Origin of the sequence: Anaerobutyricum hallii (genome assembly GCF_900209925.1) — a bacterium.
GTDB lineage: Bacteria > Bacillota > Clostridia > Lachnospirales > Lachnospiraceae > Anaerobutyricum > Anaerobutyricum soehngenii.
In genome coordinates this window covers 1780588-1838258 of the sequence record NZ_LT907978.1, presented here as the reverse complement: position 1 = coordinate 1838258, position 57671 = coordinate 1780588, and the positions used below count along the sequence as shown (strand labels likewise).

Below are 57671 nucleotides of genomic sequence, written 5' to 3'. Positions count from 1 at the left end.
TCCAACACTTGCTTCGAGGCCACAAATATAGATTTTTTTATTTTCAGATAGCTGTGCTTTGGCTGGCTATTTTTTGACTAACCACAACCGTCTAAAACCTTTCTCAAATCTCTCTAAAAACAAATTCTGAAATTTCTTCAATTGCCAAAGACAGCCTTCAGCAAGTCAAAATTATTTTATACAAATTGCTGAATTCTTGGCAAAAGATTTATGAAAAGTGTAAAAAATAAATAATACCCTTGACTGATATACCGGTATATCATATAATATATGCAAACCGATATATCAGTGTATCGAAAGCGGATAAAAAGAAAGGAGAGGTTCCTATATGAGTAGAGTTGGTTTTATTGGTCTTGGTATTATGGGTAAGCCAATGGCTAAGAATTTGTTAAAAGCAGGAATTGATTTAATGGTCTGTGATCTTAATGAGCAGGCGGTGAAAGAAGTCGTAGAATGTGGTGCACAGGCATCATCCTATCGTGAGATTGGTGAGAAGTGCGATATTGTTTTTCTTATTTTACCAAATGGTGATATTTCAAAAAGTGTACTATTTGATGAAGGCGGTGTGGCACAGACTTTAACAGCAGGTAAAGTTATCTGTGATATGAGTTCAGTAACTCCAGTAGAATCAAAAGAATGTTTTGCAGGTCTTGAGAAGATTGGAGTTGGATTTGTAGATTCTCCTGTATCTGGTGGAGAACCGGGAGCAGTAAATGGAACACTTGCATTTATGGCAGGGGGAAGACAGGAAGATTTTGATAAACTGATGCCATATTATAATATTATGGGAAGTTCTGCGGTACTAATTGGAGATAGCGGAAGTGGTTCTGTTACTAAGCTGGCAAACCAGATTATTGTAAATAATACGATTGCCATAGTGTCGGAAGCATTCGTAATGGCAACGAAGGCAGGGGCTGATCCAGTAAAGGTATATGAAGCAATTCGTGGTGGTCTTGCAGGAAGTGCAGTACTTGATGCAAAGATTCCTATGATTGTAGAGCGTAACTTTGTACCAGGAGGAAAGATTTCTATTAATCATAAAGATATTAAAAATGTTGTGAACACAGCACATGCGATTGATGTGCCGATTCCATATTCTGCGCAGCTTTATGAGATTTTACAGACATTGAAGATTCATGGACATATGAATGATGATCATGGCGGAATTGTACAGTATTTTGAAGCACTTGCAGATATTCAGGTTAAAAAGAAAGATTAAAAATGCTTAAGATATGTTTGAAAAAATCAAAAATATTTTTAAATACACTTGAGAAAGGAGAAGAAGATGGCGTTATCAATTGATGTATTAAGTTCCTATCCGCCAGTGCAGGAAGCGGAAGTAGATAAGGTGTTGGCAGAAGAGATTCGTGATAACGAGAAGAAAATCGTTGTATTGGATGATGACCCTACAGGTGTACAGACCGTTCATGATATTTCTGTTTATACGAATTGGGAGAAGGCAAGCATTGAACAGGGATTTGCTGAGGAGAATAAACTTTTTTACATATTAACGAATTCCAGAGGATTTACAGCTGCACAGACAGAAAAAGCACATAAGGAGATTGCAGAAGTAGTAGATCAGGTAGCAAAAGAAACGGGAAAGGAATACCTTTTTATCAGTAGAAGTGATTCTACATTAAGAGGACATTATCCGTTAGAAACAACTATTTTAAAAGATGAATATGAAAAGAACACTGGTAAAAAGATAGATGGTGAAGTGTTATGTCCATTTTTTAAAGAGGGGGGACGTTTTACGATTGATGACGTGCATTATGTACAGTATGATGACACGCTTGTACCAGCAGCTGAGACAGAATTTGCAAAAGATAAAACTTTTGGATATACCGTCTCTAATCTAAAGGAATATGTTGAGGAGAAGACGCAGGGAGCATATAAAAAGGAGAATGTTACAGCGATTTCTTTGGAGAATATTCGTGAACTGAATTATGATAAGATAGAAGAACAGCTTTTAGCGGTAGAAGATTTTAATAAAGTTATCGTGAATGCGATTGATTATGTCGATGTAAAGATTTTCTGCGTAGCACTTTTTAGAGCTATGAAAAAGGGAAAGAACTTTATGTTCCGTACTGCTGCTGCAATTGTAAAGGTAATGGGTGGTGTCAGTAATCAGCCGTTATTGACAAGAGAGCAGATGGTTGTAAAAGAGACGGATAACGGTGGAATTATCGTAGTAGGTTCTCATACCGACAAAACAACCAGACAGATGGAAAAACTAAGAGAGAATAAAGACATTGCTTTTGTTGAACTTAATGCAACACTTGTAAATAATGAAGCAGCATTTGCTGAAGAAGTAGAAAGATGTCTTGCATTAGAAGAAGAATATATTTCATCTGGTAAGTCAGTTTGTGTTTATACTACAAGAGTGTTAATCACAGCAGATACCGGAGATAAGGAAGATGATTTGAGACTTTCTGTACGAATTTCTGATGCAGTACAGTCCTTAGTTGGCAGACTTACAGTAACACCAAGTTTTGTTATTGCAAAGGGGGGAATTACTTCATCCGATGTAGGAACAAAGGCACTTGCTGTTACAAGAGCGAATGTTTTAGGTCAGATTCGACCGGGTATTCCAGTGTGGCAGACAGGTACAGAAAGTAAGTTTCCATTAACACCATATGTTATTTTCCCTGGTAATGTAGGTGGAGATACTACTTTAAAAGAAGCTGTAGAGATTTTAATGAAAACAAAGTAGACTGGTTAAAAAAGTAATAGGAAATAAAAAGTAGTTGAGAAAGTAAAATTTAAAAATAATATATGTATGAGGAGGAGTTATATATGTTTATGTTTTTATCACACCCATTAGATCCAGAAGGTTATGCATGGCCAGGAGAACCTGTTGTAAAGACAACACAGTGTACAGATGTTTCCGATGACTGTCCATTCTGCAGTTTTGTATCTGAACTGCCAAACCATTGTGGAACACATATGGATGCACCAAGACATTTTGTAAAAGACGGACTTAGTATCAATGATCTTTCTATTGATTATTTCTGCCATACAGAAGTTGCACTTTTGGAGATTCCAAAAGGACCGGCAGAAGGTATTTATAAAGAAGATTTAGAACCATTTGCAGATATTTTATCTAAAGTTTCTTTTGCATTAATCCGTACAGGAATGGAAAAATATAGAGAGACAGATCAGAATACATATCAGAATGAAGGTTCCTACATTGCTCCAAGTGCAGGAGATTACTTGACAGAGAATTTCCCTAATTTAAAAGGTGTTGGAATGGACTTCTTAGCAATTGGTTCTGCTTCATCCAAATGTCCAGAAGGAGAATTACCACCAGATTGTCATAGACATATGCTTGGATATTATACAGGTAAGTTCGTTACAGGTGTAGAAGACATGCATTTGGCAGACATACCAAAGGGAGCAAAAATTAAGAGATTTTTCAATGCTCCATTACTTATCAAAGGATTAGACTCCAGTCAGGTAGTATGTATTGCGGAGATTGAATAAGTAATTTAGGAAGGAACAGACGCCCCTAAGAAATAATCAAACCCCTATATGTAACTTTAGTCGCGGTGTGTTGAATACTCGCTTTAAGCTTGTATTCAACACTTGCTCCGAGACCACATATAGGGGTTTGATTATTTCTTAGAGGCTGTCTTTGGCGATAGTTGAATTTATTATTCAAAAATGTAACATCTATTGAGCAAATGGGATATAAAGCCCCCCTTTGGTTGTTATTAAATTAAACTTAATGTAATTTTTTGAGGCACATCAAGGTGATGCATGATGAGTTTTTCAAGTGCGGTTAAGTCCTGTGCCTGTATCATATTTAATAAGGAAATGTGTTCATTGATTGTCTCATCCATTCGGCCTTTTTGAGAAAAGGAAGTAACTGTCAGCCAGAATATACGGTACATAAAACGGCGATAGATTTCTAACATGGATTCATTATCTACATATTGCACAATACTTCGATGAAACTCATAATCTTTCCGACCGAAGTCTTCTTCAGAATGTGTTGTGTTTCGTATCTCTTTTTGAAGTTCTATTTTAGTAGAAAGCTTATTAAAATATTCCTGTCCGCGAGGAGTATCTAAGTGGAGAGCAAGTTGTTTAGAACAGTATATTTCAATAGCATTCCTCATCTGATATGTTTCAATAATATCTTCTTTGGACATTTTATGGAGAGTAAAGCCTCGGCTTGGAAGAATGTCGATATAACGTTCCTGTTCAAGACGCAATACAGCATCACGAAATGGAGTTTTTGAAAATCCTGCCTCTCTAGCAAGCTGATTTAAAGAATAAATTTTATCTGTTTCTAATTCACCCTTTTTGATTAGATTAATTAAATAATCATAAGCTTTTGTCTGTAGTAATTGTGGTTCCTTCATCTGAAAATACCTCTATATTAAAATGGTCATTTGTTATAAAATTAACTATAGTAATCCTAGCGTGACATTCTCACTCACCTGTAGAGATAAGCGTTTTCCTAATTTTGGTAAGTTTTGTTCTCTTGGTTTTGTTTTTCATTATTTAACTGAATATATTATACTATGATTAGGATACACTATCAAGTGGGGAATGGATACAATTCATCTCCACAAATTGTAACGTACATCTTACAGAAAGCATTTTTTAAACATGCTCTAGAGGTGGGAGTATTCTTGTTGGAAAAGGATAAATATTATAAAAAATCACAGTTACTTCCAGATAATGCGACGTATGTGTGCATTAATCCAACTTGATAATGTGGATTATATCACATATAATAAAGACAAAGAATTAATGAAAAACAAAAATAAAAGGTGGGAATAAGTTCTATGAGTGATTTCAGAAAATATCTTAACAAACAGCTTGATAATAAAGAATTTAAAAAAGAATGGGATAACTCTAAGAATGAATATGATTTAGCCAAAAGTCAAGTAGCAGCAAGAAAGGAAGATGTCACATGGAAATCAAAAGCATATTAATAAAGGACACAACAAAAGAAGAACGAATCCGTATCGTACAGGAAGGACTCAGCCAGTGTGGTGGAGCCTGTGACTTCTGCAATGGCTGTGACAATCTAGGCGGTGGTCTGGTAGATGCTTTTTATGAACCATATATCAACGGTGAAAAAGAACTCCGTCAATTAAACGAAGAATACCGAAGTCATACTGGACTAGTAAGATAGCAAGGCAGGTGAAGATAATTATGCGACCACCAGAAATAGAATCTTCCACAGAAGAAGAAAGACGACAATACATCAAAAAAACATTTTCCTGCATTGCCGATTGCGATATGTGTGGACTTTGTACGGTATTCAAGGGCAAAGACCCGGAAATAGCATATGAGGATTATATTCGTGGGAAGCGGAGTTATATAGAGGTGTCAGGGGATTATAGATAAAAATATCCATGAAGGGGATTACAAAATGTAGGTCAGGGGGTCCAGAATAGATGTAAAAAGACTCTAAGGAAGTTCTAAAATAGATAGCTAAGAATCTCTTAGAGGTCTCTATAAAAAATATAACACGCAATCTTAGATAAAGATTATCTGAGACTGCGTGTTTTTATGATGAAATTAGAGAAAATATGTTATAATTTTCCTTAAATATATCAAAAAAGAACGTGAAAGATTACCAATAAGAAAACAAATGAGAAAAGTATTCGGGAGGAAAAATCATGTTATATTATATAAAAATTGCAAAGTGCTATTGCAAAAATGTCTCCAGCTAAATTCGAACAGTTCTCAAGAGCATTACTTACTAAAATGGGAGTACAGTTCACGAGTAAAAGCATCCAAATCTCAAATGACGGAGGGATTGAAGCAATGAATAAATATCAGGCAGATTATGGTGTTTTCATAACTAATAGCCGATTTACAAATCAGGCGAGAGAAGCTGCGAGAGCAGGGACACCGATTACTTTAATTGATGGGAATGATTTGATAAGGTTGGTTATACGGTATGAATTGTTTATTACGCCGGTGACGACGTATGTGTTGGATGAGTTTTATTTAGATGAGTAAATACTTTGGGGTTTGTATAGTTTAGTAATTGAAAAAATATCTCGTGATTTGTAAACATTATTATGGACATGTATAAGCGATTTAAAAATCCGGAAGGGACTTTTAAAGAACGGTATCCAAAGATTACTTGCTTACGAAATTTCAACAACCTGCTGCCATGGAAGAAATCTTCCGAGCAAGCAGGAACCTTTCTGTCCTCTTCCCCATCTCTCTCTCCAAAGACTATTGCATTCATTCCTTCTGGAGCCAAAACACAGAAAAAAGAAATACTATCATATCCCAGATGCGGCTTTGGAGCGTGTTTAAGATGCGGATAAGCATCTTAAACACAGCGACTACAGAGCAGATGGGATATGGTAGTATTTCTTTTTTCGTCTGTTTTCTCTTAATGAATTAAATAGTAACCTCAACTATTGCAGTTTTTTTTATCCTGTGATAGAATGGTAAAGATTAGGTCATAATTTATGACTATGGGAAGGATGTGCCCGAGACTTCTGAAAAGGACATTGCATGCCCAGTGTCTTTTTCAGTTGTTTCGGAAACCTTCCCTGTATTTAATATATATTTTTAGGAGGTTTAAATGATGGTAAAACAGTTTTCTATGGAACTGGCCGGAAGAACATTAACAGTTGAGATTGGAAAAGTGGCAGCGCAGGCGAATGGTGCTGCTCTTATGCGTTATGGTGATACAGTGGTTTTATCTACAGCAACAGCTTCAGAAAAGCCAAGAGAAGGAATTGACTTCTTCCCTCTGAGTGTGGAGTTTGAGGAGAAGATGTATGCGGTAGGTAAGATTCCGGGAGGATTTAATAAGAGAGAAGGAAAGGCATCCGAACATGCAGTTCTTACTTCTCGTGTAATTGACCGTCCAATGCGTCCGTTATTCCCTAAAGATTATAGAAATGATGTAACATTGAATAATCTGGTTATGGCAGTGGATCCTAATTGTTCACCAGAAGTAACAGCAATGCTTGGCGCTTCTGTTGCAACATCTATTTCAGATATTCCATTTGATGGTCCGATCGCCGGAACAAGAATTGGTCTTATTGACGGTGAGTTTATCGTGAACCCTACAGCGGATCAGCAGTTAGTTTCTGATCTTGCACTTACAGTTGCTTCTACAGCCGAGAAGGTTATTATGATCGAAGCTGGTGCGAATGAGGTTCCGGAAGATAAGATGATTGAAGCTATCTTCAAGGCACATGAAGTAAATAAAGAAGTTATTAAGTTTATTGACCGTATTGTAGAAGAATGTGGTAAAGAAAAGCATGAATACGAACATGTAGATACACCGGAAGATTTATGGGATGATATGGTATCCTTTATTACACCGGAAGCGATGGAAGAAGCAGTATTTACCGATGTAAAACAGGTTCGTGAAGAGAATATCCGACAGATTAAAGAAAAACTGGAAGAGCGTTATGCAGAGGAACACGAAGACTGGCTTCCATTAATTGATGATGCCGTTTATAAGTTCCAGAAGAAGACCGTTCGAAAGATGATCTTAAAGGATCATAAGCGTCCAGATGGTCGTGCAATCAATGAAATCCGTCCACTTGCTGCTGAGATTGATCTTTTACCTAGAGTACATGGTTCAGGTATGTTTACCCGCGGACAGACACAGATTATGACAATTACAACATTAGCACCATTATCTGAAGCACAGAAGATTGACGGTCTTGATGCAAATGTAACATCGAAGAGATATATGCATCATTATAATTTCCCTAGCTACTCTGTAGGTGAAACAAAGCCTAGTCGTGGTCCGGGACGTCGTGAAATCGGACATGGTGCGTTAGCAGAAAGGGCATTAGTTCCAGTACTTCCTAGTGAAGATGAATTCCCATATGCTATTCGTACTGTTTCTGAGACATTAGAATCTAATGGTTCTACTTCTCAGGCAAGTATCTGTGCTTCTACTTTATCTTTGATGGCAGCCGGTGTTCCGATCAAGAAACCAGTTGCAGGTATTTCTACAGGTCTTGTAACAGGAGACAGTGATGATGATTACATTGTACTGACAGATATTCAGGGATTAGAAGACTTCTTCGGAGATATGGACTTTAAGGTTGCAGGTACACATGATGGTATTACAGCAATCCAGATGGATATTAAGATTCATGGATTGACACCGGACATTATCCGCGAAGCAATTTCACGTACAAAAGAAGCTCGTGAACATATCCTTACTAATGTTATGGAACCAGTGATTTCTACACCAAGAGATCATGTTGGAGAATATGCTCCAAAGATCATGCAGATGCATGTAGATCCAGATAAGATCAGTGAGATTATTGGAAAACAGGGTAAAACAATCAATGCAATTATTGATGAAACTGGTGTAAAGATTGATATTAATGATGAAGGAAGAGTAGACATCTGTGGAGTAGATCAGGCTATGATCGACAGAGCGATGGAAATTATTCGTCTTATTGTAGAACCAGTAGAAGCAGGTAAAATTTATGAAGGAGAAGTAGTCCGTATTATGAACTTTGGTGCATTTGTGCAGTTGGCTCCTAATAAAGATGGTCTGATTCATATCTCCAAGCTTTCTAAAGAAAGAGTAGAGAAGGTAGAAGACGTTGTTAATATTGGTGATAAAGTAAAAGTAAAAGTTCTTGAAATTGATAAGATGGGAAGAATTAATCTTGCACTTCGTGAGATCATCAAATAAATTATTGTTACGGGGAGGCAGTGAAGGTTGGAACTCCTTTTAGAGCAGATCAGTCAGATTACACATGGTGTGGTATTAAACAGAATAAAGCCAAAGATATTAAGTGAGGGAGAGGAATATCCCATTCTTACGATCAGTCAGCTGATAGATGAGGAAAATGGAGTATGGGACTATGAAGTACCAACTGCTTTGGTTGATAGAAAAAAGACTAAGAATCTGAATCTGGCAAAAGAACACAGTATTGTAATAGGGCTGACCTCCTTCCACCGCGCTGCTGTATTAGAAAAGCAGCATGAAGGGAAAATTATTCCATCAAATTTTGTCTCTATAGAGTTTCAGAATGGAATTATGGATCCTTATTATTTTGCGTGGTATTTTAATGAGCATCCTGAAATAAAAAGACAGAGAATGATTGCTATTCAGGGGAATTCTTCTGTCAAAGTATTGTCAGTTCATATGATTCGTCAGCTGATGATCGAGTGCCCGAATTTGTCAACGCAGATGTCCATTGGTAAGCTGTATTATTATCAGAAGAGAAAAGAAGTATTGCTCATGGAAAAAATGCGTTTAGAAGAAGCAATTTTGACAGAAGAAATGATGCACTATTTAGAAAAAATATAAAAAGGGGAATCGGATGGACAGAGAACAGATACATAATGAATTTTTGTCGATTTTAAGTGAAAGTCATCCGGGTCTGACATTTGAGGAATACAGAGATAGTTGTGTGTTCCTCTTATTTTATCAGTATCTTTGTTTAAAACATGATGACTTATTAGAAGATGTATACAAACCAGGTGAATTAGTAAAAATGGCAATACGAGGGAAGCTTCAGGTAGCTTCTTTTTTAAAATTTATGGAATCAGCCTCTTCCTTTCTTCACATGCTTAATAAAGAATTTCAATTGACAGACTTTTCTTTTTATAAAAAACTTGAAAAAGTACATTCTTTGGAAAAACAAAAAAGTTATGCCAGATTTTTTCGTAAGTTTTTAAAAAAAATCAATGGTTGGAATCCAAAAGAAGAATTGTTGAGTCAGTATCCCAATTTATTTATTCTTTTAGTTACGGAATTTGCAAGATTAAAGAAGGATACGTATATATCAGAAGAACTGTGCGAATTATATAATATTTTTTTTAATAACAATGTGCAGAGTGTGTCAGAAAAAAAGAAGTTTCTTTTGCCTGAATTTCAGTATGGAATTTTGGCTTCCTATATTACAAATGCTGGAGAAGAGGCAGATATTTACGGATATGCAAAGGAAGAAGAATATATTGATATTTTCACTATTCTTTGTTATATGAAAGGAATTCCCTTAAATGATTTACATTTCTTCATGAAGAGAGATTGGAAGGCAAGACAGGAACTTCCGGAAGGTGCTGACCATATTTTAATTTTTATGCCAGAAGGCGTAGAGGCAGGTGAATATGTATCGCCACCAAAAATTTCGGTTGGCAAAGAGCAGTTTTATTCTGGAACAAAGGGAGAATTTCCATTTTTGTTAACAGCATTGTCCTGCCTGAAAAAAGATGGTTCTCTAGCTGCCATCTTTCCGGGAGCAATGTTATATCGTGAAGGAAGAGAAGCACAGATCCGCAAGTATCTTGTAGATGAATTAAATTGTCTTGATACGGTGATGTTACTTCCAGATACTATATTTCATTCAAATGGGCAGGCAGAAGTCTTTTTGTTTTTAAAGTTGAATCGAAGTGAAGATGATGTGATGTTTTTTGATTGTTCTGAAGTGGAAGAATTTAATAGAGAACAGGTAAAAAACTTACAGACACTCTGGATGGAGCGAAAAACGATTCCCGGATTATGCTCGTGTGTATCTAAAGCAATGATTCAGGAAAATGATTATAATTTAAATCTGCCCCGTTATATTACAAAAATTATGCAGGATACAGCAATTGATGTAGAACAGGGAAAGGCACGTATTCAGGAAATCAATAAGGAATTAGATGAAATAGAAAAAAGAATACAGATTTACAGACATGAGCTGGGACTATAAATATACTCTCATAATCTTCTCACAAAAGCAAGTGTAGTGGAGGCTTTGAGAGTACATTAAAATTAACAGGAGGGTCCGAATGCAAAAAAGAAAGCAATTTACACTGGGAATCATAACGTTGTTACTTTTATGTATTCTTGCAGGATGTCAATTTGGCAATCAAAAAAAGAAAACGGAGAAGAAAGTAGATTATTATATTGGTGTAGTTGATAACAATGCGCCATATTATTATAAAGACGCTGATGGCACAGAAAAAGGTTTGTATGTGACATTTTTAGATAAGCTTTCAAAAGAACAGTCGTTTACTTATATGTTTGTTCCGATGGATATTTCTGCTTCAGAACAAAGTCTTTCAGAACAATCTGTTGATGGCTTTATTGGCAGTACAGTCGTAAAAACCGGAGAAAAGGAAGTTCTTTCTGGAAGTGAATTTTACACATCAGATATTTGTGTATTGGTTCCGAAAGAAAGCAGATTACTTGATATGCGAAGTCTCAAAAATAAAATAATTGCAGCACCGGCTGGAGCCGGTGAAGAAAGATTTGCAAAATATCTTGAAAATAAATACAAAGGACGGGCAATCACGTTTTCGCATGTAGAGGAAGCGATAGGAGATATAGAGAAGGGATATTCCCAGGCATTGATTTTAGATAAAGAATATTATGATGCACATATGGACGCTTTTAAAAACTGGAATTGTTTGAAGGTGAGTAGTCAGTTTCAGAATAATCATAAGTTTTATAAAGTTTCTAAATAAAAAGAAAACACTGGAGAGTGAAATGTAATGGAGTTCTCTGGTGTTTTTTTGCTTGAAATGGGTATGCTAGAAAAAAATACAGGAGGCAGCTCATGAATCAGCAGTTAAATAATTTATTAGAAGTTGGAGAAATCGTACTGGAAGATGGGATATCAGGACATCATATTTTGTTTTTGTCAATTATTGGTGAAATCGAAGGACATAATCTGTCATCAGAGCGAATAAAGACGACAAAGTATGAACATTTACTTCCTATTTTGGCAAAAGCACAGGATAGTGAAGAAATAGAGGGAATTTTCTTCCTTATAAATACCGTAGGAGGGGATTGCTCTTGTGGGCTAGCCGTAGCAGAGATGATTGCATCTATAAAGAAACCAACCGTTTCTCTAATTATTGGTGACAGTCATTCTATTGGTGTACCATTATCTGTAGCGGCAGATCGAACATTCATTGCACCAACGGCGACAATGGTCCTTCATCCAGTACGTTTAAATGGAACGATAATTGGTGCACCCCAGACTTTTGAATATTTCAAATTAATTCAGGACAGGATTCTTAAATTTGTGGAAGCACATACCGGAGTTACAAAAAGCAGGATAGAAAGAATGATGCTGCGACAGGGGATGATGGTAAAAGATCTGGGAACAATTCTTGTAGGAGAAATGGCAGTAAAAGAGGGATTGATTCACGAGGTTGGCGGTATCTCCGAGGCACTTTTCTGGCTGCATCAGGAGATAGAAAGAAGAAGGAAAAGAAGAAATTATAAAAATTAATAAGATAAAAACAGTGTTATTTATTTTAAGAACGCATCTTTTTTTCTTCGGGTATTTGTGATATGATGATAGAAGTATCAAACTTAGAATATAAAGGTGTTATATATGGCAAATAGTAAAACAAACGAGAATAAAACAAAACGAAAAACGACAAAGAAAACAGCACCGGGCAGTAATGTGACAAGGAAAAGTACCGCAAAGGGCAGCACAACAAGAAGAAAAAAAGGAACGGCACAAAAAAACAGTGCACAAAAAAACAGTGCACAAAGAAACTATACGCAAAGAGATGAGGGTATTCCTATGAGCAATGAGATAACGCTTGTTGTTTCATTCGGATTAGTTGTTCTGATGATGTTTAGTAATTTTGGTCATTGTGGGATGATCGGAAAGTGGCTTGCAAGTTTCTTTTTTGGTATTTTTGGCTGTGCACAGTTTGTTATGCCGGTATTCTTTTTCCTTGGCGTAACCATCTTAATTGCAAATGATTATAGTACACTGGCGATGAAAAAGTGTGGCGCAGGTTTTATCATTTTGATGGAAGTGTCTGCACTTTCTCAGTTGTTGTATAAAGGTGCTTCCATAACAGTACATGATTTATTTTCACTGGCAATCAATAATCATGTGACAGGAGGAATTATCGGTGGTGGAATCGCCCTATTGTTAAAAGAAGGCTTTGGGACGGCAGGAGCTATGGTAATTCTCTTTTGCATTTTCCTGTTATCCTGTATTTTGCTCACACAGCGTTCTTTTGTGTCTTTTTTCAAAAAGATTGTAAAAGACATGAAAACATCAAGAGAAGAATGGAAAAAAGCTGCTCAGCAAAAACAACTGGAGAGGGAAGTTGCTGCTACAGAAGATATTTTGATTAATCTTGATGAAGAAGAAATTCCAGATAGAACAAAGTCATTTTTAAAGATGAAAAATGGTAAAAAGAAAACAACGGAGAAGCGCAGAACGGAACAATGCGAGGAAAAAGTAAAGGAATTAGAAGAACGTAGATCGCAGAAAGGAAGTGCCCGGGAAAAAACAGATAAGACAGAATCAGTAAAGAACTTACAGGATTTAAAAGTAAATGTTCCATTATTTACGTCCTCTGATGAAGTGAAACGAAAAGATTGTGTAAAAGAACTTCATCCAAGAATCTATCCTTTTACAGAAGAAGATGGGAAGACAGAACCGTTTCAGGGTAAGCTGGATTTCAGTGCATTTACATTCCCTGACGAAATAAAAGAATCTGCATCCTCCTTTGAAGAAGAAACGAATCAAAAAGAAAAAGAAGAGGACGTATATGAAGCACCTCATAAAGCAAAGGGAGGATTTCATACCTCTTTGCCGGAAGAAATCAAGATAAGTGGATTAAAAACTTCTGTCAAAGAATCTGTTGAGAATATTGTATCAGAAGCAGATGCGATTTTAGAAGAAGATATTTCAGTAAATCTCCCTGATTTCTCGCAATCAACGATAGAGGCTGAAAGAATCAATGATGAGGAAAAAGATAAAGAAAAAGATAAGGAGACAACGGAATGTAAGCTTATAGATAGTGAGACAGCCAATGTAGCAGCTATGACCAATGAAGTTGTAGATATAAATAATGAAGCGGCAGATAATGAAGAAAATGCCAGTGAAATTTCAAATATTTCAGATAATGAAGTGATAGAAAGTGAAGCTAAGGATAACGAGATTATATCTAATGAAACAGTAGTTAAAGAAATTAAAGCAAAAGAAGCTGCTGTCCCTGATAGAAAAAAGGCAGAAGGAAAGGATTACATTTTTCCACCGGTTACTCTTCTTATAAAAGAACAACAGACACAATCTTCCGGATATGAACAGTATTTAAAAGAAACTGCATTGAAGCTTCAGCAGACTTTGGAAAGCTTTGGGGTTAATGTAACGATTACAGACATTAGCTGTGGCCCGTCTGTAACAAGGTATGAGATGTTTCCTGAGCAGGGAACGAAGGTAAGCAAGATTCTTTCACTTACGGATGATATTAAGCTGAACCTGGCTGCTTCAGATATTCGAATTGAAGCACCAATTCCCGGAAAAGCAGCGATAGGAATTGAAATCCCAAACAAGCACAATCAGACAGTACATTTTCGTGATCTGATAGAAAGCAGTACTTTTAAAAATTTTAAGTCCAGACTTGCATTTGCTGTAGGAAAAGATATCGGTGGAAAAACCGTTGTTACAGATCTTGCAAAGATGCCGCATTTATTGATTGCCGGAGCAACCGGTTCCGGTAAGTCGGTCTGTATTAATACTTTGATCATGAGTATTTTGTACAAGGCTTCTCCAGAAGAGGTAAAACTTATTATGGTTGATCCTAAGATGGTGGAACTTAGTATTTATAATGGTATTCCGCATCTTTTGATTCCAGTCGTGACAGATCCGAAAAAAGCATCTGGTGCGCTGAACTGGGCGGTAGCAGAGATGACGAACCGTTATAAAAAGTTTACAGAAACCGGTGTTAGAAATATTGAAGGATATAATAAAAAGGTAAAAGAACTTCAGAAATCAGGGGAGATTGATCCAGAAACAATTAAGAAAATGCCACAGATCGTTATTATTATTGATGAGCTTGCTGACCTTATGATGGTTGCGCCTGGCGAGGTGGAAGATGCGATTGTACGTTTATCACAGCTTGCAAGGGCAGCAGGAATTCATCTGGTGATTGCAACGCAAAGACCATCTGTTAATGTTATTACTGGTCTGATCAAGGCAAATGTACCGTCAAGAATCGCCTTTTCTGTTTCATCTGGTGTAGACAGCCGTACCATCATTGATATGAACGGTGCAGAGAAGCTTCTTGGAAAAGGAGACATGTTATTTTATCCGGCTGGATATTCTAAACCAGTACGTGTACAGGGGGCATTTATTTCAGATAGTGAAATTAGTGATGTAGTAGAGTTCTTAAAAGAGAACGAAGATGTTGCAGTGTATGATACAGAAGTTACTGAAAAAATCGAAAGTAAATTAAACAGTGCAGCTATTTCACAGGAAAAAGATGAATATTTTGAGGCAGCAGCCCGTTTTGTTATTGAAAAAGATAAAGCTTCTATTGGTATGATTCAGAGGATGTTTAAGGTGGGATTTAACAGGGCAGCAAGGATTGTTGATCAGCTTGCAGATGCTGGAATCGTAGGACCGGAAGAAGGAACAAAGCCACGTAAAGTTCTGATGTCTTCAGAACAATTAGAGGCATATTTTGAGGAATATTTATAAAGATATATAAAGACTTATCGGTCAGGACTTTACGAAATGGAAAAAGTGTTGTATTATAAAATATCTTATGGCTGTTTAAAGCAGGAATGCTGATGCGTTCTGAAATACACATATTAAAAATATTGAATAAGAAAGAGGAAATACCATGTCTTTAAGAATTGATGGAAAAAAGATATCTTCTGATATTAAAGAGGAATTAAAAGAACAGGTAAAGCAGTTAAAAGAGGAAGGCGTTTCTGTATGTTTAGCTGTAATTCAAGTAGGAAATGATCCGGCTTCAAGCGTATATGTGAATAATAAAAAGAAAGCATGCGCTTATATTGGAATTGAATCACAGGCATATGAACTTCCAGAAGAAACAACACAAGAAGAACTGCTTGCCTTAATTGACAGACTGAATAAGGATGATCATGTCAATGGTATTCTTGTCCAGCTGCCTGTCCCAGCTCATATGGATGAAAAAGAAATTATCCAGGCAATCTCTCCTGCAAAGGATGTTGATGGATTCCATCCACAGAGTGTAGGAGCTTTATCAACAGGAGAACCGGGCTTTGTATCCTGTACTCCTGCCGGAATTATTCAGTTATTAAAGCGTTCCGGAATTTCTATTGACGGAAAAGACTGTGTAGTTGTTGGACGAAGCAACATTGTTGGAAAACCGATGGCGATGCTTCTTTTAAGAGAAAATGGAACAGTAACAATCTGTCATTCTCATACAAAGAATTTAAAAGAAGTATGTCAGAGAGCAGATATTTTAGTAGCCGCTATTGGAAAACCAAAGTTTTTTGATGAGAGCTATGTAAAAGATGGAGCAGTTGTTATTGATGTGGGAATCCACAGAAATGCAGAAAATAAACTTTGTGGTGATGTTGATTATGATAAAGTGGCAGATAAAGTTTCTGCAATCACACCAGTTCCAGGTGGGGTAGGGCCAATGACGATCGCCATGTTAATGAATAACTGTGTAGAAGCAGCATTAAGGATGAATAACCGATGAAAAATGTATTATTTGTATCATTAGGATGTGACAAAAATCTTGTAGACAGTGAAAAAATGCTTGGACTTTTGAATGAAGCGGGATATCGCGTTGCTCAGGAAGAATCGGAGGCAGATGCGATTGTAGTGAATACCTGTTGCTTTATTCATGATGCAAAGGAAGAGAGTATAGAAACAATCCTTGAGATGGCTGAATGGAAAAAGAAGGGTGACCTCAGGGCTTTGATCGTTACTGGTTGTATGGCGCAGCGTTATCAGGATGAGATTCAACAGGAGATTCCTGAAGTTGATGCGGTGATCGGAACCACTGGCTATACAGAAATTGTTTCTATTTTAGATGAAATTCTTGATAGAACAGAAAGTTTACAGGAGGTATCTCCAGAAGAAGCAGTAACACAAGAAAAATCTTTCATAAATTGCTGTCCTTCTATTGATCTGCTCCCTGATTCTCTTGCAGATAAAAGAGTAGTAACAACCGGAGGTTATACAGCATATTTAAAGATTGCAGAAGGGTGTAATAAACGCTGTACCTATTGTATTATTCCATACATTCGAGGACAGTATCGTAGTTTCCCTATGGAAGACTTATTACGGGAAGCAAAGAATCTTGCGTCAAGCGGTGTCAAAGAGCTGATTCTCATCGCGCAGGAAACAACAGTATATGGCATGGACTGCTATGGAAGAAAGGCATTACCGGAACTGCTTACAAAGCTTTGCGAGATTGAAGGTATTGAATGGATTCGTATTTTATACTGTTATCCGGAAGAAATTACAGACGAGCTTATCGCTGTCATGAAAAAAGAAAAAAAAGTTTGTCATTATCTGGATATCCCAATTCAGCATAGTGAAGATACGATATTAAAGCGTATGGGCAGAAGAACGAATCGAGCAGAATTAATTTCTCTTGTGGAGAAGTTAAGAAAAGAAATTCCGGACATTGTTCTCCGTACTACATTAATTACCGGTTTCCCTGGTGAAACAGAGGAAGAATTTAATAATATGGTAGATTTTGTAGACAAGATGGAATTTGACCGTCTGGGTGTATTCCCTTATTCCGCAGAAGAAGGAACAAAGGCTGCCGAGATGGATGGGCAGATTCCAGAAGATATAAAAGAAAGCCGAAGAGATGAGATTATGGCATTGCAGCAGGAGATTTCTGCTGAAAAAGAAGAACGTCGAATCGGTCAGGAGATGTCCGTTTTAATAGAAGGCTACTTATATGAGGACGACATTTATATTGGAAGAACCTATATGGATGCGCCAAAGGTAGACGGAAATGTATTTGTTCGTGCAGAGGAAGAATTAATTTCCGGTGACATAGTTCCTGTTCGGATTACAGGAGCTAATGAATATGATTTGATGGGAGATGTTATTTATGCCGATGAATTTACCGAATAAGCTTACAATTGTGAGAATCATTATGATTCCATTCTTTGTATTCTTTTTATTAACAGATTTTGTGGCTGGTTCAAAGTGGATTGCAACCGTTCTTTTTTGCGCAGCAAGTCTTACAGACTTTTTAGATGGACATATTGCAAGAAAGTATAATCTTGTAACAAATTTTGGAAAGTTCATGGATCCTTTAGCAGATAAAATGCTTGTTTCTTCTGCATTTATCTGTTTAGTTGCACAAAATAAGATTGCCGCATGGATCGTTATCGTAATTATTGCTAGAGAGTTTGTCATTAGTGGTTTCCGTTTAGTAGCAAGTGACAACGGTGTTGTTATTGCTGCAAGTTATTGGGGAAAGTTTAAGACAAATTTCCAGATGTTTGCTATCATTTTGCTCATGCTGAATCTTGGTGAGAATTTCCCAGCCTATGCTGGTGGTATACATATTGTTGAACAGATTCTTGTATACATTGCATTAATTCTTACGATTGTTTCTCTCGTAGATTATCTGGCAAAGAATATCGATGTACTGAAAGAGGGAGGCAATGAAAAATAATGAGTTCCAATCGGATTATGGCAGAAGAACCAATTGAAAAAAAGATTACACGTATTTTGCTTCACAAGAAGATGACAGTAACAGCTGCTGAATCTTGTACGGGTGGTCTCGTGGCAGGTACCCTTGTAAATGCCGATGGAATTTCAGAAGTTTTTAAGGAGAGCTACATTACGTATTCTAATGAAGCCAAACATAAATTGCTTGGTGTAAAAGAAGAAACACTCAAAATGTATGGTGCAGTATCAAGGCAGACGGCATTAGAAATGGCAGAAGGCGCTGCGAAAGCGGCAAATGCAGATGCCGCTATTGTTACAACGGGGATTGCCGGACCCGGAGGGGGAACAGAAGAAAAACCGGTAGGATTGGTTTATATCGGTTGTTATGTAAAGGGATGTACGATTGTAAAGCGTTGTTTTTATGGAGGAGATCGTCAGGGTGTCCGTTACAGTGCAGTAAAAGAAGCACTGGATATTCTGTATTGCCAGCTTCTTGCTGATGAGCATTAATAAAAGAAACGTATAAAGTGTGTTTACCGTAAGATAAGAATACATTTTATACGTTTTTTTCTTTATAGACTTGATTTTTTGAGCCACATGATATAGTCTATATAACACAGAAGATATCTTTAAAAGAATGGGATGATAAATATGAGAATAGAACTTGATTTTAACAGCCCTGAAGCAATCTACATACAGCTTCGCAACCAAATCGTTATGCAAATTGCACAGGAACAGTTAAGGGATGGAGATTCCCTTCCTTCTGTACGTTGTCTGGCAGGAGAACTTGGTGTGAATATGCATACGGTGAATAAGGCATATGCTATGCTTCGGCAGGAAGGCTATCTGAAGCTTGACAGAAGACGCGGAGCAGTCATTTCTGTACAGATTAGTAATAAAGCAGAAGAAATGACAAAGGTGAATGAATATATGCAGATGATCGTAGCACAGGCAATCTGTAAGGAGATTACAAAGGATGAGATGAAACAGTTAATTGAAGAAATGTATGATACATTTCTTGTAATAGAAGAGGAAGAATAGAAAGCGAGGATAGAATGAGAACAGAATATAATAACTATGCTTCCCGGGTATTAGAAAGAGCGGCACAGGATGCTGCTTCATGCCATCAAAAATATATAGGGACCGAGCATCTTGTTTTAGGACTTTTATCAGAGCCGGAATCTCTTTCCGGGCGAGTACTTTATGAGAATGGCCTTACATATGAAAACTTTTTAGAAGCAGTTCTTGGTGAGTCGGCAGCACTTGGAGATAATACTAGTCAGACATTTCTTGGATATAGTCCTAAGGCAGAGCATGTTTTATCTACCAGTGAGGAGGAGTCACTTCGCCTTCATGCAAAGCAGATAGGAACCGAACATATTTTACTGGCGTTAATTAAAGAAAGAGATTGTATTGCTCTTCGTCTGATGAAGGGAATGAATATCAATGTTAAGAAGATTTATATTGATGTATTAACAGCAACTGGAATAGATATGACAAGGGCACAGAAAGAATACCAATCTCTGACAGCTCCTAAGAAGAATAAGCGTAAGAACTCGATGATTTCTTCATACTGTGTAGATTTAACGCAGAAAGTGAAAGATGGAAGATTAGACCCTATCGTGGGAAGAAGACAGGAAATCGAGCGAATCATACAGATCTTAAGCAGACGGACAAAGAACAGCCCCTGTCTTGTTGGTGAGCCAGGCGTTGGTAAAACGGCAATTGTAGAGGGACTCGCACAGTGGATCATCCGGGGAGAAGTGCCGGAAATGCTCTGGGAAAAGAAAGTAATGACTTTAGATCTTCCGGGTATGATCGCGGGATCAAAATATCGAGGTGAATTTGAAGAGAGAATTAAAAAACTTCTTCAAGAAGTAATCTCCAGAGGAGACATCTTACTTTTTGTAGATGAGATTCATACAATGATTGGAGCGGGTGGAGCAGAAGGTGCGATTGATGCTTCCAATATTATGAAACCATTTCTTGCCAGAGGAGAGATTCAGTTAATTGGTGCAACTACTCGTGAAGAATACCGCAAATATATTGAAAAAGATGCTGCCTTTGAGCGGCGCTTTCAGCCGGTTACGGTGGAAGAACCATCTGAGGAAGAAGCAATTGCTATCTTAAATGGTTTAAAAGACAGATATGAACAGCATCATCAGGTACATTATACAGCAGGAGCAATTCAAGCAGCAGTAGAATTATCCGAGCGATATATCAGTGACCGTTTTCTTCCAGATAAAGCAATCGATGTTATGGATGAAGCTGCTTCAAAGAAGAAAGTTGGTCTCTATACAATGTCTGATGAGATGAGGATATTAGAAGAACAATTTGATAAATATGGTAAGAGAAAGGAGGAGGCACTCGCAGAGGGAAATCTGCGTAAAGCAAAGACGAATAATACAAAGCAGAAAACTATTGAAACAAAACTGGCAAAAGAACGAGAATTATGGGAAGAAAAGAAGTCCGTAAGCCGTATCACTGTTACAGAGAATGATGTGGCAGCAGTTGTTTCTTCCTGGACAAAGATTCCGGTGACGCGGATTAGCCAGAGTGAATCCCAGCGCCTTTTAGGGTTGGAAGATACTTTGAAAAAAAGAGTCATTGGGCAGGATGAGGCTGTAACAATGCTTGCAAAGGCAATTAAGCGAGGTCGTGTCGGTTTAAAGGATCCAAAGAGACCGATCGGTTCCTTTATGTTCTTAGGACCTACTGGAGTAGGTAAAACAGAATTGTCTAAGGCACTTGCAGAAGCACTCTTTGGTGATGAAAATGCAATGATTCGTGTAGATATGTCTGAGTATATGGAGAAACACAGTGTATCTAAATTAATTGGTTCTCCTCCAGGATATGTAGGATACGAAGAAGGTGGACAGCTTTCCGAACAGGTACGACGCCATCCGTACAGCGTTCTTTTGTTTGATGAGATTGAAAAAGCACATGGAGATGTATTTAATATCCTTCTGCAGGTACTTGATGATGGACAGATTACCGATTCAAACGGCAGAAAAGTAGACTTCAAAAATACAGTGATCATTATGACCTCTAATGCAGGTGCACAACGAATCATGGCACCGAAAAATCTTGGATTTATTACAGAAAGAAGTGCTAAGGAAGATCACGAGCGAATGAAGTCTCAGGTGATGGAAGAAGTAAAACAGTTATTTAAACCAGAATTTATTAATCGTGTGGATGGTATTATGGTCTTCCATACATTGGAAAAACCACAGCAAAAAGAAATTGTAAAGTTACTTTTAAAAGAACTTTCCGACAGACTTTCAAAGAATCCTGGTTTTGTATTGAATTTTTCTGATAAAGTTGCAGATTATGTTCTTGAAAAAGGCTATGATCCACAATATGGTGCAAGACCATTACGACGAGCAATTCAGAATGAATTAGAAGATTTCCTTGCAGATGAATACCTCGAAGGACATATCAAAAATAATGATAAAATCCTTCTTGATATTGAAAAAGATAAGCCAGTTATTCAGAAAGAGCGAAAGAAGAAAAAGACAGAATAAAAAAGTTTTTAATAATTATGTGTTTTTGGTAGAAAAATTACCTACTTTCTTGTATAATAATGGTAGCTTTATAGATACAAATACGGAGGATATAATAATGGCTAATGTAAAAGAACTATTAAAAGCAGAGGAGAATGGAAGCTTAAGCTTTGGAGATTACAGTCTTACACAGAAGACAAAGCTTGACGAATTTTCATTCGAAGGCGATGTATATAAAGTAAAAACATTTCAGGAAATCACTCGTTTAGAAAAGAATGGTGGTGTTGTGTACGAATCTGTACCAGGTTCTGCAGTGCATGGATATAAAGAAACAGAACGTCAGATTGCATTTGAGACAGAAGCAGCAGATGATCTTCAGATTACACTTGAAGTAGAACCAGAAAAGGAATATAAGGTATTTGTTAATGACACAAATATTGGTAAGCTGAAATCAAGTCTTGGTGGAAAGATTAGTTTTAGTATTGAACTGGATGCAGGAGAAACTGCAAAAGTTCAGGTAGTGAAGTTATAATACATATTGAAAAAGTATAAAAGTTCGAAAAAGTATAATCATAATATAAAGCATCTTCGTGTTGTGCGAAGATGCTTTATATAATAATATTGTTTTTTCGAGCTTATTTTATTTATCTCAGTCGAGAAGACTCCCACCTCTTTCAGGTGGTGAGTGATGGCTGCTCGACTTGAATTTTATCGAGAAGATATCTGATGAATAAAGACATTTAAAAATTTTTGATCTTGTAGTACAGAAAGGGATTACTTATGGCAAAAGCAAAGGCAAAGACCGTATTTTTTTGCAAGGAATGTGGTTATGAAACGCCGAAATGGATGGGACAGTGTCCCGGCTGTCATCAGTGGAATACAATGACGGAGGAGAAGATTAATCCTGTATCAAGGGGAGTTGGAAAAAGAGGAAATAATCTGCCACATCAGCAGCTTACCGGTTTATTTGAAGTTTCCATGGAAGAAGAAGACAGGTCAAGCTCTGGTATTCCGGAACTTGACAGGGTTCTTGGTGGTGGAATTGTAAAAGGTTCCCTTACATTAGTTGGAGGAGATCCCGGTATTGGAAAGTCAACATTACTATTACAAATTTGTCGTTATCAGGCGAACAGTGGAAAAAAAGTTGTTTATGTATCCGGCGAAGAATCTTTAAAACAGATTAAAATGAGGGCACAGCGTCTTGGTGGCTTTAAAGAGAATGTTTTTCTACTTTGCGAAACAGATATCAATGCAGCCGCAGAAGCTGTAAGAGAGGCAAAACCAGATATGGTTGTAGTGGACTCTGTTCAGACAATGTACAGCGAGGAGATTACTTCCGCAGCGGGCAGTGTCAGTCAGGTAAGAGAGGTTACCTCTGTATTAATGCAGCTTGCAAAAGTAGAAGGGATTGCTGTATTTTTAGTAGGTCACGTGACAAAAGAAGGCGTAGTAGCAGGACCAAAAACATTAGAGCATATGGTAGATACGGTATTGTATTTTGAGGGAGATCAGACTGCAATTTACCGAATTCTTCGAGGAGTGAAGAATCGATTTGGCTCAACAAATGAAATTGGTGTATTTGAAATGAAGGAACAGGGGCTTGTGGAAGTAGAGAATCCATCAAAAGTAATGCTTGACGGAAGACCAACGGATGCTTCCGGATCCGTTGTTGTATGTTCGATGGAAGGGACAAGACCATTACTTATTGAAATTCAGGCGTTAGTTTCCCCTACAAGTTTTAATATGCCAAGACGTACCACCGTAGGAATTGACTTTAATAGAGTGAATCTTTTATTGGCTGTTCTTGAAAAGAAGGCTGGTATGCAGCTTGGTGGCTGTGATGCCTACGTAAACCTTGCTGGAGGAATGAAGCTTGGTGAACCGGCAATCGATCTTGGAATTATCTGTGCAGTTGTATCGAGTTATCGTAATCTCCCAGTTCATGAAGGAACATTAATTTTTGGGGAAGTAGGGCTTACCGGAGAAGTACGCGGTGTCAGTCATGTTGAACAAAGACTGGCTGAAGCCGTCAAAATGGGATTTACAAGATGCATCATGCCAAAGACAAATGCAGAAGTACTCAGTAATAATATTTGTAAGAAGATACAGGTAATTGGTGTATCAAATGTACGGGAAGTCATTCAAGTGCTGTAATATTACAGTATTTAATGATTGCTTGTATTTTATCAGTATGCTATAATCTCGATATGCAAATCTATTTTAGAAAATTCAGTATAGAATACGGAGGAAGAAAATATGTTTAGTTTTGACTATGTGAAGGATTTTGATCCGGAAGTTGCAAAAGCGATGGAAGATGAACTCGGAAGACAGAGAAATAATTTGGAGTTGATCGCTTCAGAGAACTTAGTATCCGAAGCAGTTATGGCAGCAATGGGAAGTCATCTTACAAATAAATATGCAGAAGGATATCCTGGAAAACGTTATTATGGTGGATGTCAGTATGTTGATGTTGTAGAGAATCTGGCAATCGAGAGAGCAAAAGAATTGTTTGGATGTGAGTATGTTAATATCCAGCCTCATTCCGGCGCACAGGCCAACATGGCAGTATTCTTTGCAGTAATGAATCTGGGAGATACTTACATGGGAATGAACCTTGATCATGGCGGACATTTAACACATGGAAGCCCTGTAAATATGTCTGGTAAGAACTATCATTGTGTACCTTATGGTGTGAATGATGAAGGAGTGATCGATTACGATAAAGTAAGAGAAATCGCTTTAGAGTGTCATCCAAAGATGATCATTGCTGGTGCAAGCGCCTATGCAAGAAAGATTGATTTTAAGAGAATGCGTGAAATTGCAGATGAAGTTGGAGCAGTATTAATGGTAGATATGGCTCATATCGCAGGTTTAGTAGCTGCAGGTCTTCATGAGAGCCCAATCCCATACGCACACGTTACAACAACAACAACTCATAAGACACTTCGTGGGCCAAGAGGTGGTATGATTTTATCAAGCGATGAGGTAAATAAAAAATACAACTTCAATAAAGCTATCTTCCCAGGAATCCAGGGTGGTCCTTTAATGCATGTAATCGCAGCTAAAGCTGTATGCTTAAAAGAAGCATTAACACCAGAATTTAAAGAATATCAGAAACAAATCGTAAAGAATGCTTCTGTATTGGCAGATGCATTAATTGAAAGAGGATTTGATATTGTATCTGGCGGAACAGATAACCATCTGATGCTTGTAGACCTTCGTAAGATGGGCCTTACAGGAAAAGACATGGAAAAATTATTAGATTCTGTACACATTACATGTAATAAAAATACAGTACCGAATGATCCACAGTCTCCATTTGTAACAAGTGGTCTTCGTCTTGGAACCCCTGCTGTTACATCTAGAGGATTAAAAGAAGAAGATATGGTACAGATAGCAGAAGCAATCAAGCTTACTATTATTGACCGTAAACTTGAGGAAGCAGAAGCAATCGTTAAGTCTCTTACAGAGAAATACCCAATTTATGAGAGTATAAAATACTAATTTGATGGACTAAAGAAACGAAAACCAGAAATAGAATATAGAAGAAAATGTGAAGATAGTCGCGGCGCAGAAAATGCCTGTTCGGCATTTTTACTTGCTCCGACATCATATTTTCTTCTATATTCTATTTCTGGTTTTCTGTTCTTTGGCTCCAGATGGAAATTAGTATTTTAATTTTGAATGGAGAGGGGATTGCCCAGAAGTCTATGGTTTTTAATCAGAGAACGGTTTCGCCATAAGAAAATAGTAAGGGATACCGACAGAAAAAATAAAACTCCTTATATAAATGTCAGTTTCTTGGAATTTGATTTCCTGGAAAGCCATATCTTTCTGGAGAATCCCCCATTCTCGCCAACTGTAGATTTAGATAGTCAGAAAAAAGAAACAATACCATATCCCAGATGCGGCTTCGGAGTGTGTTTAAGATGCGAACGAGTATTTTAAACACAACGACTACAGAGCAGATGGGATATGGTATTGTTTCTTTTTTCGTCTATACGAAATCTATAAATTAGTATTTAAATAAATTATAAGAGAAAGTAAAAAAATATTTTATATAGAAATTTGTATTATTATATGTTATTATAAATTGTAAAAAAGTGTTTTTCAAAATGAGGTAATCGAAATGGAAGTATTTAAAATAAACTATATATACACAGTTTTTTTAATGATGCTGATCAATAATATTCTGGTATATGTGCTTAGCAGAACACCAGGGTTTGGAAAGGCCGAGAGGTGGATTTTCGTTTACTGCTTGCTGTTTGTGTCTGTGATCTTTCAGATGCTTTTGGGATGTTGTTAAAATATATTGCCGGACCGGCGATTTTGTATGTGTTAGATGCGGTTTTTCTTATTTCAATAGCCTTTATTTCCTTTTTTCTTTTTTATTACAGTGAGAATATGTATGGTTCGGATGTGTTTAAAAATCGGTGTTCTCTGTTTTTGCTATATATACCGATTGATTTGCTGGTGATACTTTTAATTATATCTTATTGGAAAAGAGAGATATATAGCTTTTCTGTGATTTTAATACTGGCGAATGTCTATAATGTAGTTTCTATCATATTAAGTGGATGGAGACTTTGCACTGAAAAGGATTTAGAAAAAAGAAAGATTTTATGGGAATCTATTTACTATATTGTTCCATTTTTTATCGGAAGTATCCTGCAATGTTTTTTTGATAATCTACCATGGGCTAATGCGGCATTAACGATCACAATTTTACTTATGTTCATCCATAATCAGGAACGTCTTCTTAGGAAAAAGACAGAGGATGCGGAAATGGCAGTTCGGGCAAAGTCAGAGTTTTTATCAAGGATGTCTCATGATATTCGAACACCTATTAATGGAATGATGGGTATGTTAGATATTGCACAGTCACATCTTGAAGATCCGGAAAAGATTGATTTATGTTTTTCTAAAATGAGAGGAGCAGCGGATCAGCTTTTATCGATTACGAATGATATATTAGATATGTCCAAGCTTGAAACCGGTGATATTCAGCTTATAGAAGAGCCATTTGATATTGCAAGCTTAGTAGATAGTACATTGGCTGTTCAGCGAATTATTGCTTCTGAAAAGGGCGTAAAATTAGAACAGCATGTAGATAATGAGATTATTCACCCTTATGTATGCGGAAGTCCAAATTATGTGCGTTCCATTTTAGTTAATATTATAAGTAATGCAATAAAATATACAGATGCAGGGGGAATCATTACTTTTTCCGTAAAAGAAGTATCCTGTGATGAAGAAGATGTGCATTTTGAATTTATTATTTCAGATACCGGAATCGGTATGAGTAAAGAGTTTGCAGAGCATATTTTTGAACCATTTGCGCAGGAAGATGCTGAAAATCGTTCCAGCTATCGAGGGACAGGGCTTGGTATGTCCATTGTTAAAAATCTTATAAGTAAGATGAAAGGAAGTATTACTCTTCATACAGTAAAGGGAGAGGGAACGACCTTTATTATTACTCTTCCTGTGAAGTTAGATACCGTTTGTATAGAAAAAGAAGATACAGAAGAAGTTACGATCGAAGGAATGAGAATTCTTCTGGTAGAAGATAACAAGCTGAATCTTGAGGTGGCACAGTATATTTTAGAGGATGCAGGTGGAAAAGTTTCTGTTGCAAAAAATGGTTTAGAAGCGTTGGAATGCTTTAAACAGTCTTCGGAAAATTATTTTGATGCGGTATTAATGGATGTGATGATGTCGGTTATGGATGGGCTTACGGCAACGCAGGAGATTCGAAAATTAAAAAGAAAAGATGCAAAAACCGTCCCGATCATTGCGATAACGGCAAATGTATTTAATGAGGATGTGATTGCAGCCAAAAAAGCCGGAATGAATGAATATATTGCAAAACCGCTTGATTTTGATAAACTGATTCACACCCTCGCAAAAAACTTTTCAAAGAAAAAAGAATTTTAATAACCTAATTCTTCTCCAACCATAATGATATGGATTCTGTCAGGATAGCGTGACATTCTTGTAGTGACAAATAAGTCACAGATAGAAGAAGCAGACATACAGTCGCCACAAACACCAGTTTTGCTGCATGGAGTTGGAAGTCCAAGACGTACACAGTTTGGAGGACAGGCATCCTGACGGATTCGTTTATATGCATCTTCTACAGATGGTGTCAGTTTGTTCATACCAGTAATAATTACTACATGTTTTGGTCCATAGCAAAGTGCGCTGACGCGATTGCCGTTTCCATCAATATTGACAAGCTGTCCATCCATGGTGAATGCATTTGTACTCATAAGATAATAATCAGACAGAATTGCTTTTGCGTGAATCTGTCTTTTTTCTTCCTCATTTTTTGCAATACTGCGGTCAATAAAAGTATATTCTTCTGAATGGGTTTTTATGTAATTAAGCAGTCCTACTTCTTCTATTGTAGCGGAACCGCCGCTGGCAATTACAGACCCTTTTTCAATGATGGAGAGTGCCTTTGATAAAGCCTCTTCCTTTGTAGAACAATAGTAAGCATTAAAGTGTCTACGTTCCATCTGTTTTATCACATGTTCTGCCTGTATTGCCCAAGCTTTCTGTTTTGGTGTCATAGTCATTCCTCCTAATTTAATGTACTTGATCATAGGGTAAGATCATTAATAATAGTATAGCATTTTTTAAAAAAGGAGAAAAGGGGATAATTCTCTAAGGTTCACAGAATAAAAAAATTATGATATAGTAGTTTCCGTTGTATTTTTAATCCAGAAAGAGGGAATCAGATGAAAAAGTTAATAATAGCGGAGAAACCGTCTGTGGCAAAAAATATTGCAGATGCCACCGCTTCTTCCCGGAAAAATGGATATTTTGAAGGTGAATATTATGTAATTACCTGGGCATTTGGTCATCTTTTACAGCTTTATGATGCCAGAGATTATGACCCGGAAATGCGCAGTTGGAAGATTGAAAAGTTTCCATATATTCCGGAGAAGTTTTTATATAAAATAAAATCAGACGGAAAGAATAAAGAAAAACCGGACAGCGGTGTTGTTCAGCAGATGAATACAATAAAAAATCTTATGGAACGGAAAGATGTAGAGGGAATTATTTCTGCGACGGATGATGACAGGGAAGGACAGATTATTGCAGATGAAATTATCAATTACATTTCTCCACAAAAACCAGTAGAACGAATTTTATTAAATGAATGGACGGCGGAAGAGGTAAACAGAGGACTGAATAATCTAAAATCGAATGAGGAAATGAAGTCCTTGCAGGATGCAGGATTTGGCAGGCAGATTGCGGATTGGCTTATTGGAATTAATCTGACATCCGTTGCCACTTTGAAATATCGAAACAAACAAAATATCCGTCTTCTAAATGTTGGAAGAGTCTTAATGCCGACCTTGAAGATTATTTATGATAGAGATAAAGAAATTGCCGATTTTAAAGTCACAAAGTACTACAAATTAAAAGGAATCTTTCAGACAGAAGAAAAGAAAGATTTTGATAGCATTTATTATGTAAAAGGAAATGAGAAGTTTGATAATCCAGAAGAATTAAAGGAAATTCAGGAAAAAATTCATGGCAGAAATGGAGAAGTTGTCTCTAAAAAGATAACAAAGAAAAATGAATATCCTCCCTATCTTTTTAATCTATCCGGATTACAGGGATATGTGACATCAAAATATAAAGGATGGACTTCGGATAAGGTCTTAAAAACAGCACAACAGCTATATGAGAAAAAGTTTATTACTTATCCAAGAACAGCCAGTGTTGTTCTTGATGAGAGTTTAAAAGAAAAAACAGCAAAAGTATTAAATATCCATAAGAAAAATTGTCCGTATGAAGAAATGATACAGTTTAAAAGTACAAAGCGTATTTTTGACAGCAAGAAAGTAGAGAGCCATTCTGCTATTATTCCTACATATATGCAGCCAGGAAAGCTAACTGAATCAGAAAGAATTGTATATGAAGCAGTAAAAAATCGATTTTTAGCGCAGTTTATGCCAATTGCGGTAGCAGAAGACACTGTTTTGCATATTAAGATGCAGGAGACCGATATACCCGGAGAATTCGTTGCAAAAGGCAAAGTACAATTAGAACCCGGATGGAAATTAATTGAAGGAATTGATGCGAAAGAAACAATTCTGCCACCAGTTCAAAAAGGAAACATTTTACCGTTAATAAAGTCTGAAATTAATGAAGTCGAAAGAAAACCACCGAAGCCACATACGGAAAAAACATTGCTTAAAGTCATGGAAACCTGTGGAAAAAAATATGAAGAAAAAGAAGAAGAACAGATGATGATGGCAATTTTAAGTGGATTCAGTATTGGAACCCCAGCAACACGTGCGGAGACAATTAAAAAGTTGAAAGATGCCGGCTATATTAAGGCAAAAGGAAAGAGTCTGACTTGTACAGATTTAGGAAAAATGTTAGTAGAAACTTTTCCGGCAAGAGAACTTTTTGATTTAGAATACACAGGACGACTGGAAAAAACATTGTCAGATATCGAAAAAAAGAAGTTCACAAAAGACGACTTCCTTTCGATGATAAAGCAGTTCGTTATAGAATCTGTCGATAAAATAAAAAATGATACTGTCTTTGGAGGTCCTGTTATACTCGAACCTCTCCATACAGAACCAGTTGGTATTTGTCCTGAGTGTGGTGCGCCGGTAGTAGAAACGGCCAGAGCCTTTGGATGTTCTGCTTGGAAAAAAGGTTGTAAATTTGCCATTTGGAAAGATGATCGCTTTGTCACGTCTCTTGGTAAAAAAGTATCCTATGAAATGGTAAAAATTTTATTAGAACATGGAAAAGTAGGATTTCGTGGCTGTGTAAGTAAAAGAGGGAATAAATTTTCCGCTTATTTTTATTATGAAAAGGATGAAAAAACGAAAAGATATAACTGGAAATTAGAATTTATAGATACAAACCCTCCATCATAAATTTATAAAAGTAAATTTCATGTGGGATTGATTTGATTTACTGCATTTGTTATTATGTAGTTGTTTAGATTTATTTATTTTATATGGAGAGGATTAATTTAGAAAGGAGAAGGCTGATACAGCCAGGAAAAGAAATGAAACGATTAGAGAATAAGGTATTATTTCAGGATTTTAACAGAACAATTGCAACAGTATTATTTGAGGAGAACACATATCCTTGGGAAATACTTCCGAAGATTCATGATTTTATCATGGAAGTGGGGATGCTTCTTCCAAAAGACGAGTATGACGAGATCAAGGAGCATGTCTGGGTAGCAAAAACAGCAACCGTTGTGCCAACTGCATACATTAACGGCCCTGCAATTATTGGACCGGAAGCAGAAGTTCGTCATTGTGCTTTCATCAGAGGCAATGCTATCGTAGGAGAAGGGGCAGTTGTCGGTAATTCTACAGAGCTTAAAAATGTTATTTTATTTGATAAAGTACAGGTTCCTCATTATAATTATGTTGGTGATTCTATTCTTGGTTATAAATCACATATGGGAGCTGGTTCTATCACTTCTAATGTGAAGTCTGATAAAAAGTTAGTAGAAATTCATTTAGACGATACAAAGATTGAAACACATATGAAAAAAATTGGAGCAATCCTTGGAGATTATGTAGAGGTTGGATGTGGTTCCATTTTAAATCCAGGAACAATTGTAGGACGACGCAGTAACATTTATCCGTTATCCAGTGTAAGAGGATATGTTGCAGATCATTCCATTTATAAAAATAAAAACGAAATAGTGAAGAAAGAAGAATACTAAAAGATATGATGAAAGCAGAGAGAAGAAAAATATATGCAGTTCTTATTTTAAGTATTGTGTTAGTACTCTCTCTTACTGGCTGTAAGGCTTCTAAGAAAAAGGTACTTTCTTCAAGTTATTATAAGGAACTGAAAAAGGAAAACAAAAAGTTAAAAAAAGAAAATAAATCCTTAAAATCAAAGGTAGATGCTGAAAATGATATGACTGAGGATGAACAAAGGGCAAGCGATTATCTGGAAAAAATATCAAGAGATCATCTCGTAAAACTTGAAGTAGGCTATGCTGACAATATGAATGGAAGTGAGTTTGTAGAAGACGAAGCTGTCTTTTCTCTTGCAACATCAATCGCATTAAGAGCAGACAAAACAACAAAATATACACCGGAAGAAGTGAAAGAAAAATATGGTCCGGGATATGAATATATTTTATATGATGAAGATAATGCTGTTTATGAAATAATGATATTTGGCGGGAACTATATCGTATTTACCGATTTGCCTAATAATGTATATTATGCATATAATGCATCCGCGATCGGAGATGCATTTTTGCACTTTAAGAATGGATATCCAAACTCAAAGCTGTTCCACCGAATGGCAGATACCCCTTTAATCACAAATACTGATGGAAAATGTTATGAAAATGAAGTTGCATTCTCTGTTGCAAACTATATTGACCAGATGAATAAAAAGAAGTCGAATGAAGCTAGAGCAAAGAAAAAATGGGGCAAACAGGCAGCAAAGAAAATGGGTAACGGAAAGGAATATACATTTTATCATCATGGCAATACGATGAAACTTGTCATCTATGATGAATATTTTACAATAACAAATATGAATGGTAAAACTGTCTGGTATCATGCAGAAAAAGAAGCGGTCATCAAAATGAAAAATATATTTAAAGAAGCGAACGCAAAACAAAAAGCTGAGAAAATCGAACAGAAAAAAAATGAAAATTCTACAGATCCCTCTACAGAACAAACAACAGGTTCTTCTGAAACAGATGTCTCATCTGCTCATCGTGATGAGATAGAAAGTGAAGGAACAGACCAATAATTTTATCTCAGTCGAGAAGACTCCCACCTCTTTCAGGTGGTGAGTGACAGCAAATTTGTCTCAGTGGGAGGGAGTCCAATCTCCGACTGAGATAAACGCTCCGCGAGGATGCGCAGTGATTCTGTAAAGAATATGTCAGCTTACGCTGACCAGAATCACGCGCCAAGTCTCGCGGCTGCTCGACTTGAATTTCATATATATTTTTTCCTGTAAAGCTTCGTATGATTCTTATTTAAAGTAAAATTTATATAATACCTGCCTGTTTTTGAATAGTTCTAATGCATAAAAAAGTAGTTTATTCGAGAAAACGCAAAGAATTGTGAAAGAAATATCAAAAAAAATGTCGAAAATTAAAAAAAGGTATGGACGAAAAGCAATTTTTGTGAGAAAATAATAAACTGTGAAGACAAGCAATCGTCTTGACTTAGGGATTACTTACGGAATGTAAGTTATTTTAGAAAAACTCAATTTATACCGAAAGGAGTACTAACATGATTATCTCACAAGAAGTACAGAACATGTGCCCAGTGGCTCAGGGCGTACATCACGGAGCAGCTCCAATTCCAGAAGAGGCAAAGTGGGTCAAAGCAAAAGAGGTAAAAGATATCTCTGGTTTTACACACGGTATTGGATGGTGTGCTCCACAGCAGGGTGCCTGCAAATTAACTTTAAATGTTAAAGAAGGTATCATTCAGGAAGCATTAGTTGAGACAATCGGATGTTCCGGTATGACACATTCAGCAGCTATGGCTTCTGAAATTTTACCAGGACTGACAGTTATGGAAGCATTAAATACTGACCTTGTATGTGATGCTATTAATACAGCTATGCGTGAACTTTTCTTACAGATCGTTTACGGACGTTCCCAGTCTGCATTCTCTGAAGACGGACTTCAGGTTGGAGCAGGACTTGAGGACCTTGGTAAAGGACTTCGTTCACAGGTAGGTACAATGTACGGAACTCTCCAGAAAGGACCTCGTTACCTTGAAATGGCAGAAGGCTATGTAACAGGAATCGCTCTGGACGAAGACGACTTAATTATCGGTTACCAGTTTGTAAATCTTGGAAAAATGACAGACTTCATCAAAAAAGGTGATGATCCTAACACAGCATGGGCAAAATCTGTAGGTCAGTACGGACGTGTTGATGATGCCGCTAAGATTATCGACCCTAGAACAGACAAGGTAATTGACTAATTAAGGAGGTAAGAAGAATGGCTTTATTTGAATCATATGAAAGAAGAATTGATAAAATTAATTCCGTATTAAGCAGCTATGGAATCGCTTCCTTAGAAGAAGCAGAGAAAATCACAAAAGATGCAGGACTTGATGTATACGGCATGGTAAAAGGCATTCAGCCTATCTGCTTTGAAAACGCTTGCTGGGCATATACAGTAGGTGCAGCAATCGCAATTAAAAAAGGTGCAAAAAAAGCTTCTGAAGCAGCAGCAGCAATCGGCGAAGGACTTCAGGCTTTCTGTATCCCTGGTTCTGTAGCAGAGAACAGAAAAGTAGGTCTTGGACATGGTAACCTTGGAAAAATGCTCCTTGAAGAAGATACAGAATGTTTTGCTTTCTTAGCAGGACATGAATCTTTCGCAGCAGCAGAAGGTGCTATCGGTATCGCAGAAAAGGCTAATAAAGTTCGTCAGAAACCTTTACGTGTTATCTTAAACGGTCTTGGAAAAGACGCTGCACAGATCATTTCCCGTATCAACGGATTCACATTTGTTGAGACAGAATACGATCCATACACAAACACAGTTAAAGAAGTATTCCGTAAATCTTACTCTGATGGATTACGTGCAAAAGTTAACTGTTATGGTGCAAACGATGTTTGCGAAGGTGTTGCAATCATGTGGAAAGAGAACGTTGACGTTTCTATCACAGGTAACTCCACAAACCCAACTCGTTTCCAGCATCCAGTAGCAGGAACATATAAGAAAGAAAGATTAGAAGCAGGTAAGAAATACTTCTCCGTAGCTTCTGGTGGTGGTACAGGACGTACACTTCACCCAGATAACATGGCAGCAGGTCCAGCTTCCTATGGTATGACAGATACAATGGGACGTATGCACTCTGATGCACAGTTTGCAGGATCTTCTTCTGTACCAGCTCATGTAGAGATGATGGGTCTTATCGGAATGGGTAACAACCCTATGGTTGGAGCTACAGTAGCTGTAGCTGTAAGCGTAGAAGAAGCTGCTAAGGCAGGTAGATTCTAAGAAAAACTCTTTATTTATGCGGGTTTTAGGACTTCCATTTTATGTGGAAGTCCTTTTTTGTTTTCTTGTGAACTTCCTAAAAAACCCTATGTACACATCACGTACACATAAAATAAAAATGTGTACTTGGAACACCTGCCTCATAAAGAATTGTTGCATGAGTATGTCGTAAACTGTGAAAGTCCCATTCTTCACTGATAAGAGTACAGTTTTTTGCTTTGTCGCTGCCTGAGCCTCTGCCTTTGTTCGGTATCCGCTACCGGTTTTCCATTTTCTTGTCCCATCCACACTGACCAGTTGAAAATAATACTGCGAGGTCTTCCCGCGTTTTCGTGTGCCAACTTTTCCCATGAAAATCATCCTTTCGAAAAAAGGGTATAAAAAATACACCCTATGCAAAATGCAGGATGCGTGGTATAATCCATTCATCTAATTAGGATGCTCTATCAAGTAGGTATAGACGCAATTCATCTCCCACCTTAGAGGTCGGAGTCTTCTTGCTGTAAAAGGATAAAATTCTCCTTTCTTACTTCCGCAAATTATCATCATTCATAATATCTAAATCACTCTGTATCCCTTCCAGAGTCACTTCTATATCAGTACGCTGGTGGGCAGCAAGGAGTTCAGATTCCATTCGTGGAAGTCTAGTACTATTGTGTTAATGATTTCATGAGCTGTCACCAGACTGCTCACACGAATTGTCATCAGATTGCTTAACTGCCTGTCATAGATAATGGTGGATTCGCCGCCCGAAAACGGGCGGCTGACTTTTACTTAGTTGTGACCGTGAGCATTTCATGCTCTACTACAAACTTGATCATATAGTCATCGACCAGACGCCTCTGCTGTTGGAAGGCATACATCAGTGCCTTTTCGCAGATCCGGTTGGATCATACGGGGAATTCCGGCAGATGCCTTGTGGATCTCATCCACTGCTTTTTCAGTAAAAACCTCCTGAGAACATCCAGAATACGCCATATGACTTCCGATGTACTGTTCTGTTTCCGATCTGTCCAGATGTGGAAGCGTACAATACATATCGATTCTCTGGCGAATAGCAGCGTAACGCTGTAACTTCAGTTTGTTTTCCCAAAGTTCTGTCTGCCCGACAAGGACTACTGCCATGGGACTGACAGAATCAAATTTGTAATTCAAAAGAAATCGGAATTCTTCCAGCGTTTCTTTTTCCAATAGATGAGCTTCATCAAGGATACAGACAACTTTCTTGTGCTGTACTCCACGGATGATTTCAATTTCCTGCTGTAGCTGGCGTTCGGAATCTCCCCGATAAAACCTTGGTTCCAGACCGAGCTGATCCAGCAGCCCCTTATAAAACCATCTTGGAGTCAGCTTTGAGTCTGAAAGATAAAGAACGATGTAATCCTCTTTAGGAAGCTCTGAGTAAAACCGGCGGATCAGCGTTGATTTCCCACATCCGGAATCAGCGGTTACAACCGCAAACATCTGGCGGTCTGCCACATAGGATAAACGCCCTAATGTCTCGCGAAAAGCAGATGATTCATACAGCTTTTCAGGCGGAACATCACGGACAAAGGGTGTGTGTTCCATACCGAAGAATGCCTCATACATTGTCATTCGCCTCCTTCCGATAGGATGCAAATGAAATCGCGTCAGCTATGTGACGCTGTGTCTGTGCATGGCGGTTTTCTAAAGCATCAAGAAAACGGGATGTGCTCGGTTTCTGTTCCTGCATGGATGCCGGTAATACGGGACGTTTGTCACAGTATGAGCTGATTTTTATAGGCTGTGCTGTAAAAGGTTCATAGCCTGGATAAGAAACCGTGATCGTTTCAGGCGCGGCAGGGTCATAAGAAATTTCAACTTTATGCCCAATCAGTGATGGTTTTGTCTCGTATTTTATTCCGCGGAAACTGATACATCCGCCTTTGTCAACTTTGCGTTCTTCGTGATGAAGGAAAGCTTCCGCTACGACTGAAACATCCAGGAAAGTGAGCGGGCGGCTGTCGCGGTTCCACTCCTGAAGAGGTGTGATCCCTTCTTCCGGGACCGCAGCTCCAAGGCTTTCATAGTACTCACTGATCCCTTCATGAGATTTCTTGTGATAATACTCGTCTGCGAAGATCTCCCAGAGACGGTTTAATTCATCCAGGCTTTTGATACCCTTCAGCTTCGATTCGCGGATAAAATCATCCACGACCTGGTGGAACTTTTCGATCTTGCCTTTGCTTTTTCCGCTTCTCGGCTTTGCATGAATGACACGGATGCCGAGTTTGGAAAGGGAAAAACGGATTTGCTTTGCGATATACTGTGATCCGTTATCAAAGTAACAGGCATCAAAAGTTCCGTGACGCAGGATCGCCTGGTGAAAGGTATCCTCGATGATCGCTTCTTCCTGATTATCATAGAACCGGGAGAATAGCAGCCGTCTGGAATGGTCATCAATAGCCGAGGACAGATAGGTCTGTACTTTGGCACCGTTTTTTCCAATAGGAAGTTTGGGACCATACTTGATATCTCCCTGGATCAGCATCATGCGGTGTGGTTTGCAGAAGCGTTTCGATGAACTCTCACGGGCTTCTCTGTACATCTGCATATGTTCACGGCCAAACCCTGCTTTATAAAGATGTCTTTCCAGGGTTGGGCGTTTTAATACCCCCGGTGCTACAAAGCCTTCTGCTTCCAGAATGAAGATGATCTGTGCAACAGACCGTTCCGGGACCTCTTTCCTGAGCTGGATTGCCTGTTCCAGAAGAAAATCGAAATTGTCCGGAAGTCTCTGGGATCTGTGTTTTTGCCGGTCTGCCGGTTTGAGTCCAGAGAACTGGCTTTCTGCATATGCTTTCTCGTAACGATAAAGAGAGCGGACGGAGATGTTATTCTCCTGTGCAATCTGCCTGCGCAGCTGCAGACGTTTTGCGTCATCCATATCTTCCCTGAGAAGGGGAGATATAAGCTGAAAGCGTTTGAGTGCTTCCTGTTCCTGCCACTGTTGTTTCATAAGATTTTTGCTTGTATTCATAGTATAGCGACCTCCTTTGAGACCACTATACAGAAGCAGCCGGTGACAGACGAACCAAAGTAGGTGCACAGTGCTACCAGGGGATCGGCACCAGGAATCCCCCGCTGTTATAGATCAGGCGGAGAATGATCTCCAGCCAGCTTTGATATTTTTTTCGTATAGCTTCGAGCAGTGAACCTTTGGAGAAGAGGACTCCTTCCCCAAGTCTGAAGATACTGTAGCCGGCACTTCTAAGGTAGCCTTCTATGTTGGTCAGATTGACCTGCAACCACAGGAGCCAGCGCTGCATGGTCTGCATGGACGGATAGTCCTCGGAATCAGCATCTTCAGGAGTGACAACTCCATCAAGAACTCCTGATATAACCTCAGTTTCATAATGCTTATACGGGGAGAGGCAATCCGGAAGTTCATTATGATAGGAATGGCAGTTTTTACATCTGAAACGTCGTATCATCAGACGCTCCTTACGTCCGCCTTCTTTCCTTCGGATACGTACGCGTGAATCCCGGTAGGCAAGAATCCCCTGACATCTGGGACATATATGGCTGGTCACACTGCTCTCAACAAAAAACACCTGAATTCCCCTTGAGGGTTAACGTATAGTCTGATATAATAACCATGGTTTTAGCGACCAGGTCTCAGAGTACACGACTTTCCAGGGAAGGTGCTCTGAGACTTTTTTCTTTCTGTAAACTAATGACAGTATACAGAACAATCCAGAGACACGCAAGCTAATCATTATTACGCTATTTTAAGAGGTCAATAACACTATTGCACCAAGTAGAAACAGAAGATTTATTAAATCCTAAATCGTTGATTATTATCAGCCATCTTGGTTGATAGGTAACTTGAAATCCGGTATTGTCAGTACCGGATTTTTTCATTTATAGGGTCATTATACTCTGTGCAGAACATATGTGCAAGAGAAAAAGGAAAGAGGCACTTTTTTACAAATTATTTCTCTAATGTGTCAGAATCTGATACATCTATAATATCCTCTATGCTACAATTAAGTGCTTTTGCTAATTTATATTCAGGGTTCATTATATGGGACAGGATTATACTTTATCTTTAATTATTATTTTTATATACTAATATATGTTAATAGATAAAACGAAAGGAAGGATTAATATGAGCGACTTAATTGTAAGACCAAGAATGTTAAATTTGAAAGGACTTATGCCTGTAAGGGTGTGGGTTCTTTTTTGGTAAAATAAAAAGACCAATCAAGAGATTGGTCTAATTATACTAAGTTACCAATAGCCTAGCAGCGATGCCAACACATGACACTTACCTCGATAATGGCACTGATATAGGACTTACTGTTGGTAGCTTTATCTTATCATATGCAAGAAAAACTGTCAATATTCCAAGAAAAAATCATTATTGTTTAGGAAAAGTAAAAACAAATTTTAGGATACCTGCTTCTTCTAATTTTTTTAATTCATTTTTATAACCACCTGTTTGCAAATGAGAGTAATATAGATTTGCAAAGACATCAGCAATTTGAATAAGATTATTATCAGATGAATCATAATATGTAACATCAAATTTCTTGTCAGTGGTTCCATTCATGGATAGTTCAGTATTAAGATAATTTTCGAGAAAAAATCTTGATTCAGTTTTTTCATTTCGCTCATCAAGTTGAAGTGAACAATCTTCTTTTGGGATATATCCCCTATGTATAAAGTATTCCATAGCTAACTTTATGGTGTAATTAAACACTCTCGCAGTATTTTGGCAAAATTGATCAGTTAATTCTGAATTTTTTATTTTAATGATATACAATTCAAATGATGGTTTACGAGAAAAGAAATCGACAAAACTTTTTTTCATTTCTTTGTCAAACTGGGAACCTTTAAGTTCTTTAAAAGTTTCATTAGAAAACATTTTGTCCCCTTCTTTTATGAGTTTTCCCGTTTTGGGGTGATACTTATCTTTATCTAATTCAAGAAGTCTATCATAATTAGAAGAAACAAATCGTTTGTAAGATCTTTTTAAAGATTTTTTATTAAGAACTCTGACTAAAGCAATTACAAAATGCTTATTATGAGAGAGATGATTATTAATAGATCCGGATTCATCAATATAAAATATCAAAGTTTATACTCCTTCGTTTAAAATATATGTAGATGATTATAGCAGGCAGTATGTGAAAGAGCAAATGAATTATAAGAGTTTTGTATATAAAAATTTCTGTGTATTTTTGTTGATAAAATATTTTAATGCAAGTTGCGGAGATTGAAATAACATATTGTGACTATAAAGTATATATGTTACAATTTAAATATGGGTGTTACCATGCATTAAAATCATCTGGATTAGCATCTCGCAGCAAGAATGCAGGGCATTCTTGAAAGTTATTATAAAAATTCTTATCTTTCTGTTATATGCTAAGATTTATACAAATTGATTAAAAAATCATACAGGCTGAGATGCCCTGTGGTAAAATGAGACAAGGATGAAGAAAAAGGGGGAAAATATGCGTTTATCAGATATCAGAAAACAGCTTACAAAAAATGGGTACCTGCCAAATGATGAGATTGTCATGGCAGCTTATGGGGCACTACATGGTGTCCCATTATTGGTCGAGTCTGACCCGGGGCAGGGAAAGACAAGCCTCGCTTTAGCAATGGGACAAGCCTTTGGGCTTTCTGTGTTGCGTGTTCAGTTTTATGAGGGATTGACTGCGGACAAGATACTGTACGATTACAACTACCAAAGACAGCTACTTTCCATCCAGGCAATTCAGAGTACTTTAGCGAAAAATTTAGATGGGAAGACGATTAACGAAGCGATGGATGTAGCAAAAACGATTGATTTTTATGGAAAGGATTTTCTAATCCGTCGCCCGGTATTGGAGTCTATCTGGGGAGAGCAACGGTATGTCCTGCTCTTTGATGAGGTAGACAAAGCATCAGAAGAATTAGAATACACGCTATTGGAGTTTTTAGATGATTTCTCCTTGAGCATTCCCCAATATGGCACCGTAAAGGCGAAAGAAGGGATGGAGCCCGTTGTCGTACTAACATCGAACAACTACAGGGACTTATCCGATGCACTAAAGCGAAGATGCAATTATCTGTACCTTCCAAGAAAAACAAAAGAAGAGATTGTGGAGATTTTGAAAATGAAAGCAGAAGCGTCTCCAACAATCATCGAAGGGGTGGCATCCTGTCTTTACCAGTTGCAGAGCCTGTGCCTGAAACAGATTCCGTCTATTTCAGAAGGCATCACATGGGCTAGCTATCTGCAGAAACTGATGGATGATAAAGATTTTAATATTGCAGATTCCCTGTGCATGTTGTGCAAGAACAAAGAAGACCAGATGAGGGTACGGGATGCAGGTATTCTGCCGAATATCAAAGATTTGCATTAATAGTGTCTTGCAGAATCGAATTCTTTTTAGAGGTGGTAAAAAATGATTTTTGACTATATAACAGAATTTGCTGGATACTTAAATGACAGGGGATATGCTGTCACACAGAATAAGATCAGCCGCTTTTTATCTTTAAAAAATGAAGAGACAGATTTTACAAGAGAAGCGGAGATCATTCCATTAATGAAACTGTGTTTCTGTCGGAACAAGGAAGAAGCCGATTCTTTTTCCGACTATTTTTACCAATATATAAAAGATTACAAAGGATCCTATGCAAGAGAAAAACAACGGATTCGGAAAGAACACCAAGAACAGATAGAATACAGTAAGTCCCAAAAAGAAAAGATACAAAAAGAGATTACCGGTGTCAGACAGGAAATCGAAGAGAAAAGGAAAGCAGTCTTAGAAGAAAAGGAAATGCTTCATATCCCCAAAACACAGAAAAATTACCTAAAAAAACAGGAAGTTAAATTCAAACAGTATTTTACAAAACAGGAGAAGAATCTGCTACTTTCCCTGTCCAAAGACCAAACAGAACTTTCTGAGGACTCCAAGAAAACTTTTCAGTCCCTTCGAAAAAAACTGCCGGAAAAAGCAGAAAAAGCGTTATTATCCGGAAAAATGGATGCTTTTGAAATCTACCAGAATATATTTAAGATACTGGAAAAAGCAAAGATACAGGTCATATACTATGAAAAATATATCGAAGATAAGATTGCACGGGAAACAAAAGAATTGAAAAATCAGCAGATAGAACTGGAAAATAAACTTCAAAGACTGGAACGGGAAGAGAAACGGATTCAAGTAGAACTAGATAGCCGGCTCTTTGCACTGACAAGGCAATTTACCGAAAAATCGGTCTCCAAAATACACCGGAAGAATTTTATCGGCGGGGGAGCTGTACAGCTTTTAGAGGAAACTCTGCCGGAATTTATGGAGAAACCGTTTAAAAAACTGGACAAGAAAGAAAAAGAATATATCTACCAATACATCCGCCAGAATATCGTTTCCTTTAAGACAAGGCTCGGAAGATATTTAAACACACAGGAAAGACGGAAGATTGATATGGGAAAGACGATACAGGCTGCCTGCAAGACCGGCGGTATCCCGTTTGAGGTCTGTTTTGCGAAGTCAAAACGCAACAGGTCAAATCTCATTCTTATTCTTGACATTTCTGGTTCATGTAAAGAAGCTTCAGAAATGATGCTGGGGTTCATGTACCTATTAAAAGATGTGTTTGCCGGAGGCTGTCGGGTATATGTATTTGTTAACTCCCTCTATGATGTAACGGAAATCATGGAGACGGATAGTATTGATAAAGCTGTTCAGAGTGTCCTGCAGGCTGTCCCGGCAAAAGGGGTGTATTCCGATTACAACCGTCCGTTAGAGATGCTATGGAAAAAGAATCGGAAGTATCTGAAAAAGGACAGTTTTATCCTGTTTCTTGGCGATTACCGTAACAATAAGAACCCATCGGGAACAGAATGGATGAAAAACATCCACGCAAGGGCAAAGAAAATGTTTTTTCTGAACACAGAACAGGCTGCCAAATGGAATCAGGGGGATTCGATCGCATCGGTATACGCAGCGTTCGCACCAATGTACGAGATACAGACTCCGGCTGACCTAATCCGTTTTATCAGCCAAATACGATAGGAGGGGATGTTATGTGGTATCTTGATGTGCATACAGAAGAAAATATCATTAAAAACATGAATAGGTTTGGTTACCTGCCCAAGATAGCGGAATATATTGGAGAATCTAAATCTGGTAATTATAAGTTTTCCTATAACATGAAACAATTAGTATTTTCAAAACAGGGAGAACTCCTTTCAGACGATGTCCTTCCCAGAAAAACAAAAAGATTAAGAAAATCAGAAAAAAGGGAAAAACGGAAAACAGAAAGAGAAACATTTCAAGAAGATTACAACAGGGCAAAACCGCATATAGAGATGCTGCTAAAAGAAGATAATCCATTGTTTATGAAACTATCCTTATCAAACCAGAAACCGTCCCAGACAGAGATTAATCTGATTTATGCAAAGAACAGAGACAGTTTGAAAAAAAGCCTAGCTGTATACCAGATTCCGCTTTCTTTTTACACAGATGGCTATGAAAAGAAAGACAACGCTACGTTTACCTCCTATGTTCTTAGGCATATAAAGAAAAATCTCCGGAATATAGAGAAAGCCTATGAAAAAGCAGTCAAAAAGAACATGCATGCCTTATATATCCAGGAAGGGAATACCCACTCTTATACAGCACATCCTACGCAGGGCTTTTACATCTGCCTTAAAAAAGCGGAGGCAAAGATTCCCTGCCAGGCAGACAGCAGCAAATGTTTTTCCGTAGAATATGCCGGAAACGGCTTGATACGTACTCCCTACATCAAACCGGCTGCACTAGCCATCATAAAAGAAGAAATGCGTAAGACCATATGCCGGAAGGATGTCTGTTTGTCATCCAGGATGTATACCGAAGTGAAAAAGTATGTAAACAGATACCAGCAGTGGTTAGATAAACGGCTTGATGCTGTTAACTACCCATCCGGCTTCACCAGTACTTATAACACGACACCGAAATGCCAGATAAAAGGGGATGACTTTTCCACGGTCTTTGTCGGCTCTGGGATTCTAATCAAAAACGGGCAGATTCGTTTTGCTGATGGGATAGAGAAAGAATTTGAGAAAAAACGCTTCCAAACAGCATTTCATGATGCAAAAGAACTGCTGGGTAGCTATCATTATGTTTCCGGGAAAGGTGTGTTACAGGGAGATACCAAAGTCTTTGCAGCAAGATCCGGGATTACATCCATCGGTGTCATCCACGTTCCGTGTTACAAAAACTCCCTTACCGTCTGGCGGAAACAGCTAAAAAAAGAAATAAAGCGGCTCGATAAAGAAATGGAAGTCCGGATTCGGGAGCAGGAAAAAGCACTAATAGAAAAATACGAGAAACTGTTGTCTGACTTTTTAACTCAGGACATCTTAAAGACAGTTGCGTTGAACGAGGATTATATCACAGAAAATGTGGTCTGTGCCATGCTTCGTGGTACCAAAGTCAATTTACAGAACCCCCGATATATTGAAAATGCTGGACGGTACAACAGTTTTTCAAAAGAGGAGATAACGACAGTCATTGTTCGATTATTAAAAGAGAATCTCCTGACGAGAAAACGGATTGATGGTTATTATGGAGTATATTACCTTTTAAAGATGACACTGGACGGGGAAAGATGTCTTTCCTCTATCCCTTTGATAAAAAAAGGCGGGAGCATAGATAGTGAAAAGCATTTTCAGAGATACCAGAAAAAAGAAACAGGCATTAAGCAATATCTGGAACTTCTTGACCTTATTTTTGAGGACAGATCCTTCTTCTGTGTATATCAGGATGAGATCTTTCGTTTCCTAAAAAAAGCACCAAAGGAGTTCAAGGTATTAGTAAAAATGCGGAAATCGACAGAAACGGATAAATTCCGGTTAAAGGTTTACCGGGAAATATTGAAAAGATAATAAAGAATAGAAAAATGAGGAGAAGAGGATTCATAAGATGAACGATTATATAGCTAGATTTCGTGTAAATGATTTCGAAAAACAGGAGTTAAAAGAACATATCAGAGAAGTGCAGAAATTAGCAGCAGCTATGGGAAAAAGAGTTGACTTGAGGAGACCTGTTAGCTAAAAAGAGCTACATTCTGATAAAAAAGCTACTTTGGAAAATACGCTTTCTCTTGCAGGCTTACTTCATGATTTTGGAAAATACAGCATTAAGTTTCAGAGGTTTATTCACGAAGAATGGAGACGGGCAAAAGAGGGGATAGAAAGTAAAAGACAATCTGGTATTGATCATGGTGTTTACGGAGCAAAATATATTTATGATTTATCAGGAAAGTACGGACCGAATGGAAGGATAGTGGGTGAACTACTCGCAAATGTTATTTGCTATCATCATGGAGGACTCCCAGATGCAGAAGATTTTAATGGAGACAGCCCATTGTTGATGAGACTTCAGGGTGAAAACAGACTTGCTGATTATGAACAGGTAAAAGTAACTTTTTTTAAGGATTTACAGATTACGGAGCAGGAGATAGAACAGCTTTTTAAGGAATCTATTGAAGAGATAAAACTGCTTATTCTGAAATCTTCTACAGGAAGTGAAGAAAAAAATAAGAGAAAAAATGATGCCAACTTTATGCCCAATCTCTTTATAAAGCTAATTTACAGTATGTTGATAGATGCCGACCGATTAAGTAGTATGTGCTATGAGACTGGTGAGGATTTTACTTCTTATGAAAAGGCACAAGACGAAATTCAAATGACCTGGAAAGCATATAAGCAAAAGTTTGAAGAGTACCTTTCTGGATTGCAAAAGAAGTCAGAGGCTTTAGAAGATACAGGTAAAAAAAGAGTGAATGCAATCCGTCAGAGAATATCGGATGAATGTTTTGAAGCAGGCAGGAAGGAGAGTGGCATTTATACATTAACTGTTCCGACAGGTGGAGGAAAGACCTTATCGAGTATGCGATATGCGTTAGAGCATAGTGAGAGAACAAATAAGGAAAGAATTATTTTTGTTCTTCCTTATACAACGATTATTGAACAAAATGCAAAGGTTATAAGAGAGGTTTTAGGAGGAAACTGTGATTTGCTTGAACATCACTCTAATGTAACAGAAGATGATAAAAGAATGTTGGACAGTTTGGGAGAGGAACGGGACTGCAGACTGCTTACAGAACGATGGGAAAACCGCATTGTATTTACAACAATGGTGCAGTTTTTAAATACCTTTTATGGAAAAGGAACGAGAGATATGTGAAGAATGCATCATCTGTTGAATGCGGTTATTATATTTGATGAGATTCAGACGGTTCCTGTCAAATGTATGGCTTTATTTAACGGGGCGATTAATTTTTTGAATCGGGTGGGGAATACCACAACGATTTTATGTACAGCAACACAGCCGGATTTCAGTAATATTTCTAAAGATATAAGTCTGGAAAATGTAAAAGGGGAACTGATAAATGCGGTAGAGGGAAATTTCACGCAGTTAAAAAGAGTTGAAATAAAGAATTGCTGTGCCATGGAACCATATACAATTAAAAATGCAGCGACTTTTATATGGGAAAGAAAAGCACAGGTAAACAGTCTTTTAGTTGTCGTAAATAAAATAAAGACAGCGAAAGATTTATTCCGATATTTACAGAAGAATGAGGAGGATGTTGAAACTCAAAATATAGAAAGTACAAAAGGTGTTTTAGCCCAGGATACCCGATTATTCCTTTTAACAGGAGATCAGTGTCCGGAACACAAAAAAGATGTTTTAGACGAATTATTGAAAGCTTTAAAGAAAGAAGAGCAGGTGCTCTGTATCAGTACTTCTTTAATTGAGGCAGGGGTAGATATCAGTTTTCAAGCGGCAATCAGAAATATGACCAAATTAGATTCTATTGTACAGACCGCAGGACGTGTCAATCGAAATGGTGAAAGAGGCCTGGGCTATTGTTATGTCATTAATTTAGAAGAGGGCAGCTACGAACATATGTCGGAAATTCGTCTTGGTCAAAAGTGGAGTAATGTTATTTTTTATAAGGCAGAACAGGAGAAAAAGAACATTTTATTACCAGAACTTATGAAAGAATATTTCGATGATTATTATAATGATAGCGAATGTAGTGGGAATTTTAAATATCCAATAGATGGAGGCAGAAGAAGTATCTATGAGTTGTTGACTCTTAAAAGAAATCAAACAGGTCCGAAACTGAACTGGAAGATTCAATTTAAAAGGGCGGCAGAAAACTTTAAAGTCATTGATGAGGATATGACAATAGTTCTTGTTCCATATCTCGAAGAAGGACAGGAGTTAATGAGGCAGATAGAAGATGTGACAGTATATACGAGTATGGCGGAAAGAAAGGAGCTGTTAGAAAAAGCAAAAAAATATTCTTTAAATATTAATCGGTATAAGTTTAGACAAATTTATGATGCTGGTGGAATTACATTTAAAGAAGATATGGGAGTGTACCTCCTTAATTATGCTTTTTATGATGAAAAAGAAATGGGAATTTTATTGGAAGCAGACCCTGATAAATTATAAATTTAACATAAATAGATAGAAGATAATAGGTAATTGCGAAACTCGCGATGCTCGTTCGCAATCTTGAACTTAAACAGGGAAGGATTCGTGCTTAGCACGAATCCTGGAATAAAAAGTGGATAACCGGACATTTTAGGCGCACTTTAATAAGCCCTCGGTTTTATGGAGTTGGTAAGTCCTAGGCTATGAAAGATTTTAAACTTCTGATGTATTGTCGTTGATGGATTTTGTCGGCAACAACTACAGTTAATAACTGTGATATACCAGCAAGAAGTAAATCTGCATGAAGTGTTTTTTCGTTTGTTGTTTTTCGGTTAGCGACACAAAAACTGTCTTTAAAGTGGTTGATTGATTTTTCAACATTTACTCGGATTTTGTAAGTGTCATCCCATTCCTGTGAGCCACGCTCCACGCCGGGGTATGCTCTAAGGTTTTTTTCGGGATAAACGTAAATCATTCTGCCACAGGAAGAAGTTGTACATGGATTATCGCAGTGGCACACCCGTCGTTTTGATTTGTCTTCACGATTGTATTCCCATTTCATTTTGGGACACACAAATTTCATGGTCGGAAGATTACTTCTTAAGTGAGACTTACTACCTTCCCGTTTCATAGGGAGTGAAGGATCATGAGGACAGCAGGGAATACCATTTTCATTGAATGTATAATCCACGTTATCCAGTGAAAGTTTTACCTTTAAAGGAATAAATGCTTTTTGAAATTTAAAATCTTCAAATAAGGATTTGTAGATTTCAATCGTATCAAAGGCAGCATCACCAAGAAATATCTTGGGATTGATAAGAGGGTGCCGTTCTTTGAAATCTTTAAGGGTTGGAATCAAGGCTTTCGAATCGGCAAGTGATTTATCTTCATCAGGAGATTTTGATTTCTTTTCAACAATGATGTCAGGGTGAGAATCCAGATAATCCTTGTTATAAAAATCAATGGAGCGAACAATGCCAAGTCCATTGGTCGTAATGCCAAATTTATAAGCATAGCAGAAATGACCATTCACATACTGTTGCTTTACTTCATGGTTAGCAGCGGCGGATGCAGGCATAGAGGCATAGGCTGCCTTGTAAGGATCATAAGAATCATCGAAGTTATGAGCTTTAGCATAGGACTTAAGCTGTTTAATAATGCGGTTGGCGTATTTGGGATTGTTTTCAGTCACATATGCTTTAATCCCTGAAGTATCAAACAAAAGCATAGAGGCGAGATTACCGTTAATGTCCTGGCAGATTGGTTCTGTGATATCTACGAGATTATCAAAAACTGATTGTAAGTCCATTAAAAAATCCTGTTTGAAACGAGTGATTTTTGAAGCGTCAGGAACTTTAGTAAAGCCACAGAATTCCCTCAGATGTCTGGAATAATGAAGGAAGATTAACAGGAGGGAATCTGTTGGAATAGAAAAGAGGCGTTGAATAATCAAAGCCCAAAGCATTGCATGCAAAGGATATTTACGATTTCTTCCAGTGGATGCGTAGTAATGCTTGTAAAAAGAAGTCGGAATAATTTTATCAAGGTCAATGTGATTTTCGAGCAGAGTAAGGAAATGAGGTTTGTCAGATTCATAAATATCTTTACAATCTTCAAAAATATCTGCCAAAGAGAGTTGTTTTTGTGGTATCATAGACATATCTCCTTTCGGGGCGTGATTTATGGTTTCTAGTCAACTCCATTATATCACAAACCGTGAGGAGATTTTTATTTTTAACAACAAAAAAATGACGTATTTATGCGACTTGTGGCGTTTCGCAAACGCCTATAGAAGATAAATTTGAAAGGAGGAAGTATGAAACCAAATAGAATTGTTATGAAAGTCTATGGGAAATACGCATTATTTACAGACCCCATGACAAAGATAGGTGGAGAAAAAAGCAGCATGATGATTCCAAGTTATGAGACATTGAAAGGGGTTGTGTGTGGAAATTATTGGAAACCCTCTATCAATTGGATCATAGAATCTGTTAAGGTTTTAAATCCAATTCGTACAGAAAGAAAAGGAATCCGACCGATTAAGTATAATGGAGGGAATGATCTTTCTTATTATACATATTTGTCTGATGTTGTCTATATTATTTCTGCCCATTTTGAGTTTAATAAGAGAAGACCCGATTTACAGGAAGATTGGAATGAAAACAAGCATTATTACGTGGCAAAGCGTGCTCTTGAAAAAGGAGGAAGAAGAGATATATTTTTAGGGGCAAGAGAATGTCCCGCCTATATTGAACCAGGAGATATGTCTGAGCTGGGATACTATGATGATAAAGGGACTCTTTCTTTTGGATTAATGTATCATTCTTTATGCTATCCTAATCAGAATGACGAGGGAAATTTATATTCAAGATTCTGGCATCCACAGATGGAGAACGGTATTATTCATTTTTGCCGCCCAGAAGAATGTGAAAATACCATTTTCTTAAGAAAAGGTACGAAAAAAGAACTTAGTAATATTCCAATCTTAGGAGTGGACAAGGAGGAACTTCTTTCTGGATATCAGGAAGGTGGTGAGCTACAATGAGCTGGATGAGAGCGTTGTATGATACTTATGATAATCTGGAATTACAGGAAAAAGAGGGATTGTTAAAGATAGCACATTCCACACAAAAAGCACATCTTGAAGTGCAGTTGTCAAAAGAAGGGAAAGTGATTGCCGTAAGCTTTCTTCCAGTAAAAGATTCAGATACAGTAATTCCTGTAACAGAAGAATCAGCAAGCCGTAGTTCGGGAGCGGCTCCGCATCCTCTTTTTGATAAGATAAAGTATCTTGCTGGTGATTACGAATTATATACGGGAGAAAGGAATGAGGAGCATCATCAAAAATACATGGAGAACTTAAAAAAGTGGTGTGACCCAGGGTATGGCGATTATAAGATAGAAGTTCTTTATAAATATTTGCAAGAAAATCGACTAATACATGATCTTATAGAAAGAGGAATCTTTTCTCTGGATGAAAAACAGCATTTGACTAAAAAATGGGAGAATGCAAGCGAGAAATTAATAGTAGGTGATCAAAAAGATGCCTTTATTCGTTTCCAGGTTGATGCAGTTAACTTATGGGAAGATACTAAGCTGCAGGAAAATTATATCCATTACTATCTGGGTAATGGAGGAGAGATTGGCTTTTGTCAGGTAACAGGAAGGGAAGAAAGGTTATGTGTAAATCACCCTTCTAAAATAAGAAACAGCGGCGATAAAGCAAAGATGATATCTTCTAATGATAAGACAAACTTTACTTATCGTGGACGTTTTCATGATGTCGGAGAAGCATATACTATCAGTTATGAAGCTTCACAGAAAGTTCATAATGCGTTAAAGTGGCTTATAGAAAGGCAAGGAGTTAAAGTAGGAGATAAAGAGTTTGTTCTGTGGGGAGTGAAATCAGAGAATGTACCATCTATTCTGGAAAGTACAGAGGGTGTTGCATCTAAGGGGAAGATATTTTTGCAGCTTTTTATGGAGAAGAAGAGGATAAGACAGTATCAATACAGGAAGATGTAGCTGAACGATTTAACAGAGCGATCAGAGGATATCATGGAAATGTGCGGGCAGACAGCCATTTTGTATTGTTAGGAGTAGATGCAGCAACGACAGGAAGATTATCTGTGATATTTAGCAGAGAGTACTTTGGAACAGATGGAAATGAACTGATTGAACGAATCGAGCAGTGGCACAGAGACTGTGCATGGAATGTTTCTTCTTATAATAAGAAACTGCAGAAACGAGTTTATTTTACAGGAGCACCTTCTCCATATGAAATCGCATTATGTACTTATGGAAGAGAGCAGGGAAATTCTATAAAAGGAACAGATAAAGTGATTGCGAATGCGGTAGAAAGAATTCTGCCATGCATTGTTGATGGAAAAATTGTGCCGGTAGATATTATGAGAGAGGTTGTGCATCGGGCACAGCATCCGCAAAATTATAAAAGTAAAACTTTATGGCAACAGGTATTATCAGTAGCTTGTGCGTTGACAAGAAAGCATTTGATAGAAAAAGGAGAGGAGTGTTTGGTTATGAAATCACCAGAGAGTTTAGACGCAAAGTGCGGAAGAATGTTAGCTATCGCAGATTCGATTGAAGCGTGGGTATTGCGTGAGGAGAAGATAGACAGAACCACAACGGCAATGCGTTACTACACAAAGTTTTGTGAAAATCCATGTGATACATGGGTGATTATTCAGAGAAATTTAAAACCATATGAAATGAAGTTAAGAGGGAGAGCCCGAAACCTTCAGACATTACTTGGAGAAATTTCAGCAGCTATTTCTGAAGAAGAATTCCAGCAAAAACGAAATTTAGATGGTACATTTTGTTTGGGATTTGACAGTCAGAGATATGAAACTATTGAGGAAGCAAAGCGAATCAAAAAAGAGAATGATGAGAAAAAAATAAAAAAGTTAGAAGAGGAGGAAAAGTAAATGGGTGTATTACAGAACAAGATTGATTTTGAAGGAATTATCGTAGTAGAGAATGCTAATTGTAATGGGGACCCTTTAAACGGGAACATGCCGCGAGTTACCTATGAAGGATACGGAGAAATGTCCGATGTCTGCATTAAAAGAAAGATACGAAACCGTCTTTTAGATGCAGGAGAAAATATTTTTGTTCAGTCCGATGATAAAAATACAGATGGATACAAGAGCTTAAAAGCAAGAGCAGAAGCGAATGAAGCTTTTGGAGCAGAACTTAAAAAAGGAAAGAAAGCAGATGCACAAAGAGGATATGAAATTGCCTGTAAAGAGTGGATGGATGTTAGAAGTTTTGGACAGGTATTTGCATTTAAAGGTTCTGACTTATCTTTAGGTATTCGTGGTCCAGTATCTGTTCAGCCAGCTTTCAGTGTAGATCCAATAGATATCACAAGCATGCAGATTACAAAAAGTGTAAATAGTGAAGATAAAGAAGGAAAATCCTCTGATACAATGGGAATGAAGCATCGAGTAGACTTTGGTGTTTACATATTAAAGGGAAGTATTAATGTACAGCTTTCTGAAAAGACAGGTTTTACCGAAGAAGATGCGGAAAAAATTAAAGAAGCTATCCGCACTCTGTTTGTAAACGACAGTTCCTCTGCAAGACCAGACGGAAGTATGGTAATGCATAAGTTATACTGGTGGAAGCACAACTGCAAGATTGGACAGTATTCTTCTCACAAAGTGCATAATAGTATTGAGATTAAGAAGAAAGAAGGAGTTCGTAATCCAAGAAAGATAGAAGATTATGAGATTATCTGCCACGAGTTACCTGGACTGGCGGTGGAAGAATATGAAGGTTTATAATGAAGAAGATTATTTGATGCTTTCTGGAATCCAGCATTTTGTATTTTGTACAAGACAGTGGGCATTAATTCATATCGAAAATCAATGGGAAGAGAATGTACGGACAGTAGAGGGAAACATTATGCACAAGCGGGCACATGATGGCCCGCAGATAGAAACGAGAAAGAATCTGGTTGTTTCTCGTCAGATGAGAGTATATTCTAAATATCTTGGGATTAGTGGAATCTGTGATGTGGTAGAATTTAAAAAATGCAAAAAAGGAGAAGAAGGCGTACATCTATATGAAAGAGAAGGACTCTATAAAGTACATCCGGTAGAATACAAAAAGGGAGAGCCAAAAGAAAATAATGCTGACCGATTACAGCTTGTGGCGCAGGCAATATGCCTTGAAGAAATGATGTGCACAAAAATAGAAGAAGGTGACTTATATTACGGGACAACAAAACGGAGAGAACATGTGGAAATAACAGATTCTCTTCGTCAAGAAGTGGAAAATATATGTCTACAGATGCATCAGTATTTTGACAGGCAGTATACACCAAACATTAAAAGAACAAAGTCCTGCAATGCCTGTTCACTGAAAAATATATGTCTGCCACAGCTTTCAAAGAAAAAGTCAGTACACACTTACATTTTAAAAACGATAAAAGACGGGGAGTTATGAGAAAATTATTAAATACACTATATGTAACAACTCCAGAACGTTATCTTGCATTAGATGGAGAAAATGTGCTGGTTCTGGAGGAAAAGAAGATACTTATCCGGCTTCCACTACATAATCTCGAAGGAATTGTGACCTTTGGCTACACTGGAGCAAGTCCTGCATTAATGGGAGCCTGTGCGAAAAGAGGAATTTCCCTAAGCTTTATGAATCAAAATGGACAGTTTTTAGCATCCGTAAGCGGAGAGAACAGGGGAAATGTTATTTTAAGAAAACAGCAGTATAGAATTTCAGATTCGCTAGAAGATAGTATCCCTATTGCCAGAAATATGATTATTGGTAAAATATACAACAGTAAATGGGTATTAGAAAGAGCAACAAGAGACCATGCCCTGCAGGTTGATGTGGATGCCATCAAAAAAGTGACCGCCAATCTGGATGAGCACATTCGGCAGTTATTAGAATGTGATTCAATGGATAGCATTCGAGGAATTGAGGGCAATGCGGCAAGTCAGTATTTTTCTGCATTCGACCAATTGATTCTACAAAATAAAGAAGAATTTTTCTTTGAAAACAGAAATCGACGTCCGCCATTAGATAATGTCAATGCCATGTTATCATTTGCATACACATTATTGGCAAATGAATGTGCCGCAGCTTTAACTGCAGTCGGTTTAGATGCTTATGTTGGTTTTCTTCATACAGACCGACCGGGAAGAACCTCTTTAGCATTAGATTTAATGGAAGAATTAAGAGCTGTATATGCAGACCGTTTTGTATTAACATTAATTAATAAAAAGACGATTAAACCGGAGCATTTTGTAAAAAAGGAAAATGGAGCGGTCTTAATGAACGATACAGGACGCAAAACAATGATTAGTGCGTGGCAGGGCAGAAAACGAGATAAAATCAAACATCCATTTCTCGGTGATAAAATAGAATGGGGTCTCCTACCTCATGTTCAGGCGTTATTGTTAGCCAGACTTATTCGCGGGGATTTGGATGAATATCCTGTGTTTTTGTGGAAATAAGAGGTGAGAAATGCTTGTATTAATAACATATGATGTAAATACAGAGACAGCTTCAGGAAAAAAACGTTTAAGGAAAGTAGCAAAAGAATGTCAGAATTACGGACAAAGAGTTCAAAATTCTGTTTTTGAATGCATTATGGATAATGCAAAAACAAAGGTGGTAAAAGCAAAACTACTCGAAATAATTGATATGGATAAAGATAGCCTAAGATTCTATTATCTAGGCAATGCTTACAAAAATAAAGTAGAACACTACGGAACAAAAACAAGTATTGACTTAGAAGAAACCTTAATTATCTGATTCCAGGTTACAAAATAAACAATCGTATCTGCGACAAAATCCCTTTTTCAAAAATCTTTCTAAATTTAGATATAGTTAAATGTAGAAAGAAAAAGTTTCTTATTATCTTCGTTAAAAAGGAATACCTTGAAATAAAATATAGAAAATATTAAAAATTAAACATAGTGCGAATCATAAGCTACGCAAAAAACGCAGGGCATTCGCACTTAAAAAAGAAAGAATAGTACAACATATTGCGATATAAAGCTAAAAATAGCGGACAAAAAAGTTGTTGAGACTAGATATGTACATGATAGCTGAAATATCACAATATGTTGCGGTCGCCTCCTTCGCGGAGGCGTGGATTGAAACGCTTTTGCTCTACATATCTATTTGTCGTTCTTGCGTCGCCTCCTTCGCGGAGGCGTGGATTGAAACAAGTTTTGACCCTAATAAAAAGTGGGGAGGAACGTCGCCTCCTTCGCGGAGGCGTGGATTGAAACATCATCTTGTTTCGCCAAGATGTAAGGCTCCTTGTCGCCTCCTTCGCGGAGGCGTGGATTGAAATGCTACATCAATGAATACTGCAAGCCAGTCTTGAGTCGCCTCCTTCGCGGAGGCGTGGATTGAAATATCTGATTGTCCACCCAACGAATTAAACGGCAAACACCCCATCAAATAGTCTCTTTTGTATAAAAAAATTAAAATTATCGTGAATGTTGCAAAAAAATATAGTCCATGATAAATTTTTGCAAAAAAATGACGGAAAATTATAGCATTTTTTATTCGTTTGTGCTATACTCATATTGCGCGTGAGGAAAGCGCATAAAGTAATGTTGATAGTTAATTGAAGGAGGAACACAACAATGGCAAAATGGGTATATCTGTTTACAGAAGGCGATGCCACAATGAGAAATCTTCTTGGTGGTAAAGGAGCCAATCTGGCTGAGATGACAAATATTGGATTACCTGTACCACAGGGATTCACAATTACAACAGAGGCTTGTACTCAGTATTATGAAGATGGTCGTGAGATCAATGATGAGATTCAGGGACAGATTAATGAGTACATTGAGAAGATGGAGGAGATTACAGGAAAGAAATTTGGTGATAAAGAGAATCCACTTCTTGTATCAGTTCGTTCAGGTGCTCGTGCTTCCATGCCAGGTATGATGGATACTATCCTTAACTTAGGTCTTAATGAGACAGTAGTAGAGACTATTGCCGCTAAATCCGGAAACCCACGTTGGGCTTGGGATTGCTACAGAAGATTTATTCAGATGTATTCTGATGTAGTTATGGAAGTTGGTAAAAAGTATTTTGAAGAATTAATCGATGAGATGAAAGCTAAAAAAGGTGTAAGTCAGGACGTTGATCTTACAGCAGAAGATTTAAAAGAGCTGGCATCTCAGTTTAAGGCTGAATATAAAGAGAAAATCGGTGAAGATTTCCCAGATGATCCTAAGAAACAGTTAATGGGAGCTATCAAAGCCGTATTCCGTTCATGGGATAACCCACGTGCTAATGTTTACCGTCGTGACAACGATATTCCTTATAGCTGGGGTACTGCTGTTAACGTACAGAGTATGGCATTTGGTAACATGGGAGATGACTGTGGTACTGGTGTTGCATTTACTCGTGACCCTGCTACAGGTGAGAAGAAGCTTATGGGAGAATTCCTTACAAATGCACAGGGTGAGGACGTAGTTGCTGGTGTTCGTACACCAATGCCAATCGCTCAGATGGAAGAAAAATTCCCAGAAGCATTTGAACAGTTCAAACAGGTTTGTCAGACTCTTGAAGATCATTATAGAGATATGCAGGATATGGAGTTTACTGTTGAGAACAAGAAGTTATACATGCTTCAGACACGTAATGGTAAGAGAACAGCACAGGCTGCTTTAAAGATTGCTTGTGATTTAGTAGATGAGGGAATGAGAACAGAAGAAGAAGCTGTTGCAATGATCGACCCTCGTAACCTTGATACATTATTACATCCACAGTTTGATGCTGCTGCATTAAAGGCTGCAACACCAATGGGTAAAGCACTTGGAGCTTCTCCTGGAGCTGCTTGTGGTAAGATTGTCTTCACTGCTGAAGATGCCAAAGCTTGGGCAGAGAGAGGGGAAAAAGTTGTTCTTGTTCGTCTTGAGACATCCCCAGAAGATATCGAAGGTATGAAGAGCGCTCAGGGTATCCTGACAGTTCGTGGTGGTATGACATCTCACGCAGCAGTAGTTGCTCGTGGTATGGGTACTTGCTGTGTATCCGGATGTGGTGACATCGTAATGGATGAAGCAAATAAGAAATTCACATTAGCAGGAAAAGAATTCCATGAAGGAGATTCTATTTCTCTTGATGGTTCTACAGGTAATATCTACGATGGAATTATCCCTACAGTAGATGCTACAATTGCTGGTGAATTTGGCCGTATTATGGCTTGGGCAGATAAATACAGAACAATGGGGGTTCGTACAAACGCTGATACACCTTCAGATGCTAAGAAGGCTCGTGAGCTTGGAGCAGAAGGTATTGGTCTTTGCCGTACTGAGCATATGTTCTTTGAAGGTAACAGAATCGATGCATTCCGTGAAATGATCTGTTCTGATACAGTAGAAGAAAGAGAAGCTGCACTCGATAAGATTCTTCCATATCAGCAGGGAGACTTTGAGCAGTTATTTGAAGCTATGGAAGGTAATCCTGTAACAATTCGTTTCTTAGATCCACCACTGCATGAGTTCGTACCTCAGACAGAAGAAGACATTAAAAAACTTGCAGATGCACAGGGTAAATCGGTAGAAACTATTAAGGCTATTATTGAAAGTCTGAAAGAGTTCAACCCTATGATGGGACATCGTGGATGCCGTCTGACAGTAACATATCCAGAAATCGCTGTTATGCAGACAAAAGCAGTTATCCGTGCAGCATTAGCTGTACAGGCTAAACATGCTGACTGGACAATCGTTCCAGAAATCATGATTCCATTAGTAGGTGAAGAAAAAGAATTAAAATACGTTAAGAAGATCGTTGTTAAGACAGCAGACGAAGAAATCAAAGCTGCTGGTTCTGACATGAAATA

48 protein-coding genes, 1 pseudogene and 1 CRISPR repeat array (1 of these 50 running past the window's edge) are annotated in these 57671 nt (G+C 37.7%); of the genes and pseudogenes, 42 read left to right on the top strand and 7 right to left on the bottom strand.

Annotation, left to right across the window (positions count from 1 at the left end; genetic code table 11):
* Positions 1-328 precede the first annotated feature (328 nt).
* The 3 genes from garR to EHLA_RS08375 all read left to right on the top strand — a co-directional run bounded on the left by garR (position 329) and on the right by EHLA_RS08375 (position 3483).
* Entirely contained in the window at positions 329-1219 is an 891-nt protein-coding gene (gene garR, locus EHLA_RS08385; RefSeq protein WP_096240258.1) for a 2-hydroxy-3-oxopropionate reductase, read from the top strand.
* 66 nt (positions 1220-1285) lie between these two features.
* A complete protein-coding gene (locus tag EHLA_RS08380) occupies positions 1286-2713 on the top strand; it encodes a four-carbon acid sugar kinase family protein (RefSeq protein WP_096240257.1) in 1428 nt (475 codons plus the stop codon).
* Positions 2714-2796: 83 nt separating this feature from the next.
* Entirely contained in the window at positions 2797-3483 is a 687-nt protein-coding gene (locus EHLA_RS08375; RefSeq protein ID WP_096240255.1) for a cyclase family protein, read from the top strand.
* Between the two features lie 230 nt (positions 3484-3713).
* On the opposite strand, the gene EHLA_RS08370 is transcribed toward EHLA_RS08375, so the two are convergent.
* Positions 3714-4367 carry a GntR family transcriptional regulator gene (locus EHLA_RS08370; RefSeq protein WP_096240253.1) on the bottom strand — a complete coding sequence of 218 codons (654 nt, stop codon included), beginning with the start codon at positions 4365-4367 and terminating at the stop codon, positions 3714-3716.
* Positions 4368-4796: 429 nt separating this feature from the next.
* Here EHLA_RS08370 and EHLA_RS16230 point away from each other — a divergent pair, with 429 nt between their 5' ends.
* From EHLA_RS16230 to EHLA_RS08275, 20 genes are all read left to right on the top strand, one after another.
* Entirely contained in the window at positions 4797-4946 is a 150-nt protein-coding gene (locus EHLA_RS16230) for a hypothetical protein (protein ID WP_021906471.1), read from the top strand.
* Positions 4925-5149 (top strand): hypothetical protein, encoded by a 225-nt coding sequence (locus EHLA_RS08365; RefSeq protein ID WP_055297745.1) that lies wholly within the window; start codon positions 4925-4927, stop codon positions 5147-5149. Before EHLA_RS16230 ends, EHLA_RS08365 begins: the two co-directional genes overlap by 22 nt.
* 20 nt (positions 5150-5169) lie before the next feature.
* On the top strand, positions 5170-5364 hold the full coding sequence (locus EHLA_RS08360) for a hypothetical protein (RefSeq protein ID WP_096240251.1): 195 nt from the start codon (positions 5170-5172) through the stop codon (positions 5362-5364).
* 315 nt (positions 5365-5679) lie between these two features.
* The gene (locus EHLA_RS16890; RefSeq protein WP_330399957.1) at positions 5680-5985 is read left to right on the top strand and encodes a restriction endonuclease; all 306 of its coding nucleotides are present in this window, start codon (positions 5680-5682) and stop codon (positions 5983-5985) included.
* Positions 5986-6568: 583 nt separating this feature from the next.
* Positions 6569-8659, top strand: a complete 2091-nt coding sequence (locus tag EHLA_RS08350; protein ID WP_096240249.1) for a polyribonucleotide nucleotidyltransferase — start codon at positions 6569-6571, stop codon at positions 8657-8659.
* 27 nt (positions 8660-8686) lie between these two features.
* Positions 8687-9280 carry a hypothetical protein gene (locus EHLA_RS08345; RefSeq protein WP_021907732.1) on the top strand — a complete coding sequence of 198 codons (594 nt, stop codon included), beginning with the start codon at positions 8687-8689 and terminating at the stop codon, positions 9278-9280.
* A gap of 13 nt (positions 9281-9293) precedes the next feature.
* Entirely contained in the window at positions 9294-10667 is a 1374-nt protein-coding gene (locus EHLA_RS08340) for an N-6 DNA methylase (protein WP_096240247.1), read from the top strand.
* A 79-nt stretch (positions 10668-10746) separates the two neighbouring features.
* The gene (locus tag EHLA_RS08335) at positions 10747-11424 is read left to right on the top strand and encodes a substrate-binding periplasmic protein (protein ID WP_096240245.1); all 678 of its coding nucleotides are present in this window, start codon (positions 10747-10749) and stop codon (positions 11422-11424) included.
* Between the two features lie 92 nt (positions 11425-11516).
* Positions 11517-12197, top strand: a complete 681-nt coding sequence (locus EHLA_RS08330) for a ClpP family protease (RefSeq protein WP_096240243.1) — start codon at positions 11517-11519, stop codon at positions 12195-12197.
* 105 nt (positions 12198-12302) lie between these two features.
* Positions 12303-15419, top strand: coding sequence for an FtsK/SpoIIIE family DNA translocase (locus EHLA_RS08325; RefSeq protein WP_242970697.1), 3117 nt, complete (start codon positions 12303-12305; stop codon positions 15417-15419).
* Between the two features lie 145 nt (positions 15420-15564).
* Positions 15565-16416: a bifunctional methylenetetrahydrofolate dehydrogenase/methenyltetrahydrofolate cyclohydrolase FolD gene (gene folD / locus EHLA_RS08320; RefSeq protein WP_096240241.1), complete on the top strand. Its 852-nt coding sequence runs from the start codon at positions 15565-15567 to the stop codon at positions 16414-16416.
* Positions 16413-17813 carry a 30S ribosomal protein S12 methylthiotransferase RimO gene (gene rimO / locus EHLA_RS08315; protein WP_096240239.1) on the top strand — a complete coding sequence of 467 codons (1401 nt, stop codon included), beginning with the start codon at positions 16413-16415 and terminating at the stop codon, positions 17811-17813. Before folD ends, rimO begins: the two co-directional genes overlap by 4 nt.
* Positions 17797-18363, top strand: coding sequence for a CDP-diacylglycerol--glycerol-3-phosphate 3-phosphatidyltransferase (pgsA, locus tag EHLA_RS08310; protein WP_096241595.1), 567 nt, complete (start codon positions 17797-17799; stop codon positions 18361-18363). The genes rimO and pgsA overlap by 17 nt, the downstream gene beginning before the upstream one ends.
* The gene (locus tag EHLA_RS08305; RefSeq protein ID WP_021907740.1) at positions 18363-18869 is read left to right on the top strand and encodes a CinA family protein; all 507 of its coding nucleotides are present in this window, start codon (positions 18363-18365) and stop codon (positions 18867-18869) included. The genes pgsA and EHLA_RS08305 overlap by 1 nt, the downstream gene beginning before the upstream one ends.
* A gap of 141 nt (positions 18870-19010) precedes the next feature.
* On the top strand, positions 19011-19400 hold the full coding sequence (locus tag EHLA_RS08300; protein ID WP_021907741.1) for a GntR family transcriptional regulator: 390 nt from the start codon (positions 19011-19013) through the stop codon (positions 19398-19400).
* A gap of 14 nt (positions 19401-19414) precedes the next feature.
* Positions 19415-21883: an ATP-dependent Clp protease ATP-binding subunit gene (locus EHLA_RS08295; RefSeq protein WP_096240237.1), complete on the top strand. Its 2469-nt coding sequence runs from the start codon at positions 19415-19417 to the stop codon at positions 21881-21883.
* Between the two features lie 97 nt (positions 21884-21980).
* Positions 21981-22394 carry a hypothetical protein gene (locus EHLA_RS08290; RefSeq protein ID WP_021907743.1) on the top strand — a complete coding sequence of 138 codons (414 nt, stop codon included), beginning with the start codon at positions 21981-21983 and terminating at the stop codon, positions 22392-22394.
* Between the two features lie 248 nt (positions 22395-22642).
* On the top strand, positions 22643-24016 hold the full coding sequence (gene radA / locus EHLA_RS08285) for a DNA repair protein RadA (protein WP_096240235.1): 1374 nt from the start codon (positions 22643-22645) through the stop codon (positions 24014-24016).
* A 102-nt stretch (positions 24017-24118) separates the two neighbouring features.
* Entirely contained in the window at positions 24119-25366 is a 1248-nt protein-coding gene (glyA, locus tag EHLA_RS08280; protein ID WP_021907745.1) for a serine hydroxymethyltransferase, read from the top strand.
* Positions 25367-26101: 735 nt separating this feature from the next.
* Entirely contained in the window at positions 26102-27796 is a 1695-nt protein-coding gene (locus EHLA_RS08275; RefSeq protein WP_096240234.1) for an ATP-binding protein, read from the top strand.
* Here the strand turns inward: EHLA_RS08275 and EHLA_RS08270 are convergent.
* Complete coding sequence (locus EHLA_RS08270; protein WP_173854278.1) at positions 27793-28434, bottom strand: lactate utilization protein; 642 nt, start codon at positions 28432-28434, stop codon at positions 27793-27795. The genes EHLA_RS08275 and EHLA_RS08270 overlap by 4 nt on opposite strands.
* Positions 28435-28602: 168 nt before the next feature.
* On the opposite strand from EHLA_RS08270, the gene EHLA_RS08265 reads away from it, so the two are divergent.
* The 5 genes from EHLA_RS08265 to EHLA_RS08245 all read left to right on the top strand — a co-directional run bounded on the left by EHLA_RS08265 (position 28603) and on the right by EHLA_RS08245 (position 34859).
* The gene (locus tag EHLA_RS08265; protein WP_096240230.1) at positions 28603-30771 is read left to right on the top strand and encodes a type IA DNA topoisomerase; all 2169 of its coding nucleotides are present in this window, start codon (positions 28603-28605) and stop codon (positions 30769-30771) included.
* Positions 30772-30905: 134 nt separating this feature from the next.
* Positions 30906-31580 (top strand): UDP-N-acetylglucosamine pyrophosphorylase, encoded by a 675-nt coding sequence (locus EHLA_RS08260; RefSeq protein WP_096240228.1) that lies wholly within the window; start codon positions 30906-30908, stop codon positions 31578-31580.
* 5 nt (positions 31581-31585) lie between these two features.
* On the top strand, positions 31586-32635 hold the full coding sequence (locus tag EHLA_RS08255) for a hypothetical protein (RefSeq protein WP_096240226.1): 1050 nt from the start codon (positions 31586-31588) through the stop codon (positions 32633-32635).
* Positions 32636-33126: 491 nt separating this feature from the next.
* Positions 33127-33831, top strand: a complete 705-nt coding sequence (locus EHLA_RS08250) for an iron-sulfur cluster assembly scaffold protein (protein WP_021907751.1) — start codon at positions 33127-33129, stop codon at positions 33829-33831.
* Positions 33832-33848: 17 nt separating this feature from the next.
* Positions 33849-34859 carry a GGGtGRT protein gene (locus EHLA_RS08245; RefSeq protein ID WP_096240224.1) on the top strand — a complete coding sequence of 337 codons (1011 nt, stop codon included), beginning with the start codon at positions 33849-33851 and terminating at the stop codon, positions 34857-34859.
* An 825-nt stretch (positions 34860-35684) separates the two neighbouring features.
* Here the strand turns inward: EHLA_RS08245 and EHLA_RS08235 are convergent.
* From EHLA_RS08235 to EHLA_RS08220, 4 genes are all read right to left on the bottom strand, one after another.
* Positions 35685-36455, bottom strand: coding sequence for an ExeA family protein (locus tag EHLA_RS08235; RefSeq protein WP_330399952.1), 771 nt, complete (start codon positions 36453-36455; stop codon positions 35685-35687).
* Positions 36442-37860, bottom strand: a complete 1419-nt coding sequence (locus EHLA_RS08230) for a DDE-type integrase/transposase/recombinase (protein WP_096240180.1) — start codon at positions 37858-37860, stop codon at positions 36442-36444. The genes EHLA_RS08235 and EHLA_RS08230 overlap by 14 nt, the downstream gene beginning before the upstream one ends.
* Positions 37861-37933: 73 nt before the next feature.
* The gene (locus EHLA_RS16510; protein WP_197702350.1) at positions 37934-38434 is read right to left on the bottom strand and encodes a DUF6431 domain-containing protein; all 501 of its coding nucleotides are present in this window, start codon (positions 38432-38434) and stop codon (positions 37934-37936) included.
* Between the two features lie 809 nt (positions 38435-39243).
* Positions 39244-39960 (bottom strand): DUF3800 domain-containing protein, encoded by a 717-nt coding sequence (locus EHLA_RS08220; RefSeq protein ID WP_096240220.1) that lies wholly within the window; start codon positions 39958-39960, stop codon positions 39244-39246.
* A gap of 382 nt (positions 39961-40342) precedes the next feature.
* On the opposite strand from EHLA_RS08220, the gene EHLA_RS08215 reads away from it, so the two are divergent.
* From EHLA_RS08215 to EHLA_RS08195, 6 genes are read left to right on the top strand one after another with little or no spacing between them, the layout of a single operon-like run.
* Positions 40343-41239: an AAA family ATPase gene (locus tag EHLA_RS08215; RefSeq protein WP_157908567.1), complete on the top strand. Its 897-nt coding sequence runs from the start codon at positions 40343-40345 to the stop codon at positions 41237-41239.
* Positions 41240-41281: 42 nt separating this feature from the next.
* The gene (locus tag EHLA_RS08210; RefSeq protein ID WP_096240216.1) at positions 41282-42895 is read left to right on the top strand and encodes a VWA domain-containing protein; all 1614 of its coding nucleotides are present in this window, start codon (positions 41282-41284) and stop codon (positions 42893-42895) included.
* Between the two features lie 11 nt (positions 42896-42906).
* Positions 42907-44751: a hypothetical protein gene (locus EHLA_RS08205; RefSeq protein WP_096240214.1), complete on the top strand. Its 1845-nt coding sequence runs from the start codon at positions 42907-42909 to the stop codon at positions 44749-44751.
* Between the two features lie 37 nt (positions 44752-44788).
* Positions 44789-44920: a hypothetical protein gene (locus tag EHLA_RS16780; protein ID WP_278277451.1), complete on the top strand. Its 132-nt coding sequence runs from the start codon at positions 44789-44791 to the stop codon at positions 44918-44920.
* 30 nt (positions 44921-44950) lie between these two features.
* The gene (locus EHLA_RS08200; protein ID WP_096240212.1) at positions 44951-46054 is read left to right on the top strand and encodes a CRISPR-associated endonuclease Cas3''; all 1104 of its coding nucleotides are present in this window, start codon (positions 44951-44953) and stop codon (positions 46052-46054) included.
* A gap of 3 nt (positions 46055-46057) precedes the next feature.
* Positions 46058-47332: a hypothetical protein gene (locus tag EHLA_RS08195; RefSeq protein WP_096240210.1), complete on the top strand. Its 1275-nt coding sequence runs from the start codon at positions 46058-46060 to the stop codon at positions 47330-47332.
* 246 nt (positions 47333-47578) lie between these two features.
* Here the strand turns inward: EHLA_RS08195 and EHLA_RS08190 are convergent.
* Positions 47579-48968 (bottom strand): annotated as a pseudogene (locus EHLA_RS08190) (transposase).
* 162 nt (positions 48969-49130) lie between these two features.
* Between EHLA_RS08190 and cas5c the strand changes: the two are divergent.
* The 8 genes from cas5c to ppdK form a co-directional block, all read left to right on the top strand.
* Complete coding sequence (cas5c, locus tag EHLA_RS08185; RefSeq protein ID WP_096240209.1) at positions 49131-49859, top strand: type I-C CRISPR-associated protein Cas5c; 729 nt, start codon at positions 49131-49133, stop codon at positions 49857-49859.
* The gene (locus EHLA_RS08180) at positions 49856-50839 is read left to right on the top strand and encodes a type I-C CRISPR-associated protein Cas8c/Csd1 (protein WP_096240207.1); all 984 of its coding nucleotides are present in this window, start codon (positions 49856-49858) and stop codon (positions 50837-50839) included. The genes cas5c and EHLA_RS08180 overlap by 4 nt, the downstream gene beginning before the upstream one ends.
* Entirely contained in the window at positions 50779-51759 is a 981-nt protein-coding gene (locus tag EHLA_RS08175) for a type I-C CRISPR-associated protein Cas8c/Csd1 (protein WP_096240205.1), read from the top strand. The genes EHLA_RS08180 and EHLA_RS08175 overlap by 61 nt, the downstream gene beginning before the upstream one ends.
* Positions 51760-52620, top strand: a complete 861-nt coding sequence (gene cas7c / locus EHLA_RS08170) for a type I-C CRISPR-associated protein Cas7/Csd2 (protein ID WP_096240203.1) — start codon at positions 51760-51762, stop codon at positions 52618-52620.
* Positions 52607-53284, top strand: a complete 678-nt coding sequence (gene cas4, locus EHLA_RS08165) for a CRISPR-associated protein Cas4 (protein ID WP_096240201.1) — start codon at positions 52607-52609, stop codon at positions 53282-53284. Before cas7c ends, cas4 begins: the two co-directional genes overlap by 14 nt.
* Positions 53281-54312: a type I-C CRISPR-associated endonuclease Cas1c gene (gene cas1c, locus EHLA_RS08160; RefSeq protein ID WP_096240199.1), complete on the top strand. Its 1032-nt coding sequence runs from the start codon at positions 53281-53283 to the stop codon at positions 54310-54312. Before cas4 ends, cas1c begins: the two co-directional genes overlap by 4 nt.
* 10 nt (positions 54313-54322) lie before the next feature.
* Positions 54323-54613 (top strand): CRISPR-associated endonuclease Cas2, encoded by a 291-nt coding sequence (gene cas2 / locus EHLA_RS08155; protein ID WP_096240197.1) that lies wholly within the window; start codon positions 54323-54325, stop codon positions 54611-54613.
* A gap of 319 nt (positions 54614-54932) precedes the next feature.
* A CRISPR array of direct repeats spans positions 54933-55224; the repeat unit is 31 nt; unit sequence GTCGCCTCCTTCGCGGAGGCGTGGATTGAAA.
* Positions 55225-55458: 234 nt separating this feature from the next.
* Positions 55459-57671, top strand: partial view of a pyruvate, phosphate dikinase gene (gene ppdK, locus EHLA_RS08150; protein WP_096240195.1) — the 5' portion only. It continues 415 nt past the right edge of the window; the window shows 2213 of its 2628 coding nt (coding positions 1-2213); it begins with the start codon at positions 55459-55461; the stop codon falls past the right edge of the window.

What these genes read in the sequence shown, in the direction of transcription:
- garR (WP_096240258.1), top strand. Translation starts at nt 329, where the DNA reads ATGAGTAGAGTTGGTTTTATTGGTCTTGGTATTATGGGTAAGCCAATG.
- EHLA_RS08380 (WP_096240257.1), top strand. Translation starts at nt 1,286, where the DNA reads ATGGCGTTATCAATTGATGTATTAAGTTCCTATCCGCCAGTGCAGGAA.
- EHLA_RS08375 (WP_096240255.1), top strand. Translation starts at nt 2,797, where the DNA reads ATGTTTATGTTTTTATCACACCCATTAGATCCAGAAGGTTATGCATGG.
- EHLA_RS08370 (WP_096240253.1), bottom strand. Translation starts at nt 4,367, where the DNA reads ATGAAGGAACCACAATTACTACAGACAAAAGCTTATGATTATTTAATT.
- EHLA_RS16230 (WP_021906471.1), top strand. Translation starts at nt 4,797, where the DNA reads ATGAGTGATTTCAGAAAATATCTTAACAAACAGCTTGATAATAAAGAA.
- EHLA_RS08365 (WP_055297745.1), top strand. Translation starts at nt 4,925, where the DNA reads ATGGAAATCAAAAGCATATTAATAAAGGACACAACAAAAGAAGAACGA.
- EHLA_RS08360 (WP_096240251.1), top strand. Translation starts at nt 5,170, where the DNA reads ATGCGACCACCAGAAATAGAATCTTCCACAGAAGAAGAAAGACGACAA.
- EHLA_RS16890 (WP_330399957.1), top strand. Translation starts at nt 5,680, where the DNA reads ATGTCTCCAGCTAAATTCGAACAGTTCTCAAGAGCATTACTTACTAAA.
- EHLA_RS08350 (WP_096240249.1), top strand. Translation starts at nt 6,569, where the DNA reads ATGGTAAAACAGTTTTCTATGGAACTGGCCGGAAGAACATTAACAGTT.
- EHLA_RS08340 (WP_096240247.1), top strand. Translation starts at nt 9,294, where the DNA reads ATGGACAGAGAACAGATACATAATGAATTTTTGTCGATTTTAAGTGAA.
- EHLA_RS08335 (WP_096240245.1), top strand. Translation starts at nt 10,747, where the DNA reads ATGCAAAAAAGAAAGCAATTTACACTGGGAATCATAACGTTGTTACTT.
- EHLA_RS08330 (WP_096240243.1), top strand. Translation starts at nt 11,517, where the DNA reads ATGAATCAGCAGTTAAATAATTTATTAGAAGTTGGAGAAATCGTACTG.
- EHLA_RS08325 (WP_242970697.1), top strand. Translation starts at nt 12,303, where the DNA reads ATGGCAAATAGTAAAACAAACGAGAATAAAACAAAACGAAAAACGACA.
- folD (WP_096240241.1), top strand. Translation starts at nt 15,565, where the DNA reads ATGTCTTTAAGAATTGATGGAAAAAAGATATCTTCTGATATTAAAGAG.
- rimO (WP_096240239.1), top strand. Translation starts at nt 16,413, where the DNA reads ATGAAAAATGTATTATTTGTATCATTAGGATGTGACAAAAATCTTGTA.
- pgsA (WP_096241595.1), top strand. Translation starts at nt 17,797, where the DNA reads ATGAATTTACCGAATAAGCTTACAATTGTGAGAATCATTATGATTCCA.
- EHLA_RS08305 (WP_021907740.1), top strand. Translation starts at nt 18,363, where the DNA reads ATGAGTTCCAATCGGATTATGGCAGAAGAACCAATTGAAAAAAAGATT.
- EHLA_RS08300 (WP_021907741.1), top strand. Translation starts at nt 19,011, where the DNA reads ATGAGAATAGAACTTGATTTTAACAGCCCTGAAGCAATCTACATACAG.
- EHLA_RS08295 (WP_096240237.1), top strand. Translation starts at nt 19,415, where the DNA reads ATGAGAACAGAATATAATAACTATGCTTCCCGGGTATTAGAAAGAGCG.
- EHLA_RS08290 (WP_021907743.1), top strand. Translation starts at nt 21,981, where the DNA reads ATGGCTAATGTAAAAGAACTATTAAAAGCAGAGGAGAATGGAAGCTTA.
- radA (WP_096240235.1), top strand. Translation starts at nt 22,643, where the DNA reads ATGGCAAAAGCAAAGGCAAAGACCGTATTTTTTTGCAAGGAATGTGGT.
- glyA (WP_021907745.1), top strand. Translation starts at nt 24,119, where the DNA reads ATGTTTAGTTTTGACTATGTGAAGGATTTTGATCCGGAAGTTGCAAAA.
- EHLA_RS08270 (WP_173854278.1), bottom strand. Translation starts at nt 28,434, where the DNA reads ATGACACCAAAACAGAAAGCTTGGGCAATACAGGCAGAACATGTGATA.
- EHLA_RS08265 (WP_096240230.1), top strand. Translation starts at nt 28,603, where the DNA reads ATGAAAAAGTTAATAATAGCGGAGAAACCGTCTGTGGCAAAAAATATT.
- EHLA_RS08260 (WP_096240228.1), top strand. Translation starts at nt 30,906, where the DNA reads ATGAAACGATTAGAGAATAAGGTATTATTTCAGGATTTTAACAGAACA.
- EHLA_RS08255 (WP_096240226.1), top strand. Translation starts at nt 31,586, where the DNA reads ATGATGAAAGCAGAGAGAAGAAAAATATATGCAGTTCTTATTTTAAGT.
- EHLA_RS08250 (WP_021907751.1), top strand. Translation starts at nt 33,127, where the DNA reads ATGATTATCTCACAAGAAGTACAGAACATGTGCCCAGTGGCTCAGGGC.
- EHLA_RS08245 (WP_096240224.1), top strand. Translation starts at nt 33,849, where the DNA reads ATGGCTTTATTTGAATCATATGAAAGAAGAATTGATAAAATTAATTCC.
- EHLA_RS08235 (WP_330399952.1), bottom strand. Translation starts at nt 36,455, where the DNA reads ATGACAATGTATGAGGCATTCTTCGGTATGGAACACACACCCTTTGTC.
- EHLA_RS08230 (WP_096240180.1), bottom strand. Translation starts at nt 37,860, where the DNA reads ATGAATACAAGCAAAAATCTTATGAAACAACAGTGGCAGGAACAGGAA.
- EHLA_RS08215 (WP_157908567.1), top strand. Translation starts at nt 40,343, where the DNA reads ATGCGTTTATCAGATATCAGAAAACAGCTTACAAAAAATGGGTACCTG.
- EHLA_RS08210 (WP_096240216.1), top strand. Translation starts at nt 41,282, where the DNA reads ATGATTTTTGACTATATAACAGAATTTGCTGGATACTTAAATGACAGG.
- EHLA_RS08205 (WP_096240214.1), top strand. Translation starts at nt 42,907, where the DNA reads ATGTGGTATCTTGATGTGCATACAGAAGAAAATATCATTAAAAACATG.
- EHLA_RS16780 (WP_278277451.1), top strand. Translation starts at nt 44,789, where the DNA reads ATGAACGATTATATAGCTAGATTTCGTGTAAATGATTTCGAAAAACAG.
- EHLA_RS08195 (WP_096240210.1), top strand. Translation starts at nt 46,058, where the DNA reads ATGCATCATCTGTTGAATGCGGTTATTATATTTGATGAGATTCAGACG.
- cas5c (WP_096240209.1), top strand. Translation starts at nt 49,131, where the DNA reads ATGAAACCAAATAGAATTGTTATGAAAGTCTATGGGAAATACGCATTA.
- EHLA_RS08180 (WP_096240207.1), top strand. Translation starts at nt 49,856, where the DNA reads ATGAGCTGGATGAGAGCGTTGTATGATACTTATGATAATCTGGAATTA.
- cas7c (WP_096240203.1), top strand. Translation starts at nt 51,760, where the DNA reads ATGGGTGTATTACAGAACAAGATTGATTTTGAAGGAATTATCGTAGTA.
- cas4 (WP_096240201.1), top strand. Translation starts at nt 52,607, where the DNA reads ATGAAGGTTTATAATGAAGAAGATTATTTGATGCTTTCTGGAATCCAG.
- cas1c (WP_096240199.1), top strand. Translation starts at nt 53,281, where the DNA reads ATGAGAAAATTATTAAATACACTATATGTAACAACTCCAGAACGTTAT.
- cas2 (WP_096240197.1), top strand. Translation starts at nt 54,323, where the DNA reads ATGCTTGTATTAATAACATATGATGTAAATACAGAGACAGCTTCAGGA.